Below are 57,671 nucleotides of genomic sequence, written 5' to 3' on the forward strand. Positions count from 1 at the left end.
TCCCTCGGTGCCGACCTCGCGGGCGACGCGGGTGACCTCGTCGGCGAAGGCGGAGAGCTGGTCGACCATCGTGTTGACGGTCTCCTTCAGCTGGAGGATCTCGCCGCGCGCGGGCACGTCGATCTTCTGCGACAGATCACCCTTGGCCACCGCCGTCGCCACCTGGGCGATGTCACGGACCTGGGTGGTCAGATTGCCCGCCATGGCGTTGACCGAGTCGGTCAGGTCGGCCCAGGTGCCGGACACCCCGGGCACCTCCGCCTGACCGCCGAGGGTGCCCTCGGTCCCCACCTCGCGCGCCACGCGGGTCACTTCGGAGGTGAACACGGACAACTGGTCCACCATGCCGTTGAAGACGGTGGCGATGTCGCCGAGCAGGCCCTCGCCGTCGGACGGCAGCCGTGTGCCGAAGTCGCCGTCCCGTACGGCGGTCAGTCCGGCCAGCAACTGCCGCAGCTCCTGCTCGCCCGGGGACCGCCGTACGGTCTCGGTCGTCTTGCCGGTCATGCGCACCCTCGTTCCGCTCCCCAGGAGTCCCCACGCCGAGGACTCGGAACCGCGCCGGGGCCGTGGCCGGCCCCGCTCATCGCCCCCGTATTTCCGCAGTTCACGGATCTCCCCGATGAGAAAATCCGTCGCAGATTAACTCAGTTGTCGTGCGACAACCAAAGCATCGCGCAAAGATCTAAGCCGGGCGCATCAGCAGGCGGGAAGTGTGCATACCGACGGCAACCCGGGGTACTCAAGGCAGTTTGCCGATGCGTGGGGGCATGGGGCCGGCGAGGCGAAGGCGCGGCGGTTCTGGGCGGAGAGCACGGTTACGGGCGTCCTGTACCTCATCGGAGGGCCGGTCCGCATCGTGACAACCCGCACACGTCCGTTCACGGTGTGACGGGGTACCTGGGTCTGGTGCGCGAGGCGCTGTTGACGCAGGATTTGATACCGGAGGGTCTCTCACGTTCACCGTGAGACCCCGACGTGCGGGGCGAGCACGCCGGCGTGCGCCCCCGCCCGCAATCCCCTGGGGCGTCCCGACCGGAACCGGGGCGCCCCAGGTCCCGCCACGCATCCGGCGGTCGACGCACCACGCCGAACCGGTCAGCCGAGCAGCGCGTCCACCACGCTCGCCGCGAACTCCCGGGGATGTTCGACCGCCCCCACGTGCCCGCCGGGGAACTCCGCGAAGCGGCCCCCGGTCAGCTCGGCCGCCACGCCGGCGGTCCGATGAAGCAGTCCGCCGCGGGAATCGGCCCCCGCCGCCAGGGTCACAGGCGCGGACCTCAAGGCGTCCAGGTCCGGCGCATACGCGGTGAACCGGGTCAGGACACGGGTCAGGAAGAGGGCCATGGGGCTGCCCAACTCCTCCTGGCCGGACGGCGGCCGGCCGTCGCCCGAGGGTGCGGCGGGCGTGCCCGCAAGACCGGCGGCCAGGCGGGCTCCGGCAGCCGCCAGGCCGGCGGCGCGATAGGTGTCCCGGACCTCCGCGAACATCGCCGACTGCCGGTCCGCGTCCGGCAGCACCCGCACCACGGGCGGCTCGTGCGCGATCACATGCCGCAGCCGCTCGGGGTGACGGGCGAGCAGATCGAGTACGGCGATACCGCCCGAGCTGAAGCCGAGGACGTACGCCGACTCGCCGTCCGGCAGCACCTGGTCGAGCACCCGGTGCGCGCCCTCGCTCCATGCCTCGACCCGCTGCTCGGCGACGGGCAGGCCGAGGTGACCGTGGGCGAGTCCGAGCGGGTCGTACGTCACCACGGTGAAGCGCCCGGCGAGGTCGGCCGTCAGCGCGTCGAGCCCCATGGGGTGCCCGGCGCCGCCGGGAACGACCAGCAGCACGGGTCCGCCGCCGCGTACGTCGTAGTGGAGGTCAGTCATCGGCCTTCTCCTTCTGGCGGGGCCAGTGCTCCAACGCCCTGTGCAGGGCTTCGACGGCCTTGTCCCAGGACGCCTGTACATCCCTCGGGTCGTTGAAGCCGCCGGCGGACTCCAGGGCGCAGTAGCCGTGGAAGGTGCTGCGCAACAGGCGGACGGCGTCGGTGAGATCGGGCTCGTCGAGGCCGTAGGCGTGGAGCATGCCGTAGGTGATCTCTGCGGTGCGGCGCAGGGCGCCGGACTCGGTGACGAGTGCGCGGAGTGAGTCGTCGATCCGGATCTGGGAGGCCGCGTACCGCCCCGGGTGGGCGAGCGCGTACGCGCGGTAGGCGCCCGCGAAGGCGGCCAGCGCGTCCTTGCCGGCCCGCCCGGCGACGGCCGCCGTGATGCGGTCGATCATCTCGTCGCTCGCCAGCAGGGCGAGGCGGGTCCGCAGCTCGCTCAGGTTTCTGACATGCGAGTACAGACTCGCGTCCTTCACCCCGAAATGCCGCGCCACGGCCGACAGGGTGAGCTTCTCGAAGCCGACCTCGTCCGCGAGCTCGGCTGCCGCCGCGACGATCCGCTCGACGGTGAGTCCGGCACGGGCCATGGGCCGGCTCCTAACCTAGGGGTCCTAGGAGAGAGCCTAGCTCACTTAGGAAAGGGGGTGGTGGTGCGCGGCGAATCCCACGAACTCCGACCAGGCGGCCGGGGAGAGGGTGAGACGGGGGCCGGTGGTGTTCTTGGAGTCGCGGATGTGGATGGTGGTGGGGCGTAGGGCCACTTCTACGCAGTCGCCGGAGCTGTCGCCGCTGTAGCTGCTCTTGAACCAACCCAGTTCAGTGGTGCTCATAGCGCTCCTCGCATCCGTTCCAGCAGGCCCCTGGAGTCGCCCGGGGTCAGTGCCTGTGAGCGCAGTTTCGCATAGCGCATGTGGAGCACACTGATCGTTTTCGGGTTGACGACGAGCTGGCCACTCTCCTGGCCTTCGCAGTACCCGAACCACTCGTTCTCGGTCGTCTCCAGCAGTTGGATGGGGCCGTTGAGCCCGGCGTGCACGTCGCGGTCCATCGGCATCAACTGCAGCTCCACGTTGCGCAGTTCCATTGCCTCCAGAACGTGGTCGATCAGCTGGCGGGTGACGTCGACTCCGCCGGTTCGCCGTTTGAAGATGTGCTCCTCGACGATGAAACTGAACGCTGTGTTGGGTCGCTCGACGAGCAGCGACTGCCGCTCCAGGCGAGCGGTGATCATCGCTTCGATCTGCGAGTCGGTGAGCAGTGGCAGGCGCTCGCTGAACAGCCTCCGCGCATACGCCTCCGTCTGCAAAAGCCCCGGTACCAGCCGGTTTTCGAACGTGTGCAGACTGATCGCCTGTTCTTCCAGCTCCGCCCACTGCCGGAACCAGGACGCCAGCCCCCTTTCCCGCCCGACGTGCTTGTAGGCCCCCTTCAATGCGCCGAACGCGTCCAGCACCTCCTCCGCGCGCTCCACGAACACCCGCGGCGGGAAGCGCCGTCCCTGCTCGATCGAAGCGACCGTCGACGGCTGGTACCGCACCAGCGGCGCGTACTCCTCCTGCGTGAGTCCCGCGCGCTTGCGGAAGGCCTTGTGGACCGCCCCGAAGCCTTTCAGACTGTCGGACGACTCCGGCTCGTTCGTGGTGCCGATGGTGCTGTCGGTCATGCCGCGGACCCCCGAGTGCGCACTGGTGCCAACCCCGCCAGGCCCTTATGGTCACGGACCGTTACGCGCACTGTCCACTCGGTGAACTCGTACGGTCCGCGGCGTACGAGTGCCGTACCTGGTTCGACGCCTGTGACGTCGGGGACCGTTGAGCCATGCGCGCAGACCCACAGCTCCACGAGCCCGTCACCGTACGTACGTTCACCCAGCTCTTCAGCTGTACGCCGCGAGGCGCGCGTCTCGCGCGGCGGCTCGTGGCGAACCGCATGGACGTCTGGGGGTTCCCGTACGACAGCGATCCGAGCGAGAACGTGACCCTCGTCGTCGCCGAACTGGCCGCCAACGCCGTTCGCCACGGCCGCGTGCCGGGGCGGGACTTCCGTGTGCGGCTGATGCTGCGCGACGGCGTCGTACGCGTCGAGGTGGCCGACGGGCGGACCGAGCGGCTGCCTGTGCTGCGGAACCCCGGTGGCGAGGACGGGAACGGGCTGCTGATCGTCGCCGCGATCGCCGAGCGTTGGGGTGCGGACCCGCGGCCCGGCTGCGCATACAAGGTGGTCTGGGCCGAGGTGCAGGTGCGGAGGCGGGCGGGCAGTGGGCTGGAACGCTCGTGAAGGCCCGTCGCCCACGTCATCCCTTTGCCGTTCGGCCATTCCCTGCGGGGAATCGCCGGGTGAACCGGGCCTACGAGGAGTTCGTCGCACCGGGCACCTTCGTCGTCCGGCTGCGCGGCACTCGCGCCGGCCCGGCCCGTAATTCCGTTGGCCCGGTCATCTTCCGGTGGTAGCTGTTGGTCGTTCATCCGCCCGTGGGCAGGGGGCGGCACGGCGACACAGAGGTGCGGGGGTAGCGGCGGGTGGGGCAGACGCGACCGCGGGGGAAGAACAGGGACTTCGGCATCTTCTGGGCCGCGCTGACCCTCTCGGTCCTCGGTGACTCCTTCTCCCTGATCGCGCTGCCGCTGCTGGTGCTGGACGTCACCGGGTCCGTCGCCCGCATGGGACTGCTGACCGCGGCCGGTGGGGCGGCCTCGGTGCTGGCCGGGGTCTTCGCCGGTGTGGTGGTGGACCGGATGGACCGCAGAAAGCTGCTGATCGCCTGCGACCTCGTCCGCATGGCGCTGTACGGGCTGATCCCGCTCGTATGGCTCACCGGGCCCCGGATCTGGCTGCTGTACGCCGTGCTGCCGCTGTGCGAGGCCGTCGGCATGGTGTTCTCCGTGGCGTACGTCACCGTGGTGCGTCAACTGGTCGACGGCGAGCGGATCACCGCGGCCAACGGCCGGCTGAACGCGACCGCCGCGGCGGCCGGAGTGGTCGGTCCCGTGGGCGCCGGTGCCGTGGCGGCCTGGACGGGCCCGGTCGCCGCCGTGGCGGTGGACGCGGCGAGCTTCGGCGTGTCGGCACTCTGCATGGTCCTCGTGCGGTTCGGGCAGGCCGCCCCGCCCGAACCGGCCACGTCCAGGAAGGGGCTGCGGCGGGACCTGCTCACCGGGGCCTCCTTCCTGTGGCGCCACCCCGTACTGCGCACCCTGACCGTGCTGCTGTCCCTGTTCAGCTTCCTTCAACTGGGCCTGAACGACCTGCTCATCTACCACGTCAAGCACGACCTCGGCCGGCCCGACGGCGCGGTCGGCACCGTGCTGGCGATCGGCGCGCTCGGGACGATCGCCGGGTCCCTGCTGGTGGCCCGGGTGCGCCGCGGGCTCGGGTTCGGTCCGACCTGGATCGGCGCGGTCGCCGTCTGCGGCCTGGCGCTCGGGAGCATCGGCTGGGCGCGCGCCGTACCGGCCGTCGCCCTGCCGACCGCGGCCTTCTTCGGAGCCGCCGCCATCGCGGGGACCTGTTCCATGTCCCTGCGCCAGGAGGTGACCCCCCAGCATCTGCTGGGCAGGGTCACCTCCACGTTCTGGACAATCCACTACGCGGCGGCCCCCATCGGCGCGGCCGTCCTCACCTGGGCCGCACAGCACCAGGGCACCGCGGCGGTGGGAGCGGTGGCCGGCGCATGTTGTGTGGGCATCGCGGCCCTCGCCGTGTTCACACCGGTGCGGGTACGCCGCCCGGAGGCCGCCGGGGAGGCGGCCTGAGGGGGCCGGGCGGGCCCCCGACGGCGTACCCGGGGCGTCAGCCGGCCGGTGAGAACACGAAGGAGAACTCCGCGGGCTCGACCCGCAGGAAGTACTGCGGCAGCGGTCCCGGCCCGCACGACTGGGAGCCGATGCCGTGCTGGCCGTGGTCGAGGTTCACCCACACCGTGTCGCCCGGGATGAGGTCCGTGAGGTGCCCGGCCGCGTCCAGCTCCTCGTTGGTCCAGCGCCGCGCGCTGAACCAGAACTCCGGGTCGCCCTCGATCCTGAGGCCGCCGATCTCGGCCCAGCGGACGTCGGCCCGGGCGCCGTTCTCCTGCGGTTTCACATACGGCGTCTGAAGTCCGTCGACCGTGGACTCCCAACGGCCGATCCGGGAGGCCGCCCGGGTGTCCGGGTAGGCCTCGCCGGGCCCGCCGCCGTACCACCGCACGCGGTCCGCCGAGCCCGGCAGCCCGAGCCGGATGCCGAGCCGGGGCAGCGGCACCGTCCAGTCGCCCTCCGGCGCGACGGAGACGGTCAGCCTGAGCCGGTCCCCGTCGGACGTCCAGCGGTACACCGTGGCGAGCCCGATCTCCCGGGCCGCGGGCGCGACCCGCGTCCGCACGGTCAGCGCGTCGCCGCGCAGCTCCACAAAGTCCAGCCGGTGCCGCATACGGTGCAGGCCGAGCCTGCGCCACAGCAGACCGTAGCGGGGGTCGCCCTGCCATGAGGCGCCGTCGTCGTTGTCGGTCGGCGCCCGCCACACATCCAGGCGCAGACCGGTCAGGTCCACCGTGCCGATGCTCCTCGGCGCGCCCGTACGGGCGTCGAAGGAGGCCGGGCCGAGCCTGATGCGGCCGTCCTCGACGACGGGGGCCCGGTCCGGGGCGACCCGCGCCGAGGGCCGCCGGGCCACGCGGAACTGGCCCCAGGCCACCTCGTGCCCCTCAGGCGCCCAGGGGGTGTCGGAGGCCAGCACCGCCCGCACCGTCCAATGGGTCTCGGCACCCCGCACCTCGGGCGGCTCCGGCAGCTTCACGTCCGCCGACTCGCCCGGCGCGAGCACCGGCATCGACAGCGGGCCCGACGCGACCGTTTCGCCGTCCGCCCGGAAGGACCACTCGAAGGCGAGTGCCGAGAGATCGGCGACGTCCTGTGCGTTGCGGATCCGCACGGTGCCCCTGCGGCCCTCGCCCTCGATCCGGACCGGCTCGATGACCTTCTTGTACTCGATCAGGCCCGGCGAGGGCCGGCGGTCCGGGAACAGCAGCCCGTCGCAGACGAAGTTCCCGTCGTGCAGTTCCTCACCGAAGTCGCCGCCGTAGGCGAAGCCGTACCGGTCGTCCTTGATGCCGTGGTCGATCCACTCCCAGATGAAACCGCCCTGGAGCCGGTCGTACTCCTCGAAGAGCCGCTGGTAGTCGGCGAGCCCGCCGGGGCCGTTGCCCATGGCATGCCCGTACTCGCAGAGGAGGAAGGGCAGTTCACGACGCTGTCGGGCACCGCCGTCCAGCCCCCGGCCGATCCTCTCCACCTCCCCGTGGAAGGCGTACATCCGCGAGTACACATCCGTGTCACGGCAGGTGGGGTCGCCCTCGTAGTGCACCAGCCGGGAGCCGTCCCGGCCATGGATCCACTCGGCCATCGCCGTCAGGCCGCGCCCGGTGCCGGCCTCGTTGCCCAAAGACCAGAGGACGACCGACGGGTGGTTCTTGTCGCGTTCGACCATCCGGGCGGCACGGTCGAGGAGCGCCGGGGTCCAGCGGTCGTCGTCGACCGGGTTGTCGCGCCAGCCCTGCTCGGTGAACCCGTGGGTCTCCAGATCGCACTCGTCGATCACCCAGAGGCCGAACTCGTCACACAGATCCAGGAAGGCGGGATGCGGCGGGTAGTGCGAGGTGCGTACGGCGTTGATGTTGTGCCGCTTCATCAGCAGCACGTCCTCGCGCATGGTCTCCGGATCGAGCGCGCGGCCCTTCTCGGGGTGCCACTCGTGACGGTTGACGCCCTTGAAGAGCACCGGCCTTCCGTTGACCCTGATCAGACCGTCCTCGAGCGCGACCGTCCGGAACCCGATCCGCAGCGGCACCCGCTCGCCCTCGGTGGCCAGCACACCGTCGTAGAGCTTCGGGATCTCCGCGGACCACGGCTCCACGGGCACGGTCACCGGCTCACCGGTGGCGATGTCGATGCCGAGGGCGGGCACGGTGACCCGGCCGTCCACATCCGAGTCGACCTTCAGCGTGCCCTCGCCGGACCGATGGTCGTACGAGGAGTGCACGAAGAAGTCGAGGACGCCGCCCGCCGGGCGATGCAGCAGCGTGACGTCCCGGAAGATGCCGGGCAGCCACCACTGGTCCTGGTCCTCCAGGTAGGAGCCCGCGGACCACTGGTGCACCCGGACCGCGAGCACATTGCCGTGCGGCAGGAGCAGATGCCCGACGGCGAACTCGTGCGGCAGCCGGGAACCCCTGAACTCACCGATGTCCGTGCCGTTCAGCCACACCCGGGCGCAGGACTCCACGCCGTCGAAGCGCAGCACCGCCCCGCCGTCCGACGGCCAGTCGTCCGGCAGGTCGAAGAGACGCAGATGGTCGCCGGTCGGGTTCTCGGTCGGGACGCGCGGCGGGTCGACCGGGAAGGGGTAGAGGTGGTTGGTGTAGACGGGGGATCCGAAGGAACCGCCGCCCTGGAGCACCCAGTGGCCGGGCACGGCGATGTGCGCCCAGTCCCAGGCGTCGTATCCGGGCTCGGCGAACGAGTCGTCCTGGGCGTCCGCCGTCGGCGACAGGCGGAAGCGCCACGCGCCGTTCAGGGAGAGGGAGGCGGCGTCCGAGGACGCGTACCAGGCACGCGGCGGCAGGCTGCCGCTGCCCGGTGCGACGTCCTCGACGTAGTCGACGGCCGAGGACGGAGAGGAAGGAGAGGAAGGGAAGGAGAGAGAGGGCGCAGAGGCCTGAGAGGCCTGAGAGGCCGGAGGGGGCGCAGAGGACTGAGAGGAAAGAGAGGAAAGAGGAGAGGAAGGAGAGGGGGGAGAGGTCGAGAGCTCGGGGGAGGTGCGGAAGGACATCGGTCTCCTAGGTCCTCGCGGGGGCTGAGCCTGTCGTGGTGCGGGGCGCGCCGGCCGAACGGAGCGCGCCTTCGAGGGCGAAGGTCGCGGCTCCCAGGCACACCGGGTCGGTCGGGATGGGGGACAGGACGATCTCCGTGGCGGCGAAGGACCGTCTCAGCGCGTGCCGTTCGACGGCCGAGCGCACCTCGGTCAGCAGCGGTTCGCCGAACGCCGCCGCCACCCAGCTGCTGAGCACCACCACTTCGGGGTTGAGCAGGTTGACCAGGTCGGCGATCCCGGCACCCAGATAACGGGCGGTGTCCCGGACGACCTTGAGCGCGACGGGGTCCCCGTCGGCGGCCCCGCGCGCGAGGGCGTCGATCGTGGCGGTCTGGTCCCCGGGATGCAGCAGGGGGCTGCGGGGGCTCACTTCCCGCAGGTTGCGCATGATCCCGGGCGCCCCGACGTAGGTCTCCACACAGCCGTGGTTGCCGCAGTGGCACGGCCGCCCGTCCAGCACCAGCGTCGTATGGCCCCATTCGCCCGCGCTGTTGCTGACGCCCCGGTGCAGTCCACCGCCCAGCGCCAGCCCGGCCCCGACGCCCGTTCCCAGGTTGACGACCACGGCGTCCCCGCGGCCACGGGCCGCCCCGAACCACAACTCCGCGACCACGCAGGCACGCAGAGGGTTGTCCAGGTACAGGGGAGGGGCGATGTGCTCGGCGAGCAGGTCGAGCAGCGGCACATCGTGCCAGCCCCAGTTCGCGGCGTACTCGGCCACGCCCCGGTCGCGGTCGACCTGACCGGGCACGCTGACGCCGGTCCCCAGCACCCGGGAGCCCTCCACACCGGCCTGGGCGATCACGGAGCCGACGGCCGCGGCCACCCGGGCGGCGACCTGCTCGGGGCCGCTTTGCCCGGGGTGCATGTCCTCGCCGGCGCGGGCCAGTACGTTCAGCGCCAGGTCGAACAGCTCGACGCGGACGTACGTCTCCGCGATGTCGACGCCGATCAGGGCGCCCCCCGGCGCGTCGACCGCCACCAGACCGCGCGGCCTGCCGCCCGCCGAGTCCTGGAAACCGACCTCGGTCACCATTCCGAGGCCGATCAGCTCGCCGACGAGCGTGGCGACCGTGGGCAGACTGAGCCCGGTCGCGGCCGTCAGCTCCTGGCGGGACGTCGGCGACCGGGCGATGATCCGGCGCAGCACCTCGTACCGGTTCGCGGTACGAATGTCGCGCGAGGTGCCGCGCTTCATAGGACTCCCCCCACCGGGCCTCGCTCGGCGCGAGCCTAGGACCGTCGCCGGGTTCCTACAAGCGGTTAGGAAAGGGGTCTTAAGAAGCCGCGCGGGGGGGCTAAGAAGCCGTGCGGCGGGAGAGGGCCACGGTCAGGCCGCTGTCCCGGCGGCCCCGAGCACGTCCCGTACGTACCCGTTGCGGAACTTCCCCGCCGGGTCGAGCTCGGCCGCCAGCGCCGCGAAGTCCCCCAGGCGGGGGTATCGCGCGCGGAACGTCTCCGCGGGCACGGTGAACAGCTTGCCCCAGTGCGGACGGGGCCCGAAGGCGTCGAGCGCCTCCTCCACCCGCCGTATCACCGGCAGCACGGCCGCCGTGTCCTCGACCCAGGTGAAGTGCAGCGCCACCGAGTCCCTCCCGTAGGCGGGGCTCAGCCACTGTGCGTCGGCGGCGACCGTCCGCACCTCGCAGGTCTGGAGCACGGGCGCCACGGTGGCGCGGACGGCGCTCAGGGCGTGCAGCGCGTCGAGGGCGCAGGGGCGTGGCAGCAGATACTCCGACTGAAGCTCGGCACCGCTGCTCGGCGTGAAGTCCGCCCGGAAGTGCGGGAGCCGCTCGTGCCAGGGACCCGGGACCCCGCCCTGCGGGGTGCAGTTGACCGCGGGCATACCGGGCACCGGGTGCAGCGCCCCGGTGGCCGGCCGTGCCCACGGGAAGTCAGGCAGCGGCTGGTCGGTGCGCCGCTTCAGCCACACCTGCCGGAAGCCCGGCGCACGCCAGTCGGTGAACAGGCTCACGCTGTACGCCGCCGCCGTCACGGTCTCGAAATCCAGCCCGTCGAGCGGCAGTTCGGTGAACACATGCTGCTCGACCAGGAAGTCCGGCTCCAGGTCCAGGGTCAGCGCGCTGACCACGCCGAGTGCCCCCAGCGCGGTCACGGCACCGTCGAAGCCGTGCTCGCCCCGGCCGATCCGCAGCACCGATCCGTCCGCCGTGAGCAGCTCCACCTCGCGCACGGCCGAGGCGAGCGTACCGTTCGCGACCCCCGAGCCGTGCGTGCCGGTCGCCACCGAGCCCGCCACGGAGATATGCGGCAGGGACGCCATGTTGTGCAGCGCGAGACCGTGCCGGTGCACCACCCGGGCGAGTTCGGTGTACCGCACGCCTCCGCCCACCCGTACCGTACGGGCGGCCGTGTCGACGTCCACCTCAGCGGGCAGCTCCGACAGCGAGACCAGGACGCCGTCCGGCCCGGGTTCGGCGATCCGGTTGAAGGAGTGCCCACTGCCCAGGACGCGTACCTGCGCACTCGCGGCGACCAGCGCCCGCAGCGCCTCGAGCGAGCGCGGCCGGTGCAGTTCCCTGGCGGCGTACGTGATGTTGCCCGCCCAGTTGGTCACGCTTTCCGTCATCGCGCCGTCCCTCCCGTGGCATCGCGCGCCACGCCTCGACACGCACCCGTCCGCACGCACGCATCCACAAGCGCGCGATCACAACCGCGTGCGTCCACAGCCACACACCCACAAGCGCCCGTGTCCGCAGCACGCGCACCCACAGGCACCACAAGCACGCGTGTCCACGGCAACGGGCACCCACCAGCACGCGCGTCCGCAACCACGCACCGACAACCGCTGCGACCGCGCGTCCCGCAACCGCCGCGACCGCGCATCCCGCAACCGCTCATCCACCGGGAAACCTATATCGGTAGCCTCGCTGGTCATGAAGCAGCAGCCTTCGCCGCTCCCCGACACCCTTCCCCAGACAGACCTGACCAGGCACCGCCGCCTGCGCGACCAGGGCAGCCTCCGGCGGGCCGATCTCGACGCGATCCTGGACGCGGGGTTCGTGTGCCACCTCGGCGTGGTCGTCGACGGGCGGCCGCTGGTCGTGCCCACGGTGTACGGCCGGGACGAGCGGCAGCTCTACCTCCACGGCTCGGTCGCCAGCCGCAGCCTCGAGGGCGGCACCCCCGTCTGCGTCACCGTCACCCATGTGGACGGCCTGGTCCTCGCGCGGTCCGTCTTCGAGCACGGAGTGAACTACCGCAGCGCCGTGATCCACGGCATACCCCGCCAGGTCACCGACCCCGAGGAGAAGCTGGCCGGGCTGCGCCTGCTCACCGAGCACGCGACCCCGGGGCAGTGGTCGTACGCCCGGCGGCCCAACCGCAAGGAGCTGGCCGCCACCGCCCTGCTCGCCCTGTCCCTCGAAGAGGCCTCGGTCAAGATCCGCACCGGTGCCCCGGACGACGGTGACGGGCCCGACGCGGAGCTGGGCCTGTGGGCCGGTGTGCTGCCGCTCACCTCCGCATGGGGCGCGGCCGTGCCGGACCCCCGGCTGCCCCCGGACATCGCCGTACCGGAGCACATCGCGCGGCGCGAGGGGACCCGGCACGGCTGACGCGCACGCGGGGGCATACGGTGAGGAGCCGAACGCCTGAGCCGGGAGGAGACACGGGATGGGCAGCCGCACCGCACTGGTCGAGGATCTGATGGAGCGCTTCCCGCACGTACCGCGGGAAGCCGTCTTCAAAGAGGATCTGCTCCGCGGGGGTGTGGCCTTCGACGCGTCCGCCCTCTCGGACAACGAGAGCGGCGAGGTCAAGCCGAAGTCGTACTTCATCTTCTCCTTCGACCACGGCACCCTGCCCGAGCTCGGCGAGGCGGCACTGCGGCGCCCGCCCGAGGAGATCATCCTCACCGGCGGCCCCTACGACCTGCGGCGGACCGTCGTCTCCGTACGGGTCAATCCGGCCTCGCCCTATCGGGTGGCCGCCGACGAGGAGGGGCTGCTCGGGCTCTACCTCGACGGGCGGCGGATCGCGGACGTCGGTGTGCCGCCCATGCCCGAGTACTACCGGCACACGCTGTCCAACGGGAAGTCCGTGATGGAGGTGGCCCCCACCATCCAGTGGGGCTACCTGATCTACCTCACCGTCTTCCGCGTGTGCCAGTACTTCGGCGCCAAGGAGGAGTGCCAGTACTGCGACATCAACCACAACTGGCGCCAGCACAAGGCGGCCGGCCGGCCGTACACGGGCGTGAAGGACGTCGAGGAGGTCCTCGAAGCGCTGGAGATCATCGACCGGTACGACACCCAGAAGGCGTCGACCGCCTACACCCTGACCGGCGGCGCGATCACCTCCAAGGTCGCGGGCCGGGACGAAGCCGACTTCTACGGGCACTACGCCAGGGCCATCGAGGAGCGCTTCCCGGGCCGCTGGATCGGCAAGGTCGTCGCCCAGGCGCTGCCGAAGGCCGACGTACAGCGCTTCAAGGACTACGGCGTGCAGATCTACCACCCCAACTTCGAGGTGTGGGACCGGCGCCTGTTCGAGCTGTACTGCCCGGGCAAGGAGCGGTACGTCGGCCGGGACGAGTGGCACCGGCGGATCCTCGACTCCGCGGACGTCTTCGGCGCGCGCAATGTGATCCCCAACTTCGTGGCGGGCGTCGAGATGGCCGAGCCGTTCGGCTTCACCACGGTCGACGAGGCGATCGCGTCCACCACCGAGGGCCTGCGCTTCTTCATGGCCCACGGCATCACGCCCCGCTTCACCACCTGGTGCCCGGAGCCGACGACCCCGCTGGGCAAGGCCAACCCTCAGGGCGCGCCGCTGGAGTACCACATCCGCCTGCTGGAGGCCTATCGCGCGACGATGGACGAGTTCGGGCTCTCCTCGCCGCCCGGCTACGGCCCGCCCGGCCCCGGCCGCGCGGTGTTCTCCGTCAGCTCCTTCATGGACAGCCTTCCGGCGGAGGAAGCGGCAAAGGAGCCCTCCCGCGCGTAGCGCCGCCTCGGCGCGGCGAGTTCGGCGAGCAGCGCGGCGTGGACGAGCCACGGGCCGACGTCCTGCGGGTCCCCGATCGGCGCGGCGGGTGAGTTCACGCCGAGCCCTGGGCCGGGCGGCCGGACAGCCCGTGTAACGAAGGCATCACGGGTCACCGCATGCTGAGTCGCGGCGGGGCCCTGTCCGTACAACCCGGCACAGCGCGCCACCCCACCGCACTGCCGACCGTAATTGAATACGCCGCTTGTCAGTTGTGTGGGGGCCGTGAAAGGCTCTGGGCCTGTCGTGAGACGGCCTCCAACTCCCTTGTATGACGGGTGGGTTGGCTTTGCTTGTGGAAGCAGTTGATGCAGGAGCCCGCCATGCCCGACCTGCCGACCCCCCAGGACGCCGCCGAGGCGGCGCTGTTCTCGGAGTGCTGGGACGCGGTCCTGTCGTACGCCGACCTGTGCACCTCGGGTTCCGCTGCCGGCAGGCAACTGGCCACCGAGGCGTTCGGCCGCGGCATACACGAAGCACGCGAGGCCGAGGCCCAGGAGAGGATCACCGGGCGGCGCACCCCGCGGCTGCCCCGGATCCCGCTGCTGCTCACCGCGGTCCGCACCACCGCCGCGGCCTGGGAGGCCGAGGGCAAGGGACACCGGCTCGACCCGGACCTGCGGCTGTGGCTGAACTCGGAGAAGGCCGCACGGTACACCGGCCCGCCCCTGAAGCGCCCACTGGCCCTGCGGGGACTGAAGGACATGCAGGAGCCGGACGCGGCACTGCTGTGGCTGGCGGAAGTGGAGGCGCTGCCCCTGCCCGATGTGGCCCGGCGGCTCGGCCTGGACCCGGCCGCCGCCGAGCAGGAACTCGTGCAGGTGCGCGCGCTGTTCCGGGACCGTTGCCAGCGCAATCGTCTCGATTCGCCGATGGACCCCGAATGCCGCAGCTACGCCAGGCTCCTGGACGCCGTCACCCGCTCCCCGGACGCCGAGACACCGAAGGACGTCTCACGGCACCTCGCCACCTGTGTCGAGTGCGCGGAGGCCGCGGCCTGTCTGCGGCTGCACGACGGTGGCACGCCGGGCGCACTGGCGAGCGGGGTGATCGGCTGGGGAGGGCTCGCCTATCTCGAGCGGCGGCGCCGGGCCGCCGAAGCGGGACTGAGCGGCGGGCGCGCGGACGCGGGCACGGACCGGGGCATCGCGGTGGGCGCCGTGACGAGGCCCCGGATCGGCCGGGCCGGGATCCTGGCCGCGGCCGTGATCGTGTCCGCGCTGGCGCTGACGGTCCCGCTGATGCAGCTCGGCGACTCGGGTGAGCAGGTGAGCGCGAGCGGCGACCCGGCGGACGGGGCGATCGCCGTCTCGACGCCGTCCCCGCCGCCCCTCGGCACGACCGCGGGCCCCACCCGGACCAGCCGGCCGCCGACCTCGCGTCCGGCCGGCACGCCCGGTGCGACCGGGAACGGTGACTCCGACGCCGAACCACAGGGCAAGTCGACGAGCCCGGTGGCCGGCCCGTCCACGGCGTCGGCCCCCGTCTCGCGCACGCCGTCGACCTGCCGGGTCGCCTACCGCGTCGTCGACGAGTGGTCGGACGGCTTCCAGGCCACGGTCACGGTCACCTCGTCCCGGGCGCTCGACGACTGGAGCATCCGCTGGACCTTCGAGGACGGCCAGCGCATCACCCGGATGTGGGACGGCACCTTCACCCAGGACGGCTCCGAGGTCACCGTGAGGGCCGCCGACTACGACAAGAAGGTCGCCGCGAACGGCACCTTCGCCGTGGGGTTCATCGGCTCCTGGCACGACGGCAACGCCCGGCCGCGCGCCTTCACGGTGAACGGGGCCGGGTGCGCGGCGAGCGGCTGAGCCCAGGTTTCTGCGTACGGCATTCGAGACTGCTCGGCACGGAACAGCGGCCCTTCAGCCGCCCTCCCGTCGGCCGGCCGTACGGCGCCGCCACCTCACTACATGACCCCACTCCGGACAGGGCCTAGTCGGCCGCGGAGCGGCGACCGCCTCGGCGGTCGGAGCTGCGGCCGCCGGTGCTGGCGGCGCCGCTTCCGTCGGCCGCGGCGCGTCGGCCGGATCCACGGCCACCCTTGCCGGTCGCCGTGCCGGTCGCCGCTCGGCGGCTGGAGCTGCGGCCGCCCGCGCCGGCGGCATCACCCGTGGCCTTGTCGGCTGCCGCCCGGCGCGCGGACCGGCTCCTGCCGGTTTCGGAAGTGCCGCCGGCTGCTGCCGCCCCGGCCGTGGCCTGGCGGTCCGAGCGCCGGCCCCGCGTGCGGGTGGCGGCACCTGCCGCCGCCCCGGCCCCGCGGCCGCTTCGGCGGCGGCCGGACCGCCTGCCGGGCTCGGTGCCGCTGTCGCGGGCCGGGCGGGACGCCGTCGGTGTCGCCGGCTGCGGGACCTCGATGGTGACGGGCACGCCGGAAGGCTCGCGGGCGCCGGTGATGGTGGCCAGGTGCGCGTCGCTCGACTTGATGTGGGCCGTCCGGGGGCGGATGCCCGCGTCCGACATGAGCCGGGTGACGTCCCGTTTCTGGTCGGGCAGGACCAGTGTGACCACGCTGCCGGAGCCGCCGGCGCGGGCCGTGCGGCCGCCCCGGTGCAGGTAGTCCTTGTGGTCGGTGGGCGGATCGACGTTCACGACGAGGTCGAGGTCGTCGATGTGTATGCCCCGGGCGGCGACGTTCGTCGCCACCAGCGCGGTGACCTGGCCGTTCTTGAACTGGTCCAGGGTGCGGTTCCGCTGTGGCTGGGAACGGCCTCCGTGCAGTGCCGCTGCGCGGACACCGACGGCCAGGAGCCGCTTGGTGAGACGGTCGGCAGACCTCTTGGTGTCGAGGAAGAGGATGACCCGGCCGTCACGGGCCGCGATGCGCGTGGTGACGGCTTTCTTGTCGGTCTCGTCCTGGACGTGGAGCACGTGGTGCTCCATGGTGGCGACCGCCCCCGCGGACGGGTCCACGGAGTGCACCACGGGGTCGGTCAGGAACCGCTGCACCAGGCGGTCGATGTTGCGGTCCAGGGTGGCCGAGAAGAGCATGCGCTGTCCGTCGGGCCGCACTTTCTGGATCAGCTTGGTGATCTGCGGCAGGAATCCCATGTCGGTCATCTGGTCGGCTTCGTCCAGCACCGTGATGCGTACGCTTCCGAGCAGGCAGTCCCCGCGTTCCACGAGGTCGTTGAGCCTGCCGGGAGTCGCCACGAGCACCTCGGCGCCGCGCCGGAGCGCTTCCGCCTGCTTGGTGATCGACAGCCCGCCGACCACCGTGGCCAGCCGGAGGTTCACGGCCGTCGCGTAGGGGGTCAGCGCGTCCGCCACCTGCTGGGCGAGTTCCCGGGTGGGCACCAGCACGAGGGCGAGGGGTGCCCTGGGTTCCGCGCGCAGTCCGGCCGTGCGGGCCAGGAGCGCCAGCCCGAACGCGAGGGTCTTGCCGGAGCCGGTGCGTCCTCGTCCCAGCAGGTCGCGGCCGGCGAGCGAGTTGGGCAGCGTGGCGGCCTGGATGGGGAACGGGGTGGTGACACCTTGCGCGGTGAGGGTCTTCAGCAGCCCCGCAGGCATGTCAAGCCTGGTGAAGTCCTCGACGGCGGGAAGCGCGGGTGTCGTGCTTTCCGGCAGCCGGAATTCCGTCGGTGACGACGCGGACGGTGGGGGTGACGAGGCGCGCCGGTTCGGCTTCTGGGACCTGCGGGACATTACGGCTTTTTGCCTTCCTGGAAACAGCACAAACCGGGGTCCGCACCATTTCGGTGCGGACCCCGGCGAGTGGATACGCGTCCGGCGATCAGGCGGGGACGATGTTCTCCGCCTGCGGGCCCTTCTGGCCCTGCGTGACGTCGAAGGAGACCCGCTGGCCCTCCTGGAGCTCACGGAAGCCCTGCGTCGCGATGTTCGAGTAGTGCGCGAAGACGTCGGGGCCGCCGCCGTCCTGCTGGATGAAGCCGAAACCCTTTTCGGCGTTGAACCACTTCACGGTTCCCTGTGCCATGACATTCTCCTTGTATAGGCAGAGGCCCCATCCGGAGACGCCGGAAAAACAAATAATGCGCCTGAAGGAGAAACATTCCCGTCAGGCGCACATAGGTTCATGGGTACCACAACTGCAACACCAAGACCGTACCACAGCTCGACGGCCGGTGTGGATCACCCTGAGTGGCGGCTCGGGCGCGAGGCCGGTCGGGTGGAGCGCGACGGCGACGGCCGGCACCGCCGGCATGTGCATACGGCGCGTGCACCATCTCCACGAGCGCGTCCGCCGGGCCGGGCGGGCGCAGGAGCATAAACCGGTGGCACTCGGGTGTGTGCCGTTCTAGGGTGAGGGCTGCTTCGTACGGCGGCCGCGGTGGCCGCTGTCGACCGAGTGAGGAAAGGGAGGTGTGACCGATGGCTGTCTCTGTGATGGGCGCTGCCCGCAATCAGAAGATCATTCACTCCACCTCCGTGGCCTCCGGCTGACCTTTCACAGCGCACATCCGCGCGGAGCCGGGGCCGCCCTTGTGAAGGGTTTCCCTTGAACCGCTCTTCTCTCTCGGTGTCTTCGGCTTCCTCGCACCCTCTCGCCGTGTACGGCTGGGACACGGGCTGGGAGGCCGGGTTCGCGCCGTACGCCGAACAGGGGCTCCTGCCCGGCCGTGTCGTCCGCGTCGACCGCGGCCAGTGCGACGTGATGACCGCCGACGGGGTGCTCCGTGCCGACACCGCCTTCGTCACCCCGCACGACCCCCTCCGGGTCGTGTGCACCGGCGACTGGGTCGCCGTCGACCCCGCGGGCAACCCCCGCTATGCACGGACGTGTCTGCCCCGCCGCACCGCCTTCGTGCGCTCCACGTCCTCCAAGCGGTCCGAGGGGCAGATCCTCGCGGCCAACGTCGACCATGCGGTCATCGCCGTCTCGCTCGCCGCGGAGCTGGACCTCGCCCGGGCCGAACGCTTCCTCGCGCTGGCCTGGGAGTCGGGAGCGCAGCCGGTCGTGGTGCTCACCAAGGCCGATCTGGTGCCGGACCCGGTGACGCTCTCGTACCTCGTCCAGGACGTGGAGAAGTCCGCGCCCGGGGTTCCGGTGCTGCCGGTCAGCGCGCGGCTGGGCGAGGGACTCGACTCCCTCCGTGCCGTCCTGTCCGGCGGCACGGCCGTACTGCTCGGGCAGTCCGGCGCCGGGAAGTCGACCCTCGCCAACGCGCTGCTCGGCGAGGACGTCATGACCGTCCAGGCCACCCGGGACGTCGACGGCAAGGGCCGCCACACCACCACCACGCGCAATCTCCTCCTTCTGCCGGGCGGGGGAGTCGTCATCGACACCCCCGGGCTGCGCGGGGTCGGGCTCTGGGACGCCGGCACCGGTGTGGGCCAGGTGTTCTCCGAGATCGAGGAACTGGCCGCGCAGTGCCGTTTCCACGACTGCGCGCACGGCACGGAACCCGGATGCGCGGTGCGTGCCGCGCTCGAGGCCGGGGAACTGCCCGAGCGACGGCTGGACAGCTACCGCAAGCTGCTGCGGGAGAACCAGCGGATCGTCGCCAAGACGGATGCCAGGGTGCGTGCCGAGCTGCGACGCGAGTGGAAACGGAGGGGGGCCGAGGGGAAGGCGGCGATGGACGCCAAGCGGGGGCGCCGGGGCTAGAAGGTGTCCGGCCGGGCTCGGGGCCCCGCCTCCGGGCCCGGCCGGGGCGGCCCTTCGACCGGCCCCAGGCTCTTGTTCGGGCCCCGGCGCACCGGAAGCCGGAACGCCGGGCACGAGCCGTCCGGGTGACCGGGCCGACTCCGAACGGGTGACGGTGTGTTACCCCGCCGACGTGTCCCGGGAAGACATCGAGCGCTTCCCGGTCCCGTGCCCGGGGCCACCGGCGCGGAGAGGGCGTGTCCGTATGATCCACCTGCCTCGGGTGACCGGGACCCGACGCCACCGCCTCGCCGTTCTGGTGCTCACCGTCCTGTCGACCGCGGCCACCCTCCCGGGCGCCGTCGGCCGGGCCGAGACGGCACCGCAATGGACCGGCACCTGGGAGGCCGCCGCCTCCGGCACCGCCCCCGCCCTGCCTGGCGCCTCGATCCGCAACGTCGTGCACATCAGCGTCGGCGGCAGCGTCGTCCGGATCCGCCTCTCCAACCGACTGGGCACCGCCCCGCTCCGCCTCGACGCCGTGACCGTCGCGTTGCAGCGGGCGCACGACCCCGCCAGTCCCGAGGCGGTGCCCGGCTCCCTGCGCACCGCCACCTTCGCCGGCGCCACCTCCGTGACCGTCCCGCCCGAACAGGACGTGGTCACCGACGCCGTCCCCCTCGCCGTACCGGCGGACGCCAACCTCCTGGTCACCGTGCACACCTCCACCGACTGCGGCCCGGCGACCTATCACCGCACCGCCCTGCAGGCCGGTTTCCTCGCCAGGAACGGCAACCACGCGGCCGACCCCGGTGCCACCGCGTACACGGGCAGGATGTCCCACTGGTACTACCTGACCGGCGTCGACGTGCTGCGTCCGGTCGCCCCCGGCAGTGTCGTCGCGCTCGGCGACTCCCTCACCGACGGCAACGGATCCTCGTACGGCACCAACCACCGCTGGCCCGACCTGCTTTCCCGGCGGCTGCGCGGACTGCCCGCCGAGCGGCGGCCCGGCGTCCTGAACGCGGGGATCTCCGGCAACCGCCTGCTGCGCGACGGGGTCGGCCCGAGCGCACTGAGCCGTCTCGACGCGGACGTCTTCTCCCGCACCGGAGTGCGCACCCTGATCGTCCTGGAGGGCGTCAACGACCTCAAGGGCACGCCGCCCGAGACCGATCCGGGCGCCTTCGTGCGCGCGTACCGCCGGATCGTGGCCCGCGCCCACGCCCATGGCATCCGTGTCGTCGGCGCCACTCTCACACCATTCGGCGGCCACGGGAGCTGGACGCCGGCGCGCGAGGGCCTCCGCCACGAGATCAATGCCCTCATCCGCGGCGGACTCTTCGACGGCGTGGTGGACTTGGACAGGGCCGTTCGCGACCCCGGTCGCCCCGATCGCATCCGTCCGGCCTACGACCCGGGTGACCACCTCCACTTCAACGACATGGGCATGAAGGCGCTCGCCGACGCGGTCTATCCGGCGGTGCCGACCCGGTGACGGACACTCAGGTGAGCATTACTCAGCGGAATTCCGTGCCGTTCGGCGTGATCGGCGTGATCGGCGTGATCGGCGTGAGTTCCGGCGTCGGCCGGTGCCGCGCCACCCAGCCGCGTTCGTAGGCCTGCCAGCCGAGTTGCAGCCGCGTCGTCACCCCCGTCAGCTCCATCAGCCGCTTCACCCGGCGCTGTACGGTCCGCAGACCCAGGTCGAGCTGCTTGGCGACGCTCGCGTCGGTGAGCCCCGCGAGCAGCAGCGACAGGACCTCCAGGTCGGTTCCGTCGGGGCCGTTCGGTGCCTGCTCGGTGGCTCCGGAGGCGCCGAGGCGCAGTGGCAGTGCGTCCCGCCACACCGACTCGAACAGACCGGACAGCAGCTCCAGCAGTCCGCTCGCGTGGACCACCAGCGCGGCCGGCTCCGCGGTGCGCGCGGTGAGCGGAACCATGGCAAGTGTTCGGTCGGCGACCACCAGCTTCGTCGGCACCGAGTCGGCGACCCGCACCTGCTCGTCACGGCTCAGCGCGGCGGTCAGCTCGTCGATGCCGTCGGGACGGTCGAGCACCGCCCGCTCGACGACCACCCGGTAGCGGACACCGCGGGCGGCGGTCTGTTCCTCCGCGTCGTTCTCCGTTCCCGTCACGGCGACCGGCGTTCCGGTGACAAGGGCGCACAGCTCCTCGGTCGCGCCGAGCTGGAGCTGGAGGAAGCGCTGACTGACCGCGGCCGCTCCGATCACCACCTCGACCAGATCGTGGACCGCGGGCTCGGAGGCCGCCGCCCGGTACTCCTCGGCCAGCAGCGCGGCCGCCAACTCGGCCTGCTCCAGCTCGTGCCGCTGCTGGGTGAGCAGCGCGCCCAGCGCCACCCCGGGCGGCGCGGCCACCCAGCGTCCCGGCCGGGCCGACGACTGGGCCGCGAGGCCGTGCCGCTCCAGGCGGCGCAGGAGACGCTCGGTGTCCCGCTCGCCGAGTACCAGCCGGCGCGCCAGATCGGGCACGTCGGCGGCGCCCACCGACACCAGCGCCCGGTACGCGCACTCGTGCGTCTCGTCCAGCCCTATCGCTGCCAGCATCAGCCGTCGTCCCTCCCCTGAGACAAGGTCCCGCGGTGCGGTGCGTGGCGGAAAGCGGCCACGGCGCAAACCCGCCTCGGAACATCATCGCCGTACCGCCGCTTGCTCTGCCAAGGTGGCGCCACCGAAGCGGCACTCGCCGCCGGTCGTCGCGTACGACGGTCCGGCGGTGACGGCGGAACCTCGGGAAGACGGCCCATCACTCCGGCGCCGCCGGGCGGTCCCCCTGGGGGGATCGTCCGGTGGCTCGTCGCAACCGCGCCGGCTTCGCATCACTGTTCGAGGTATCGTCCGACACGCCGTCGGGGAGCCGGTGAGGCGGCCGGATTTTCCCGATGCCCCGTTTTCATACGCCCCGTACGGTGGACAATTGGGGGCATGAGCCAGCAGGGGGAGAGGGCCACCGGCCACGAGGACGACTGGTGGGGGCAGTTGTACGACGACTCCACCGGGGACACGGGAGGGGCCCCCGCGGCCGACAGCCTCGACGACCGCTTCGCCTCCGCGGTGGGCGCGGTCGGCCGGGGAGCCTCCGCGGAGGACCCGCCGCGCGATGACGGACCCGCGCCGTCCGGGGGATCCGGTTCCGGCCGCCCCGCCGCTTCCTCGGCGAACGCCGCCCCATCGGCGCCCGGGGAGGCCGTCGCTCCGCCCGGCTCTGGGAAGGCCGTCGCTCCCCCCGGCTCTGGGGAGGCCATCGCTCCGCCCGGGCCCGCAGAGGCCCCGCGGTCCGCCGGGCCGCGTCCTGGGCCCCTGCCGTGGGACCCCCCGTCCGCCCGTCCGCAGGGCCCGGTGACCTTCCCGCTCGGTCCGAACCCGCCGGGATTCCCCGCGGCGGCCCCTCTCGCGGGGACCCCGGCGCAGCCGTCGCCCGCCACGGTTCCGCCCCCGGACCGCCCTCACGCCTCCGCACCACCGCCCCCCGGCCGCTCTCCGGCCGAGGCGCCGCCGCTCCCGGACCACTCCCCGGCCCACCTGCCGCCCCCGCCCGACGCACCGCCACCTCCCGGCCGTCCGCCGGCCGTGCCCACCGACTCCGTGCCGCCCGGAGCCGCTCCCGTGGCCGCACCCCCGCCGCCCGGCGACGCCCCGTCCCCTGCCCGTCCGCCCGCGCAGGGCGCCGTCCCCCGCACCCCGCGCCCGGTCGACTACGTCGGCTCCGGCCCGCCCACCTACGACGCCGAGCCCACCACCCTCCCGCTCGCCGACCCGGACGCACTCGACGATCTGGTGCCCGACACCGTGCTGGACGGGGCGCGTTACGGAGCCCTGACGCTGCGCGCGGCCTCCGTGCGCGGTGACTCGGCGCGCTTCAGGGGCGAGCCACGCCGGGACTGCCTGCTCACCGCCCGCTTCGGCACCGGCGACCAGGCCCTCGTCCTCGTCGCCATGGCGACCGGCGCCCGGGGCACCCCCGGGGCGCACCGGGCCGCCGCCCAGGTGTGCCGGTGGATCGGGCGGGCCGTCGGTCGCAGCCACGTCCTTCTCGGCGAGGACATCCGGGCCGGCCGGCGCGGCGACCTCAAGTCGGGCCTGCACCGGCTCACCGACCGCAGCCTCGGCAAGCTCCGCGCGAGCGCCGCCGAACAGGGCGTCGACCCCGACGAGTACACCGCCACCCTGCGCTGTCTGCTGCTGCCCGCCGACCCGGCCTGCCGCACACGGGTGTTCTTCGGCGTCGGCGAGGGCGGCCTGTTCCGGCTGCGCGGCGGGGAATGGCAGGACATCGAGCCCCGTGTCACCGAGACGGCGGGCGAGCCGGTGGTCGGGTTCGGCTCGCCGCCGTCCGAGACCCCCGAGGGCGACCGCCTCACCATGGACCTCGGCATCACCACACCCCCGAGCCCCTACGAGCCGGCACCGGAACCGCCCAAGGACCCGTTCCGCTTCCGCGCCTCCATCGCCCGCCCGGGTGACACGCTCCTGCTGTGCACCGGCGGCCTGGCGGACCCGCTGCGCGGCGAACCGCAGCTCGCCGAGCATCTGACGGTTCGCTGGTCGGCGGGCGGAGCACCGGCTCTCACCGCGTTCCTCGCGGACACCCGGGTGAGGGTGAAGGGCTACGCCGACGACCGTACGGCGGCAGCCGTTTGGGAGGCGTGATCGCGGGCGCTGTGGATTGATGGATCCAAGGAGACCGAAGGGTGCATGGATCCATGGCCAAGCAGAACATCGCCGACCAGTTCGTCGACATCCTCGCCCGGGCGGGAGTCAAACGCCTGTACGGGGTGGTCGGCGACAGCCTCAATCCGATCGTGGACGCGGTCCGCCGCAACTCCGCCCTCGACTGGGTCCATGTGCGGCACGAGGAGACCGCCGCCTTCGCGGCGGGCGCCGAGGCGCAGATCACCGGAAAGCTGACCGCCTGCGCGGGTTCCTGCGGCCCCGGCAATCTGCATCTCATCAACGGCCTGTACGACGCCCACCGCTCCATGGCCCCGGTCCTTGCCCTCGCCTCCCACATCCCGTCCGGGGAGATCGGTCTGGGCTACTTCCAGGAGACGCACCCGGACCGTCTGTTCAGCGAGTGCAGCCACTACAGCGAGCTGATCTCCAACCCGAAGCAGATGCCCCGCCTGCTGCAGACGGCGATCCAGAACGCGGTCGGCCGCAGCGGCGTCAGCGTCGTCTCGCTCCCCGGCGACATCGCCGACCAGCCTGCGCCCGAGCGGTCGGCCCAGACCGCCCTCGTCACCGCCCGGCCCACGGTGCGTCCCGGCGACGCCGAGATCGAGCGGCTGGCGGCCATGATCGACGAGGCGGAGAAGGTCACCCTCTTCTGCGGCAGCGGCACGCGTGGCGCGCACGCCGAGGTCATGGAGTTCGCGGGGAAGATCAAGGCCCCGGTGGGACACGCCCTGCGCGGCAAGGAGTGGATCCAGTACGACAACCCGTACGACGTCGGGATGAGCGGCCTGCTCGGTTACGGCGCCGCGTACGAGGCCACCCACGAGTGCGACCTGCTGATCCTGCTGGGCACCGACTTCCCGTACAACGCCTTCCTGCCGGACGACGTGCTGATCGCCCAGATCGATGTGCGCCCGGAGAACCTGGGCCGCCGCTCCAGGCTCGACCTCGCGGTGTGGGGTGATGTGAAGGAGACCCTGCGCTGTCTCGTCCCGCGGGTGCGGGAGAAGGAGGACCGGCGCTTCCTGGACAAGATGCTGAGGAAGCACGCGGACGCGCTCGAAGGAGTGGTGAAGGCGTACACCCGCAGGGTCGACAAGCACATCCCGATCCACCCCGAATACGTGGCCTCGGTGCTGGACGAGATCGCCGCCGACGACGCGGTCTTCACCGTCGACACCGGGATGTGCAACGTCTGGGCCGCGCGGTACATCTCCCCGAACGGCCGCCGCCGCATCATCGGCTCCTTCTCCCACGGCTCGATGGCGAACGCGCTGCCGATGGCGATCGGGGCGCAGTTCACCGACCGTGGGCGGCAGATCGTGTCGATGTCCGGTGACGGTGGGTTCTCCATGCTGATGGGAGACTTCCTGACCCTCGTGCAGTACGACCTGCCGGTGAAGGTGGTGCTGTTCAACAACTCCTCGCTCGGCATGGTGGAGCTGGAGATGATGGTCGCCGGACTCCCGGCGTACGGCACCAGTGCCAAGAACCCCGACTTCGCGGCGGTGGCCGAGGCGTGCGGGGCGTACGGCGTGCGGGTCGAGAAGCCCAAGCAGCTCGCGGGTGCCCTGAAGGACGCCTTCCGGCACAAGGGGCCGGCGCTGGTGGACATCGTCACCGACCCGAACGCCCTGTCGATCCCGCCCAGGATCAGCCGGGAGATGGTGACGGGGTTCGCGCTCTCCGCCTCGAAGATCGTGCTGGACGGCGGCGTCGGACGCATGGTCCAGATGGCCCGGTCGAACCTCCGCAACGTACCCCGTCCCTAGCCTCGCACGGTCACGAGGCGGCCTGCGCCGCTCCCCGGCGGGGTTGGTCATGCTCCGGCCCGCCCGGCGGCGGCCTGGGCCGAGCGGCTCACCGAGCACCTCCCGTGAGCCACGGCGATCCGCGGGCACGCGCCGAGCGGATCGAGCCGGACAGAGGCTAGAGGGTGCTACACCGCTGTGGCCTGGATGTCCCGGTGCATATGGTCCATCAGCTCACCCATGTCACCGATCTTGGGGTCGAGTTCCCCGGCGCGCGGCGCGACGTGGCGGAGCCAGTCCACGGTGGCCAGCCCGAGCGCGGCGGCCTCTTCTGTCCGGCCGTCGCCGAGCAGTTCCTCGATCTTGAAGGCAATACCGCCGAGGGTCTCGTCGTCCGTTTCCGGTACCAGGTAACCCTTGAGGCCCGGTGGATAGGGTGTCCGCTCCCGGGATTCGCGTAGCGCCGTGACGACCGCGGAATTCTCGCTGTACTGATCGAGGAGTCCCATGACGACGTACAGCCGTGCCACCAGCTGTGGCAGGCCCACGTGCCGGTCCAGCCAGGCCATCAGCTCGCGCTGACCCCCCAGATGGTCGGTGACCTGCGTCATCGCCTCGGTGAGCGTGTTGGACAGGACCCAGTGGAACGGCAGGAGCCGCGCGACCTGGTCGGCGAGCGCGGCTTCACCTTGGGGATCCAGTGTGCCGGCGGCGAAGTTGCCGACCAGCGCGGGGTCCAGCCCGAAATGCGAGGGTGCCGACCGGTCTTGTGAGCTGCGTGACGCGTGGCGGCGCAGACGCAGGAGCTCGTCGACGATTTTGCTCAGCGGTTTCTCGTGCACGGGTCCTCCCAGCACGCCATCACTTCATTGCTCGCCTCAATTCCCAGGGTATTTGTTTCCGGCCGCCGGGCGCTCAGGGAGGCCGGCGCCCGACCCCGGGAACAGGGTCCGTGTGGCGGGCTGCCGGTCGGGCGGTGACGCTGGCGGCAGCGGCGGCCCGGGGTCCGCTGGGACCCCGGAATCATCCGTCGGATCGCCGATGAGCGTGAATTCGTCGTTCGGTTTCATTTTGTAGGAGTTCCGGGCCCGGATCCGGCGCTGATCCTCATGGAGTCCGACGGTTGTTGATGATTTGACAGGACTGGCGCCTGCCGGATGGGGCATGGATTCCTCTGACGGGTTCGGTCAGGAGGGGGACCGGCGACCACATACGGGGCGGGGGTCATGAAGAGGCGAGCACGAGGAGGCGGTCCCGCGACCATCGGGGCCTTCTCGGCGAAGAAGACGGGGGAAACGGCCGACGGTGCGACGGACCGCGCAGCGTGCCCCCAGCTCAGCCGCAGGCTGGGACGGGCGGACTTACGGGCGGTGCCCGAGGTGCGCAGAGCATTGCGGGAACTGCTGACGCACTGGGGGAAGCCGGGACGATCCGAGATAGCCGAACTGCTCACCAGCGAACTGGTCACCAACGCGCTCGTCCACACCGACCGAGACGCGGTCCTGACGGCAACCGTCTCACCCGGCGGACTGCATGTGGAGGTACGGGACTTCGTGCGGCGCAGACCCCATGTCCGGATGCCTACCACCGACGACGGTACGCACGGCAGGGGCCTGGTCCTCGTGCAGTCCCTCGCGGACGCATGGGGCGTACGGGCGCACGGGGTGGGGAAGGCGGTGTGGTTCGATCTCGACGCGGAGGCCGCCTGACACCGGAAGGGGGCGCGGCGTGGTGCCGCGCCCCCTTCCGGTGAAGACGTCCGGTCTCAGCCGAACTGCTGTTCAAGGTCCTTGAGCTTGCGCTCCAGGGAGTCCAGCCGCGGCAGGGCCATGGTGTCGTCCTCCGCGGTGAGATCGACCCGGATCGGGTCAGCGGAGGAGTTCCGGACGGGCTGGAGCGAGGGACGGCTGGCCGAGGGCAGCTCCGCCGCGGGTAGGGCAGGCTCCGCAGGGACCGGTGCGGACGCCCGTTCCACGGTGGGCACGTCCACCTGGCGTCCGCCGTTGCCGCCGCTCAGCGCGTGGTGCCCCCGGCTGAGCGCCTTGAGCTGAGCACGCTCCATGCGCTGCTGCTCGCGACGGCGGGCCCGGTTCTGGTCCTTCTGGCGCCGGTCCTCGCGGACCTCCTCGACGGCCTCGTCCAGGCTCCGCACGCCCTCCAGCAGCATCAGCGACCAGGCCCTGTACGTCTCGCGCGGAGCCCGCAGCCAGCGCACAATGCGGATCTGCGGCAGCGGACGCGGCACCAGGCCCTGCTCGCGCAGTGCGGCGCGGCGGGTCTGCTTCAGCGCACGGTCGAAGAGCACCGCGGCCGACAGCGACATGCCCGCGAAGAACTGCGGCGCGCCCGCGTGGTCGATACCCCTGGGCGCGTGCACCCAGTTGAACCAGGCGGAGGCCGCCGCGAACGTCCACACGAGGATCCGGGAGCCGAGCGCCGCGTCGCCGTGGCTGGCCTCGCGCACCGCGAGCACGGAGCAGAACATGGCCGCGCCGTCCAGGCCGAACGGGACCAGGTACTCCCAGCCGCCCGTGAGGCCGAGGTTCTGCTGGCCGAAGCCGACCAGGCCGTGGAAGGAGAGCGCCGCGGCGACGGCGGCGCAGCAGAAGAGCAATACGTAGGAGGCCGTGGCGTAGATGGCCTCCTTGCGCCTGCGGCGCTCCTCGGCGCGCTCCCACGAGTCGTCCGCGCTCGCGTTCTCCCCGGAGGAGCGCTTTCCGCGCGCGAGCACCGCCACCGCCGCCACCGCGCCCAGGAGCAGTACGGCGCCCGGGAGCAGCCAGTTCAGCGATATGTCGGTCAGTCTCATCTGGGGTCCCTTGCATTGGGATAGGGCGTAACGCCCGCCATAGTGGACCAATCCCAGCGGCCCTCAGGGGGTTTCGGGGCAAGAGGCCGCCAAGGAAGTGCAAGGGAATGCCCGAGGCGGCGTTCTGCTCGAACTGCCGCTTGAGGGGCGGGAGTTGAGTTCGATTAAGACTACCCGGACGGATGGTTCCACGGAAAGTTCCCGCGACGGGTGAGGAAGTTGTGAAACACCTGGGATCCGGGGTGGGCTTTCGGCCGAGTGGATCTTACGGCACGCGGGTGGTCCGGGCCGCCGGAGTCAGGGTGGCCCGTGCCGCTGAAGCTCCGTCAATTCAAGACACTCGCTGCCAGCTTGGCCACGTCCCTTGGCGTCACCGGTGCGCGGGCGGGTGACGCAGGTGTCCTCGGGCCGCAGGGTGCAGAAGAGGCGGCAGCCGGCGCGGTCCCGGGTGGGCGGCGGCGCACCACCCGGACCGGCCTGTTCAGGGAACGCGGCCGAGCCTGCGTACGGCGTCGTGGCGCCCGGCGGCAGCAGTTCCGGCTCGCGCACCGCGCACTGCGCGCCGCTCCTAGCCGAGCGGACGGGCGACGTACCACAGGCTCTCGACGACCCCGTCCGTCGCCATGCCCCACAGGGCCCGCCCCGCGGCGCCGCATGCGCGGTCCGAAAACGCGGCGGACGAGGATGCGCTGCGGGCCGAGGTGCGGGCGACCGTGGCCGAGCACCCGCGAGCACCGGCTCCAGACCCGGGCCCCGGGCAGTGCGACCGCCGGATCGCCCGGCAGGCATGCGCACGCGCCGGTCCGCACCGCCATACGGCCGAGGCCGCGGTGGAAGGCCGCCTGCTCCGGGAAGGCGGGGCACTCGGCGTAGCGGGAACCAGCATACGGAACCGCCGTTTCACAAGCCTTTCCAGGTAAGGCTTGCCTTACCGAAGATGGAGGACGGGGGAACCGGAGCGTAAGGTGCCTAAGGTGCTATACGAGCGGTAACGGCCCCACGGGGGTCCCGCACGCTGCCCAGCACCGCCAGGACCGGAGGAGGACCCGTGGAGCAGGCCCGTTCGCGCCGTGCGGAGGGCTCCGCCGAGACGTGTGCGGCGGACGCCCGGACGGAGGCCGCCCGAGTGCCGCCGCGGCCCGGATCGGGGGACGAGGTCCGCGAGCGGGCCGCCGCCACCGGCTCCACACGCGGCGAGCACACCCACAGCGAGGCGCCCATCCCGCGCCCGCGTCTGGAGGAGGGGCCTCTGGGCGAGCGGTCCGTCCGCGGGGAGCGGCCCGGAGCGGGACAGGGTCCCTTCGGCGGGGTGCCGTCCGGGAACGGGGGGCGTGCCGTCGTTCAGCGGGCCTCCGTCCGCGGCCAGATCCTGGACGCCCTGCGCACCGCGCTGGTCGAGGGGAAGCTCACGCCCGGCGAGGTGTACTCGGCACCCGTGCTCGCCGAGCGGTTCGGGGTGTCCGCGACCCCCGTACGCGAGGCGATGCAGCAACTCGCGCTTGAGGGCGCCGTCGAGGTCGTACCCAACCGCGGCTTCCGTGTCGCCGTCCGCGGCGCCCGCGAACTGGCCGAACTCGCCGAGATCCGGGCACTGATCGAGGTCCCCGTGATGCTGCGACTCGCCCGCACCGTGCCCGCCGAACGCTGGGCGGAACTGCGCCCGCTGGCCGAGGCGACGGTCCGGGCCGCGTCCTCCGGGTGCCGGGCCGCATACGCCGAGTCCGACCGTGCCTTCCATCGCGCGGTGCTCGCCCTGGCGGGCAACGAGCAACTGGTGCGGATCGCGGAGGACCTGCACCGCCGCGCCCAGTGGCCGCTCGTCGGCGGCCCCGCCACGCGCGACTGCGCCGACCTGCTCGCCGACGCTGCCGAGCACACGGCCCTTCTCGACGCACTGGCCGCCCAGGACCTGGTGGTGGTGCAGTCACTGGTGCGGGAGCACTTCGCCGGGGCGGTCTGAGACGCACGTACGCCCGGCTAGACCGGCCTGTACCGTGGAGCGGACGCCATGGAGCGGACGCCATGGAGCGGACGCCATGGAGCGGACGCCATGGAGCGGACGCCATGGAGCGGACGCCATGGAGCGGACGCCATGGAGCGGACGCCATGGAGGGAACCGCTCCGGGGGCCGTCGCGTGCTGCCCGGTGAGGGACGACCGCCGTCCCACGGGGGTGAGCGACGATGAGGTCCGAAACGGGGCGGCAGGCCGGGTGGCGGCGTCGGAGGCGACTCGGCGGCAGGAGCGCCGGTGCGTGTCCGGACGGTGCCGGCCCGAAGCGGTGGGTGCCCGCCGTGGACGGAGCCGGTGGACCGCTGGCGTTCGCCGCGCTCGTCGTCGTCGCCGTCCTCGCCGGCCGCGATCCCGAATTCCGCGCCGCCGTATGGACGTTCGTCAGGGGTCTGTGACGGACGGGCCGTCACCCCCCGGGGGGTGACGGCCGCCGGGGAGAAGCCACCGCCGCCCGCCCGCCCGGTCCCTACGAAGCGGCCGGTCCCGCCGCCGGTGTCACCGGTGCCAACTGCCGTGCAAGCCACGTCGGTACCCCGCCCAGGAGGCGGAACAGCCGGCCCGCCTCGGCCCGCAGCCGGGAGGCGTCCGGCTCCGCCTCCGCGTCCGCGAGGGACGCCAGCGCCGGGGCCGTACCGACGAGGTAGCCCAGCTCCTCGCGGATCCGCAGCGATTCCGTGAAGCCGTGCCGTGCCTCCGCCACCTCGCCGTCGCGCAGGGCGAGTCCGGCCAGATGCCGCCAGGTGAAGGAGAGCAGCAGCGCGTCCCCGTGCGCGGAGGCGCCCGCGTGGGCGCGCCGGTACGCGGCACGGGCCGCCTGCGGGGAGCGGGCGAGGTTCTCGGCGAGGAGTCCGCGCCGGAAGTCCAGCAGTGCCCGGCCCGGGGCGCCGGGCGGGATCAGCGCCGCGGCCCGGCCGAGGGCGGCCCGCGCCTCGTCCGCCCGGTCCCGTACGCCGTGCAGCGTGGCCGCGTACGCCAGTTGCCCGCGCTCACAGGCGGCGGCGCCGCGCTCCTCGTCGCCGTGGGCCTGTGCCTCGGCCGTACGCAGCGCGTCCTCGGCCTCTTCCCAGCCCTGCTCCGTGTACAGGCACCGCTCGACGAGCAGCGAGGCCCGCTGGAGCGACGCCTCGGCCGTCTCCGGTGGCAGAAGGGCTGCCGCGTCGGCCCAGCAGGCGCGTGAGCGCAGCCGCCACACCGCGGTCTGGAGCGGATCGTCGCCTGCGGTCGTTCCGGTACCGGACATGGCGGTATGCGCCACGTTGCCCTCCCCGAGCACGCCATTGAGCTGTTGAGTGGTGGCGGCATTCCAGCATCAATCGCGGTACCGGGCCAAGGGGGTGGGTGAAGGATTTCACAAAGTCGTGGGACACCGGGGGCGGTCGGTGTCACCGGTGCCCCAGCGCCGTGACCTCAGCTCATGCGCAACGCGAGGAAGAAATCGAGCTTGTCCTCCAGCCGTGAGAGGTCACGGCTCGTCAACTGCTCGATACGCCCTACCCGGTATCGCAGCGTGTTGACGTGCAGGTGCAGGCGGGTCGCGCAGCGGGTCCAGGAGCCGTCGCACTCCAGGAACGCCTCCAGGGTCGGGATCAGCTCGGCGCGGTGCCGGCGGTCGTAGTCGCGCAGCGGGTCCAGGAGGCGGGCCGTGAAGGCGCGCCGCACGTCGTCCGGGACGAACGGCAGCAGCAGCACGTGCGAGGCCAGTTCCTGGTGGCCGGCCGCGCAGACCCGGCCGGGGCGGGCGGCGGCCACCCGGCGGGCGTGCCGCGCCTCCTCCAGGGCGCCGCGCAGCCCCTCGGCCGAGTGCACCGCGGCGCTGACGCCCAGCGTGAGCCGCCCGTCGTCGTCGAGCCCCGCGGACAGCGGCTCCCGCACGGCCTCCAGCAGGGTGTCGGCGAGGATGCCCGGCTCGGGCCCGTCGTGCTCCGTGGACACCGCGGGCAGCGGGACGAGCGCGATCGCCTCGTCGTCCGTGTGGGCCACCGCGATCCGGTCGGAGTGCTCGGGGCCGGCCGACACCGGGGGCACCAGGATCTCCTCGAGCAGCGACTGGGCGACCGGGCCGCCCTCGATCTCGCCGCCGTCCCACTCGACCCGGGCCACGACGACCTGCCACAGCGGGGCCGCGCCCAGTCCGGGCAGCAGCACGGGCGCTGCGACCCGCAGCCGGGCCGCGATCTCGGCGGGCGCGGCCCCCGTCTGCACCAGCTCCAGCACCTCCTGGGCGAGCCGCCGCCGCACGCTGCGGGCCGCGTCCCGGCGGTCCCGTTCCACCGCTATCAGCTGGGTGACGCCCTGGAGCAGATCGAGCCGCTCCGCGGGCCAGTCCCCGGCGTCCGCCTCGACGGCGAGCACCCAGTCGGACAGCACCGTCTCTCGCCCGTCCTGTGCGGCGCTCCCCGAGCGGCCTTGGCTGCCGCGGACCGGAAAGAGCGAGTACGCCGTCGTACCGACCGTCACCCGGTGCGGACCCCGGCGGCCGGTGCGCGCCGCCGTCAGATGTTCCGCGGCCAGCTCGGCACACACATCCGCGGCGAGCCCCGGAGCAGGGCCCGCGATCGGCCGGCCGGTGGGGGAGAGCACCCAGGCCCGCAGGTCCAGGTCGGAGCCGAGCAGGTCCAGGACGACGTCCGGGCCGCCGCCCGCCGGACCCGAGGTCATCATCCGCCGGTGCCGGTCCACCACTGCCGCCAGGTCCCCGGCCCGCTCGCCGGAGACCTGGCGCACCACGTGCTCGGTGATCGTGGCGAACGCCACGGACTCGTGCACGGCGAACAGCGGCAGCCGGTGCCGGGCGCAGGCCACGATCAGATCGTCCGGGATGTCGCCCAGCTCCGCCTCGCCCGCGGCCAGCGCGGCGACGCCCGCGCCCGCGAGAATGCGGACGAAGGGTTCGGAGTCCGCGGCGTCGTGCCGCCACGCCAGGCCCGTGAGGACCAGTTCACCGCCGGAGAGATAGCGGCTCGGGTCCTTGAGGTCCGTCGTCATCACACCGCGCACGGTGCGGTCCAGCTCGTCCTCGCCGCCGAGCAGCCGCAGCCCCAGCGCGTCGGTGTTGAGCAGTGCGCGCAGCCGCATGTCTCGTCGCCGCCGTTCTTGTCCGGAAATCCACGTTCGGTCAGGGTGAGAACCCGGCGGGCGGGTCCTCGGGCAGTGCCCAGGGCGTTGTCCTGGGCTTACGGAGGCCGCGCTCGCGATTCCCCCCGGGCCGGTGCCGTGTTTCCAGAGGAAAATGGAGAGGTTACAGACGGCCTCTGTTCATATGAATCTACAAGATGGTCGCCCTGGCCAGCCAACTCCTTCATGGTTTCGGTGACTGACCGCGGCGACGAGCCGAACGGTGTACTGAGTCCACCCCGCGTGAACAGGACATAAACGAGCCGGGCCCGCCGCACCGATCCGGCTCGATCCCCACGCCCCACGAGACGAAGAAGAGAGCCGTTCATGGACTTCCTTCGCCCCGCAACATGGGAGGAGGCGCTCGCCGCCAAGGCGGAGCACCCCACCGCCGTGCCCATTGCGGGTGGCACCGATGTGATGGTCGAGATCAACTTCGACCACCGCCGGCCCGAGTACCTGATGGACCTGAACCGCATCGGCGAACTCCACGAGTGGGAGACGGAAGACGACAGTGTGCGGCTCGGCGCCTCGGTCCCGTACTCGAAGATCATGGAGCGGCTGCGGACCGAACTGCCGGGCCTGGCTCTCGCCTCCCACACCGTCGCCTCTCCGCAGATCCGCAACCGCGGCGGCGTCGGCGGCAACCTCGGTACCGCCTCCCCGGCCGGCGACGCCCATCCCGCCCTGCTCGCGGCCGGCGCCGAGGTCGAGGTCGCGTCGGTGCGCGGCACCCGGCTGATCCCGATCGACGACTTCTACACCGGCGTGAAGCGCAACGCGCTCGCCCCGGACGAGCTGATCAGGGCCGTCCGCGTGAAGAAGGCCGACGGGCCGCAGCAGTACGCGAAGGTCGGCACCCGCAACGCGATGGTGATCGCGGTGTGCGCCTTCGGTCTCGCCCTGCACCCCGAGACCCGCACGGTCCGCACCGGTATCGGCTCCGCCGCCCCGACTCCGGTCCGGGCCCGGGCCGCGGAGGAATTCCTGAACGCCGCGCTCGAGGAGGGCGGCTTCTGGGACAACGGCAGGATCATCACCCCGTCGCTCGCCCGGCAGTTCGCGGAACTGTGCGCGGCCGCGTGCAACCCGATCGACGACGTCCGGGGCACCGCGACCTACCGCCGCCACGCGGTCGGTGTCCTGGCCCGCCGCACTCTGACCTGGACCTGGGAGTCGTACCGCGGCTCCGCCCGCACCTCGAAGGGAGCTGCGTGATGCGTGTCAGCTTCACGGTGAACGGACGTCCGCAGGAAGCCGACGACGTGTGGGAGGGCGAGAGCCTGCTGTACGTCCTGCGCGAGCGGCTGGGCCTGCCCGGTTCCAAGAACGCCTGCGAGCAGGGTGAGTGCGGGTCGTGCACGGTCCGGCTGGACGGCGTGCCGGTGTGTTCCTGTCTGGTGGCCGCGGGGCAGGCCGAGGGCCGCGAGGTCGTGACGGTCGAGGGCCTCGCGGAGTACGCCAAGGAGCGCGCCTGCACCACAGGCGCCTGCGGCACCTCCCTCGACGAGGCCAGGCGCTGGGCGGCCAAGGGCACCGACTCGCAGACCGGCGAGGGCGTCGAGCTGTCCCCGGTCCAGCAGGCGTTCATCGACGCGGGCGCGGTCCAGTGCGGCTTCTGCACCCCGGGTCTGCTGGTCGCCGCCGACGAGATGCTGGAGCGCAACCGCAACCCCACCGACGCGGACATCCGCGAGGCGCTCTCCGGCAACCTGTGCCGCTGCACGGGCTACGAGAAGATCATGGATGCGGTCCGCCTTGCGGCCGCCCGGCAGTCCGAGGGGGTCTGAGGATGCCGAACGGCGCTCCCACCAAGATCACGCAGGGCTCGTGGACCAAGGGCGGCATCGGAGAGTCCACGCTCCGCCCGGACGGCACCCTCAAGGTCACCGGCGAGTTCGCGTACTCGTCCGACATGTGGCACGAGGACATGCTCTGGGGGCAGATCCTGCGCTCCACGGTCGCACACGCGGAGATCGTCTCCATCGACACGAGCGAGGCCCTCGCCACGCCCGGCGTGTACGCGGTCATGACGTACGACGACCTGCCGACCGAGGTGAGGACGTACGGCCTGGAGATCCAGGACACGCCGGTCCTCGCGCACGGCAAGGTGCGCCATCACGGCGAGCCCGTCGCGATCGTCGCTGCCGACCACCCGGAGACCGCACGCCGCGCGGCCGCCAAGATCAAGGTCGAGTACCGCGAGCTGCCGGTCATCACCGACGAGGCGTCCGCGACCGCCCCGGACGCGATCCTGATCCACGAGAACCGTACGGATCACCACTGCGGCCACGTCCCGCACCCGAACATCGTCCACCGCCAGCCGATCGTCCGCGGTGACGTCGCCGAGGCACGCCGGCGGGCCGATGTGATCGTCGAGGGCGAGTACCACTTCGGGATGCAGGACCAGGCGTTCCTCGGCCCCGAGTCCGGTCTCGCCGTGCCCGCGGAGGACGGCGGCGTCGACCTCTACGTCGCCACCCAGTGGCTGCACGCGGACCTTCGCCAGATCGCGCCCGTGCTGGGCCTGCCGGAGGACAAGGTCCGGATGACCCTGGCGGGCGTCGGCGGCGCCTTCGGCGGCCGTGAGGACCTGTCGATGCAGATCCACGCCTGTCTGCTCGCCCTGCGCACCGGCAAGCCGGTCAAGATCGTGTACAACCGGTTCGAGTCCTTCTTCGGGCACGTCCACCGCCACCCCGCGAAGCTGTACTACGAGCACGGGGCCACGAAGGACGGCAAGCTGACCCACGTCAAGTGCCGGATCGTCCTGGACGGCGGCGCATACGCCTCCTCCTCCCCGGCCGTGGTCGGCAACGCGTCCTCGCTCGGGGTGGGCCCGTACGTCGTGGACGACGTCGACATCGAGGCCATCGCCCTCTACACCAACAACCCGCCCTGCGGCGCCATGCGCGGCTTCGGCGCGGTCCAGGCGTGCTTCGCCTACGAGGCCCAGATGGACAAGACGGCCGAGAAACTCGGCATGGACCCGGTGGAGTTCCGCCGGCTGAACGCGATGTCCCAGGGCGCGGTCATGCCGACCGGGCAGGTCGTCGACTCCCCGGCGCCGGTCGCGGAGCTGCTGCGCCGCGTCAAGGCCAGGCCCATGCCGCCCGAGCGCCAGTGGGAGAGCTCCGAGGGCGCGGACGTACGGCAGCTGCCGGGCGGACTGTCCAACACCACGCACGGCGAGGGTGTCGTCCGCGGCGTCGGCTATGCGGTCGGCATCAAGAACGTCGGCTTCTCCGAGGGCTTCGACGACTACTCCACCGCCAAGGTGCGCATGGAGGTGGTGGCCGGGGAGGCCGTCGCCACCGTGCACACGGCCATGGCGGAGGTCGGCCAGGGCGGCATCACCGTCCACGCGCAGATCGCCCGTACCGAGCTCGGTATCGGCCGGGTGACGATCCATCCGGCGGACACACAGGTCGGATCGGCGGGTTCGACGTCCGCCTCCCGCCAGACCTACGTCACCGGAGGCGCCGTCAGACACGCCTGCGAGCTGGTCCGCGAGCAGGTCCTGGAGATCGGGCGCCGCAGGTTCGGCTCGTACCATCCCGCCTGGGCGACGGCCGAACTGCTCCTGGAGGGCGGCAAGGTCGTCACCGACGGCGGCGAGGTGCTCGCCGACCTGGTGGACGTCCTGGGCGACGAGGTCGTCGAGATCGAGCGGGAGTGGCGGCACCGGCCGACCGAGCCCTTCGACCTGCGCACCGGCCAGGGCAACGGGCACGTCCAGTACTCCTTCGCCGCGCACCGCGCCGTGGTGGAGGTGGACACCGAGCTGGGCCTGGTGAAGGTCGTCGAACTGGCCTGCGCCCAGGACGTCGGCAAGGCGCTCAACCCGCTGTCCGTCGTCGGCCAGATCCAGGGCGGCACCACCCAGGGCCTGGGTATCGCGGTCATGGAGGAGATCGTCGTCGACCCCAGGACCGCGAAGGTGCGGAACCCCTCCTTCACGGACTATCTGATCCCCACCATCCTCGACACGCCGACCATCCCCGTCGACGTGCTCGAACTCGCCGACGACCACGCCCCGTACGGGCTGCGCGGCATCGGCGAGGCACCCACCCTGTCGTCCACTCCGGCGGTCCTCGCGGCGATCCGCAACGCCACGGGTCTGGAGCTCAACAGGACGCCGGTGCGGCCCGAACACCTCACGGGCATGGCGTAATCCGCGGCACCCCGCGGCCGGGCGACAGCTCCACCCACGGCCACCCCGGCGCCGGGCCGAAGTCCAGTACCACCCAGCGTCTCGGGCCGTCCCCCGGGTCGTGCAGATCCCAAATCCCGCCCTCGCCGAAGGCATGGGCGGGTGCCCCTGTGAACCTTGGGAGATGGCACCATGACCCAGCAATCAGTGCAGCCCAGGACCACCGCCGAGGACGCGGGCGCGGGAGCCCGCGTCCCGGCCGGCCGGTCCTGGCTCGACCGGTACTTCCACATATCCCGGCGCGGATCCAGCGTCGCGCGCGAGGTGCGCGGCGGCGTCACCACCTTCATGGCGATGGCGTACATCCTGCTGCTCAACCCCCTGATCCTGTCCGGCCGCGACGCGGCGGGGGACACCCTCGGCCGGCAGGCCCTGATCACCGCGACCGCGTTCGCGGCTGCCCTGACCACCCTGCTGATGGGTTTCGTCGGCAAGGTGCCGCTCGCCCTCGCCGCCGGCCTCTCCGTCTCCGGCGTCCTGTCCTCCCAGGTCGCCCCGCAGATGACCTGGCCGCAGGCCATGGGCATGTGCGTGCTGTACGGCGTGGTCATCATGCTGCTGGTCGTCACCGGCCTCCGTGAGATGATCATGAATGCGATTCCGCTCGCGCTCAAGCACGGCATCACCATGGGCATCGGCCTGTTCATCGCCCTCATCGGCCTGTACAAGTCCGGATTCGTCCATCAGGGCAAGGCCACCCCGCTCAGCCTGGGCCCGGCGGGACAGCTCACCGGCTGGCCCGTGCTTCTCTTCGCCGGCACCCTGCTGCTGATCTTCATGCTCCAGGCCCGCAACGTGCCCGGCGCCATCCTCATCGGCATCGTCAGCGGCACGGTCGTGGCCGCGCTGCTCAACGCCGCCGGGGTCATCAAGGCCGGGGCGTGGGCGGCCGGGCCCCCCGAGCTGCACGGCAGCGCGGTCTCGATGCCCGACTTCTCGCTCTTCGGGCACGTCGCCTTCGGCGGCTGGGACAAGGTCGGCGCGATGACCGTCGGCATGATCGTGTTCACCCTCGTTCTCGCCGGCTTCTTCGACGCGATGGCCACGATCATCGGGGTGGGCACCGAGGCCGGTCTGGCCGACGACAAGGGCCGGATGCCGGGTCTGTCCAAGGCCCTGTTCATCGACGGCGCGGGCGGAGCGATCGGCGGTGTGGCGGGCGGCTCCGGCCAGACCGTGTTCATCGAGTCCGCCACCGGTGTCGGCGAGGGCGCCCGCACGGGCCTCGCCTCGGTCGTCACCGGGCTGTTCTTCACGGCCTGTCTCTTCTTCACCCCGCTGACGGCGATCGTCCCGCAGGAGGTGGCCTCGGCCGCTCTGGTGGTCATCGGTGCGATGATGCTGATGAACGCCCGTCATGTGGACTGGAGCGACCGCGCCACCGCGATCCCGGTCTTCCTGACCGTGGTCCTCATGCCGTTCACGTACACCATCACCACCGGTGTCGCCGCAGGGGTGATCGCGTATACCGCCATCAAGACAGCCCAGGGCAAGGCCCGCGAGATCGGCGCCTTCATGTGGGGCCTGACCGTGATCTTCCTGGTCTACCTCGCTCTCCACCCGATCGAGCACTGGCTGGGCGTCCGCTAGAGACCCCGGTCCCGTCCTTCCCACAGCGCCAAGGAGACCGACAGATGCTGGACATCGCCGACGAGCTGCACCGGTGGGCCGAGCAGGGACGCGACTTCGCCGTCGCCACGGTGGTGGCGGTCGGCGGCAGCGCCCCCCGCCAGCCCGGCGCCGCCCTCGCGGTGGACGCCGAGGGCACGGCGATCGGTTCGGTCTCCGGCGGCTGTGTGGAAGGCGCGGTCTACGAGCTGTGCCGGCAGGCGCTCCAGGACGGCGCAACCGTCTCGGAGCGGTTCGGGTACAGCGACGAGGACGCCTTCGCCGTGGGTCTCACCTGCGGCGGCGTCATCGACGTCCTCGTTACCCCGGTCCGGGCGGCCGATCCCGCCCGGCCGGTGGTGGCGTCCGCGCTGGCCCAAGCGGCCTCCGGCTCCGCCGCGGCGCTGGCACGGATCGTGACGGGCCCGTCGGAGCTGCTCGGGCGCGCGCTGCTGGCACGTCCCGACGGCGGGTACGAGGGCGGCTTCGGCGCCCACCCTGAGCTGGACCGGACGGTGGCGGCCGAGGCGGGCGCCTTCCTCGACGTGGGCCGCACCGGCACCCTCGAGATCGGAGAGCAGGGCTCACACTGCGGAGCACCGCTCACGGTCCTGATCGAATCGTCCGTCCCGCCGCCTCGCATGATCGTGTTCGGCGCGATCGACTTCGCCTCCGCGCTGGTCCGCGTGGGCAAGTTCCTCGGCTACCACGTCACGGTCTGCGACGCGCGCCCGGTCTTCACCACCCGCGCCCGCTTCCCGGAGGCCGACGAGATCGTCGTGGAGTGGCCGCACCGGTACCTGGAGCGCACCCGGGTCGACGCGCGCACCGTCCTGTGCGTCCTGACCCACGACGCCAAGTTCGACGTACCCCTGCTCAAGCTGGCGCTGCGCCTGCCGGTGGCGTACGTCGGCGCGATGGGCTCCCGCCGCACCCACCTGGACCGCAGCGAACGCCTGCGCGCGGTCGGCGTCACCGAGCTGGAACTGGCCCGGCTGAGGTCACCCATCGGCCTCGACCTCGGCGCCCGTACGCCCGAGGAGACGGCCCTGTCCATCGCCTCGGAGATCGTCGCGGCCCGCCGCGGCGGCAGCGGCGCCTCCCTCACCGGAGCCCACACCCCGATCCACCATGATGCGTCCCGGGTGACGCCGAGGCGGATCGGGTCGGTGGCCTGAGCGTCAGGTGCGCAGCGGGGGAAGGCAGGCCAGTTGCACCCCGCGCGCGGCGCCGCGCAGCACCAGGGTTCCGCGCCCCGGCGGCCGGCGGCTCGGCTTTACACGTCCCAGCAGCGGCCCCTCGGAGGGATCGCCGGACAGCACGACCCCCTGCGGCCCGAGGTCGTTCATCTGCTGCAGAAACGGCTCGTACGACGCCCGGACGGCTCCCTGTGCACTGCGCGCCAGCAGCACGCGCAGCCCCAGGTCGCGGGCGAGGGGAAGGTACTCCATCAGCGGCAGGAGCGGGTTGCCGCTCCGGCCGGCGATCAGGTCGTAGTCGTCGATGAGCAGATAGGCGTCGGGGCCCGTGTACCAGCTGCGGTCGCGCAGCTGCTCCGGTGTCACATCCGGCCCGGGCACCCGGGCCGCGAGCGCCTCGCTGAGCTGCTCCGCCATGTCGGCGACCTGCCGCCCGGTGGCGCAGTAGGTCAGCAGGTGGTCCTCGGGAACCGCGCCGAGCAGGCCCCGCCGGTAGTCGACCAGGATCAGCCTCGCCTGGACCGGCGTGTAGCGACGGCAGATCTGATGCGCCAGCATGCGCAGCAGCGAGGTCTTGCCGGACTCGGTCTCGCCGAAGGCGACGAACAGCGGGTCCTTCTCGAAGTCGATCAGGGCGGGTGAGAGGTCGGTGTCGTCGATCCCTACGGCGACGGCATGGCCGGGGAGCTTGCCGGGCTCCGGCAGTTCGTCGACGGTCACCAGCTCGGGCAGCGTGCGTACCGGCGGGGCGGGCGGCCCCGACCAGTGCTCGCGCACCTTCTGCACCAGCCGGGTCGTCGCGCTCTCCAGTGACTCGCCCTCGATGACGTCGTCGAGTCTCGGCAGCGCGGTCAGCAGGTGCAGCCCGTCCCGGGACAGCCCGCGCCCCGGCATCCCCAGCGGCACGAGCGCGGCCTGCCGGCGGTCGATGTCGGACTCCGCCGGGTCGCCGAGCCGCAGCTCGAACCCGTCGCCCAGGCAGTCGCGCAGCGCGGGGCGGACCTCCGCGTTACCCCGGGCGGCGCTGATCAGCAGATGCACTCCGACATCCGTGCCCCGCAGGGCGATGGCCATGACGGACGGTTCGAGAGTCTCGAAGTCGTTCCGCACGGTCCCCCAGCCGTCGATCACCAGGAACACATCACCCCAGGGCTGCTCCGGCCACTCACCGGCCGCACGGCGTTCCCGGTATTCGGCGACCGACTCGATCCGGTGTTCGTGGAAGAACCGTTCGCGCTCGTCGAGGACGCGCAGCACGTCGGCGACGGTGCGCCTGACACGCTCCGGGTTCAGCCGGGAGGACACGCCGCCCACATGCGGCAGCCCGGCCAGCGCCTCCAGTCGGCCGCCGCCGAAGTCCAGGCAGTAGAACTGCACTTCGGTGGGGGTGTGCGTGAGGGCGAACGAGAGGAGGAGGGTGGCCAGGGCGGTCGACTTACCGGACTGGCGCCCGCCGAAGACGAGGGCATGACCGGTGTTCCGGAAGTTCAGGGCCAGCACGTCCCGTCGTTGCTGGAACGGCCGGTCGACCAGGGCGAACGGGGCGCTGAGAGGCTCGGCCGGCCGTGGGAGCTGCAGGCCGCGGTCCGGGACGACCTCCGGTGCGCGGCCGAACAGAGTCCCCAGCGTGGGAGATTCGGTCAGGGGCGGCAGCCAGATCCGGTGGGCGGCGGGCCCGGTGGCCGACAACTGCGTGACGACGGCCTCCAGCAGCGACGCCGAGCCGTCGACGTCGTCCGCGCCCGTGCCCGCGACCGGGCCTGACACGTACGCGGCCTTGAAACGGACCGGCAGACCCGTCCCGCCGTCCCTCAGGAACCCGGTCCCCGGCTCCGGTGGCAGGTGGTGGGCGTCGGGACTGCCCAGCGCCGCCCGGGAGTCGGTGGCGGACGAGGTGCGCAGCGCGATGCGATACGACAGATAAGTGTCAAGCCCGCGCAGCTTTCCTTCCTCCAGCCGCTGTGAGGCCAGCAGCAGGTGGACGCCCAGCGATCGGCCCAGACGGGCGACGGTCACGAGCAGTTCGACGACATCCGGTACCGCATCGAGGAGTTCGACGAACTCGTCGATCACCACGAGGAGCGCCGGGAGCGGTGGCAGGTCGGGCCGGGTGGTGGCGCGCTGCCGGTCGTAGTCGTAGGCGCTGGACATGCCGTGCGACCGCAGCAGTTCCTGGCGCCGGTTCAGTTCACCGCTGAGGACGTCGCGCATCCGCGCCACGAGCAGCAGATCGCCTGCCAGGCCGGTGATCGCGCCCGCTATGTGGGGCAGCTCCGTCAGGCCCGCGAACGTGCTGCTTCCCTTGAAGTCCGCCAGGACGAACGACAGTTCCTCAGCGGAGTGCCGCAGGGCGAGGCCGAGCACGATCGTGCGCAGCAGTTCCGACTTGCCGGAGCCGGGCGCCCCGACGCACAGGCCGTGCGGCCCCATACCCTCCTGTGCCGCCTCCTTGAGGTCGAGCAGCACGGTCTCGCCCGCCTCGCCCACCGCGAAGGGCACCGTCAGCCGTTCCCGGGGGGATCGCCGGTCGCGCAGTGACGGCACGTCCAGCGCGGTCGGGTTGCCGATGCCGAACAGCCGGAGGAAGGACTCGCCCGACGCGCCGGTGCGGGACTGCGCGAGGAGCCGCGACGGACCCGCGCGCAGGTTGCTCCACCCCTGCCGCACCAGTTCCGCCGTCTCCGTCAGCGACTCCCGTGCCGACACGGGCCCGGTGCCGTCGTCGAAGCGCGGCACAGCCACCCGGAAGCGTCTGCGGCGGCACAGTGCCCAGCCGACCGCGATCCCCGACGCCAGAGCCGCGTCGACATGGGACTCCTCGGGTGCGTCGAGGGCGAGTTCCAGCCGCGTCCCCAAAAGGCCCAGCAGGTCCGCCGAGAAGTCGCTCCAGCGGCGCGCCGTGACCAGCAGGTGGACACCGTAGTTCAGGCCCGTGTTGGCCAGCCGGTGCACCGTGTCGGCGAAGTCCGGGAACTCCCAGCAGAAGTCGAGCCAGCCGTCGACGACGAGGAAGACATCGCTGGCGGCCCCCGCCTCGACGCGGTCGGTGGTGCGCAGCGCGCGGAACGCCTCGATGGAGTCGATGTCGAGGTTGCGGAACAGCGTGCGCCGGGTGGACAGGACGGCCTTGACCGCGGTGAGGGCGGCTTCGACCGCGTCGTGCTCGTGCGGCGCGGCGATCGTGCGCACATGCGGCAGCGAGCGCAGTACCCCGAGCCGGTTGACCGCCCCCTCCAGCAGGTAGAACTCGGCCTCGCGCGGCGTGTGGGTCAGGCCCAGCGACATGATCAGTGAACGCAGCAGGGTGGTCTTGCCGCTGCCCAGCTTGCCGACGACCGCGGCGTTGCCGTCCCTGCTGGAGAAGTCGACGCACATCAGGTCGTCCACGGCGCCGTTCTCCAGCCGCCCGATGGGCGCGACGAGCCGCGAGGCGCCCTCCCAGGTGTCACAGATGAAGCCGCGGTCCACGGTGTCCACGGGGGTCGGCAGCAGCGAGCCGAGTGCGAGTTCCTCGGCCACCGCGGCCCGGGCGGCGGGCCCCGCGGCCGGGTCGATCCACGGCGCGTAGGCCAGGGGGACGTTTCCCTCGCACTGTCCGGACTTGGTGGGGGTCTGTTCCGGCCCCGCCTGGTTGACCACCGTGTCGTGGACGTAGGTGTACAGCTCCTCCGGGGTGATCACCCCGTCCCGGTTCAGGTCCGCGAGGCCCGTGTTCAGCCCCTCGATCACGGCGGCAGTGAACCGGGGCGCCGACAGGCTGTTGTCCAGTGTCAACTGGTCGCCGTCGTAGGCGTATTCCAGCGCCGTCGACGCGGTGATGACGAAGGTGCCCCGGCCGGCGAGCGCGGCCTCCACGTCCACGTGAGCGGGGGACAGCGGCGCCCCGCGGTGGAAGAGGCCGCTGTAACAGCAGTCCAGCAGCACGATCTTGGTACGGGCCTCGCACTCGTCGAGGAGATGGTGGATGAAGGAGGCCGGAATGGCGGTGGCGTGCGGGCGCCTCAGCTGTGTGCCCAGGGTCGCGAAGAACAGCCGGTCGGCGTCGTTGCGGACGCCGTGACAGGCGAAGTAGAGCAGCACCAAATCGTCGGGCGACCGGTCGCTGAGGACGTCCTCGACGGCCGCCTCGATCTCGTGCTTGGGCCGGTTCAGCAGCTCCCGTACGAGGTCGAAGCGCCCGATCGCGGAGTCCCGCAGCAGCGCCCCCAGCTCGGTTGCGCCCCGGGCCGGGGCCCTGAGCTGGTTGAGACCCGGGTCCTGATAGCCGTCAGTCGCGACCAGCAGCGCGATCCGGCGTCCCGCCATCGCCAACCCCCGGTTCGCCACTGGTCTCCCGGTCCGCGACGGCGGCGGACCCGGCGCCGATCCGGGCGGTGACCGCCTCGACCAGCGCATGGTGGTCCTCGGCGGACAGGGCGCCGAACGACCCCTTGGTACCGTCGATCTCCCACTCGACCGAACGCGCCTTCGATCGCTGGAGGAAGGCCACGACGACGTTGCTCACGGCCCTGACCGTGGCGGCGGAGAAGGCGCCGCTGAGGACGAGCACCGCAAGGTCGTGTCCCGGGCCTGCCATCGAGCCCGCAGGCGGCGGCACCGTCCCGCGTGCGACACGGAGGACGCCGAGGGTCTTCAGGTCGCTGTGCAGCAGCCGCACCTGACGGTCCGTCTGCTCGGCCGTGGCCCCCGGCCCGGAGTCGATCCGCAGTTCCAGCCGCGGGCTCTCCTCGTGCACGGTGTCCCCTTCCCCAGGTGTCCGTAACGTCGGCGCGCACTGTGATCGTATCGGCAACACAAGGGCACGGACGCGACTTCGCACGAGGCGTGTGGGGCGAACCGAGCTATCCGGGTACCGACATCGCCCTGGGCGTCAGACGGGTCTGCCTCCTTCGGGGTCGACCCGTCGGCTCGGTCATGGGGGTGGACTGTGGGGGCGGCCACTGACACCAGGGTCCGGATCCGGCCGCAGCAGCCCGTCCACCGCCCGCCCGAACATCCGCCGGGCCAGCCACCCGAGCGGTGGGTCGAAGAGCCCCGGCAGACGGCGTACGGCCAGCTCCTCCCGCCACACCACGCGCGCGTGCCGGTCCCCGTGCGGGTGCACCTCGACCTCCGCCCACCCGGTGACGAGACCACCCCGCTTGGCCAGGCGGCACCACGTCGGAGGCCGCCAGCCGACCACTTCCATCGGGTCGTCGAAGGTGAGCGGTCCCACCCCGGTACGGGCCACGAACACCGTGCCCACGTCCGTCGGCCCAGGCGTCAGCACCGTGACCCGGGTCAGCGGCACCACGTCGCCGTGGCGGGGCCAGTCCGTGAGCCGCGTCCAGGCCTGCTCGACGGGCAACGGGACGACGCGTTCGAGGCGGAAGAGGACCACGGGGGGATGGTACGCGGTTGATGCACCGGTTTGTGACGACTCAGAGCCAGTCCCGCCGCTTGAAGATGACGTACAGGCTGGTGCAGACGACCGCCATCAGCACGATCGCAAAGGGGTATCCGAACACCCAGTGCAACTCCGGCATGTGCGAGAAGTTCATGCCGTAGATCGTCCCGACCAGTGTCGGGGCGAACAGAATGGCCGCCCACGACGAGATCTTCTTGATCTCCTCGTTCTGTTCGAAGCCGGCCTCCGCCAACGCCCGCATCTCGGCGTTCTGTTGCTGGGTGACGAGTGTCGCGTTGACGGTCAGGATGTCCGCCAGGGCCTGGCGGAAGCCGTCGACGCGTTCGCTGGTGTGGGTGACGTGGTCCGCGACGTCACGCAGATAACGCTGGAGCTCCTCGTCCGTCCCGTACTTCGCGAAGCCCGCCATCAGGCCGTGCAGCATGCCCACCAGGGGGCGGGTGGCGCGCTGGAACTCCACCATCTCGCGGGACAGTTCGTAGATACGGCGGGAGACCTCCGGGTCGCCGCGGAAGACCTCGGTCTCGATCTCGTCGATGTCGTTCTGCACGCCGTTGACCACGGGGGCGTACCCGTCCACGACCGCGTCCAGGATCGCGTACAGCACCGCCTCGGGGCCCAGCTTCAGCAGCTCGGGCGACTCCTCCATGCGGTGACGGACGGCCGACAGGTCCGGGGCCGCGCCATGGCGGACCGTGATCACGAAGTCCGGGCCCACGAACACATGCAGCTCGCCGAAGTCGACCTCCTCCGGTGCGTCCAGATAGCGGGCGGCGCGCAGCACGACGAACAGGGTGTCGCCGTACCGCTCCAGCTTCGGCCGCTGGTGCGCCTCCAGGGCGTCCTCCACCGCGAGCGGGTGCAGGTCGAACTCGGCTGCCAGGGAGAGCAGTTCCGACTCGGTGGGGCGGGCCAGCCCGATCCACGCCATGCCGTCGGGGTCCTCGCGCAGCTCGCGGAAGGTGTCGGCGAGCGAGGCGGGGGAGGAGATACGCACGCCGTCCCGGTACAGCGCCGCCTGGACGATGCTGCCCGTCTCCGGGGGCTCCTGGGGTGCCGGGTCGGGCCGGGGCGCCGGTGGGTTCGGGGGCGGCACCGTCGCCTGCACCAGGGCGCGGCGCCATGCCGGCTTGCGGCCGTTGCCGGCGGCGGGGCGGGCACGGCGCTCGGCCATCGCGGCTGCCTCCCGTATCGAACGTACGTCTGTCGATCCCGCAGGATATAGGGCGATACTACCTTTTTCTACAAGAAGCCAGGTCAGGGTCCGTGTCGACTGATCCACGACGCGCCGGCCGGGAAACGCCCGGTCCAGGAATCCGACCCCATGTCGGGCTCGTGCGGTCCGTCGACCGGGCCGCCGCACCCGTCGACCGCGTCATCCAGCCTGTCACCTGCCCTGAGGGTGAGGTGAGAACCGGTCGCATTCCCGCCCGCCCAGCCTACGGCAGAGGCTTCCGGCAGGCTGAGCTTGCCGAGCGCGTCGAAGCCCTCGGCCGTACCCCTCCCCAACCCCCACGGTTCGTCCACCTTCTGCGCAAGCTCGGCCTGTTTCCGGGGGACGTCGGGGAGCGAATCGGCCTCGCGAGCCGCTCGCAGCAATTCGCAGGGCAGACGGTCGCCCTGACCTGGTTCGCTCGGCTTCGGCTGACGGCGATCTCACCGACCCCGTGAGGCGGGGTCACCCTTGCGGACGGAAACCGACCGCAAGCGGGGCTAGCGTGCATGCCATGACGAAGACGAGCCGCGCGCCACGGACGGCAGCCGGAAGGGGGGCCACGGCCCCCGGGCCCCGCAACGCGTCCCCGGGGGAGGCCGCGGCCCCCGTCCTCCACCCCCGTGCCCTCAACCGGGCCACCCTCGCCCGTCAGCTCCTGCTCCGCCGGTCGCCGCTGTCCGCGAAGGCCGCCGTGACCCACCTCCTCGGGCTCCAGGCGCAGAACGTCCAGCCCCCTTACTTCGCGCTCGCCGCCCGACTGGAGGGCTTCGCCCCCGAGCACCTCTCGGTGCTCATGGCGGACCGCGAGGTCGTTCGCATCGTCACCCTGCGCTCCACCCTTCACACCCACACCGCCGACGACTGCCTGTCCCTGCGTCCCCTGGTCCAGCCCGCCCGCGACCGAGAGCTCGGCCTCTTCCGCACGGGTCTGGCCGGCGTCGACCTGGACCGCCTCACCGCGCTCGCCCGCGACCTCGTCGAGGCCGAGCCCCGCACCATGAAGCAGCTGCGCGAGGCGCTGCTCGCCGAGTGGCCGCACGCCGACCCGGGGGCACTCGCCGTCGCCGCCCGCTGCCGGCTTCCACTGGTCCAGGTCACCCCGCGCGGCCTGTGGGGCAGGAGCGGCCAGGTCGCGCTCACCACCGCCGAGCACTGGCTCGGCCGCGCCGCCGAGCCGGCCCAGGCGCCGGAGGGGACCGTGCTGCGGTACCTCGCGGCCTTCGGACCGGCGTCCGTCAAGGACATGCAGACCTGGGCCGGCCTGACCCGGCTGAAGGACGCCTTCGAACGTCTCCGCCCCCGGCTCCTCGCCTTCCGCGACCACAACGGCGTCGAACTCTTCGACCTCCCCGACGCCCCCCGGCCCGACCCGGACACCCCCGTGCCGCCACGGTTCCTGCCCGAGTACGACAATCTGCTGCTCTCCCACGCGGACCGCAGCCGGGTCGTGCCCGACGGCCTCAAGGGCCGCAGCCGGCAGGGCAACCAGGCGCACCGCACGCTTCTCGTCGACGGTTTCCTGGCGGGCGTGTGGACGCTGGAGGAGGGCGCGCTCGTGATCGAGCCCTTCGGCATGCTCGGCAAGGCGCAACGGCAGGAGGTGACCGCCGAGGGCGAGCGGATGCTCGCGGTCATGTATCCCAAGGCCGCCCATGACATCCGGTTCGGGACCGTCGTACGACGGTGACGGCCGGCCGCCTACAGTCGGGGCCATGGAACTGCGGCAGCTCGGCTATTTCGTGACCGTCGCCGAGGAACTGCACTTCGGGCGCGCGGCCGGGAAGCTGCATATCGTGCAGTCCGCGGTCAGCCAGCAGATCCGGCGGCTGGAGCGGGAGCTGGGCGCCGAGCTGTTCGACCGCTCGCCCCGGCATGTACGGCTGACCGCGGCGGGCGAGCGGCTGCTGCCCGAGGCCCGGGCGGTGCTCGCCGCCGCCGACCGGGCCCGCGCGGCGGTCCTGCCCCCGGCCGGGCTGCGGCTCGGCACCAGCACCGGGCTGGGCGCCCATCTGGACCGTGTCCTCGCGGCCTTCGCACGGCGTAGGCCGGAGGTGCCCGTCGAGCTGGTGTCGCTCCCGGCGGCGCAGCGCCTGGCGCGGGTCGCGGACGGCCGCCTGGACGCGGCGTTCGTCCGGGCCGCGGAGCCGGTGCCCGGGGTGCGGGTGCTGCCCCTGTGGCAGGACCCGCTGGTGGCCGCCCTGCCCGCCGGGCACCCCCTGGCCACCCGGGCGGAGATCCCGCTCGACGAGCTGGCCGGGCTGCGCCTGAGCATCACCCCACGCGCCGCCAACCCGGCCTTGGTCGACCTGGTGCTCGGCGCCTGCCGGGCGGCCGGGTTCGAACCGCTGCCCGGTCCGGTGTCCGGCTCGCTCCATGACACCCTCGCCGTCATCGGCGCGATCTCCCAGCCTCCCGCCTCCGCCCGAGCGGGGGAGACCCCCATCCTGTGGACGGTCGTGTACGCCTCCCACGCGCGCGTGCTGCATGTGCCGCGCGTGGCCTTCGTGCCCTTCCGGGAACCGGGCCTCGCCCTGCCGACCGGGCTCGCCGTCCGTGCGTCGGCCCCGCCGCCGTACCTGGACGAGCTGGTGTCCGCCTGCGGCGATCACCAGAACTGATCGCTGCGCGCTCGGCTTGCTCCTTGGTCGCGGGCGTCGCGGGCCGTTGACTGAATCCGTCACCGCCGGGCGGCCGCAAGGGCCGCCGCGCACAGAGGAGTTCAGTCATGCCCATCGTCACCATCCAGCAGGGTCCCCGCGACGTCGCGCTCAAGCGGGACCTCGTCCGGCGGGTCACCGACGCCTTCGTCGACGCGTACGGCGTCCCGGCCGAGACCGTCCAGGTGTGGATCCACGAGGTGCCGGCGGACAGTTGGGGCGCCGCGGGGAAGCTGACCGCCGACAAGTAGCGCGTACACGTAGCGCGACAAGTGGCACAGCGAGCGTGGGCCGGGCCCGGTGGCCCGGCCCACGCCGGAGGGTTGGAAAGGGGGCGTTGCGGGCCGCTCGTGGAGGCTCGCAACGCCCCCCGGTCATCTACCTGAGGGGTACTCAGGAAGATTTCGGGGCTAGGAGTTGACCTGAGCGGTCACCAGGGCCGAGAAGGTGGTCAGCCGGGTGTAGACACCCGGGTAACCCGCCTCGGCGCAGCCGTTGCCCCAGGAAGTGATCCCTGCCAGGACGCCCCCGATGAGCAGGGGACCGCCGCTGTCGCCCTGGCAGGTGTCGACGCCGCCGGAGGTGTATCCGGCGCAAACCATGTCGGACTTGACGAAGTCCGAACCGTAGGAACTCTTGCAGCCGGCGTCCGCCACGATCGGAACGGTGGCGGAGCGCAGCTGGTCGGAGGAGTTGCCGCTCTCGGAGGTGGCGCCCCACCCGACTATCCGCGCGGTGGTGCCGGCCGCGTACACACTCGTCTGGGAGGACGAGACGTAGGAGGCCGCCGTGTACGGCATCGAGGTCGACAGGGTCAGCACGGCCACGTCGTCGCCGTTGGTGGCGTCCGTGTAGTCCGGGTCGACCCAGATCTTGCTGACCTTGCTGACCGTGCCGTTCGTGCCGTTGAGGTAGGTGCGGCCGCCGACCACGCGGACGCTGCGGGTGGTCTCGCCGGCCATGCAGTGCGCGGCCGTGACGACCTTCCTGGCCGCGACCAGGGTGCCGCCGCAGAACTGGTTACCGGAGGCGTCCGTGATCTGCATCATGAACGGGTACGCGGTCGTCGTGGTCGTCGTGCCGCCGACGATCGGCTGGGGCGCGGCGACCGCGGCGGTGGCGCCGAGCAGCGCGGTCGTGGTGACGGCGGTGGTCGCCAGGGCGGCGGCGACGGACCGTCTTGCGCGGTTGAGCCCGAACATGGGTCTCCTCAGGGGTTGCCGGTGGGGTTCGCGCGGGTGGGCGGTGCACGTCGGCGCCGGCCCTTCCCGTTCGAGTGGACGTCGAGCGGAGCGGGAACCGACCCCGGTGTGCCCGGCGAGCGGCACGCCTTTACGCTAGAAGCCGGGCCGGTCTCCTCCCAATGAGGGAACCCCCTAAGGGAGTTGGGCAGGGAAAACCCTCGGTCTGCGCGCGTAAACCGGTGCCACGGTACGTAGGCCGAATCCGGTCAGGCCGTGCGGTGCCCCGCCGCCAGCCGTACGATGTCCACCCGGGACCGGATGCCCAGCTTGCGGTACACCCTGGTGAGAGTGGCCTCCACGGTCTTCACGCTGATGAACAGACGGGCCGCGATCTCACGGTTGGTCGCGCCCTCCATGACCAGCGCGGCCACCTGCCGTTCCGTCGCGGCCAGGGTGTCCAGGGCCGCCGCGGCCAGGGGCGGCTGGGCGGCTCCCGTGACCGCGGCCGTCTCCACCTGGCGCAGCCACGGCATCGCGCGGCAGCGGCGGAAGAGCCGCGCCGCCTCGTCGTACGGCGTGGGACCGGGCTTCTGGGCGCGCAGACCTGCCAGCGCATATGCGGCCCGCGCCTCTTCCAGCCCGTACCCCAGTCCGGCCAGGCGTTCCTGAGCCGACGTCAACTGGCGTTCGGCCGCGCCGACTTCCCCGCGTGTGGTCCGCACCAGCGCCTCGGCCCGGTCCAGTACCGCCAGCACGCTCTCCCGTCCGAGCCGCAGCGCACGGGCGCGGGTGGCGTCGATGACGTCCTGTGCCTCGGCCGGCTCCCCGATGCGTACCAGCGCTTCCGCGAGGTCGCCGTGCCAGCGGCCCCGGGCCGGATCGGTGACCCCGAGTCCCTCCTCCAACTCCCGGACCCGGCGCAGCGATCCCACCGTCCCCGCCGCGTCCCCGGCCACCAGCTGGGCGTGTCCCAGCGCGGCCAGCGCCCGCGACAGATACAGCACGTCGCCGTCCTCCTCGGCCCGTCCCACCGCCTCCCGGGCCAGCGTCAGCGCCCGCTCCACCTCACCGCCCGCGGCCTCCGCGAGCGAGGTGAGCATGGCGCTCGCCGCCTCTCCGATGCCGGTGTCACGGGCGAGCCGCAGGCTCTCGCGCGCCAGGTCGAGGGCCCGGCCGCAGTGCCCGGCGCGCAGTTCGGTCTCGGCGAGCCCGCGCAGGAAGTGCACCTCGGCCTCGACCATCCCGCGCCGCCGCACCTCGCGCAGCAGACCGCTGATCGTCTTGCGAGCCTCGGCCAGCTGGTCGCTCATGATCAGCCAGCGGAACCGTGCGGAAGCCGCGCCGTTGTGGTCGCACGCCACCCGCGGGTCCTGCGGCTCCTTCAGCGCCCGCTTGATGGTCGCGGGGGCGTCCGGATGCCCCATCAGGGTCTCGGCCTGCGCCTGGAAGGCCAGCGCCAGCAGCTCGTTGCGCCGGTCACCGGCCCGCGCCGCGAGATCCGCGGCGAGCGCCCCCTCCTCCCGGGCCCGGTCGAAGTCGCCCTCCACGAGCAGCGCCCGCCAGGCGAGCTGATAGTGCACGAGGGCGAGCAGCCGTGGGTCGTCGCCCGCGTCCGAGAGCGCCTGCGGGAAGACGGCGTCGACCTCGGCCATCGCGTGTCCGGCGGCGTCGATCACGACCATCCACGCCCGTACCCGGTCCGCCGGTTCGGCCGCCTGCGCCAGCACCTCGTGGGCGATGTCCCGCGCGAAGTCCGTCTCCCCCGCCGTCAGCGCGTCCTCGGCCGCCTGGAGCCGCCGTTCGTCCGCGCCCGGCGCCGCACCCGCCGGGGTGTGCCGGGCCGCGAGCAGCCCCAGTTCCGCCGCCACCGACGGCGCGCCCCGGTCCCGGGCGGCGGCCGCGGCCTCACCGAGCCGTCCGGCCACCTCGGGGTCGGTACCTGTGCTGGCGAGCGCGAGATGCCGGGCCCGCTCGATCGGGTCGGAGGCCGCCGTCGACAGGGCCGCGTGCGCGGCCCGCCGCTCCTGGGCGCTCGCCTGCGCGTACAGCGCGGCCGATATCAGCGGATGCGCGAAACGTACGCCGGGCGCGTCCCGCTCCGTCACCAGCAGCCCCAGCGCCGCGGCCTGCGCGGTCTCCGCCTCCGCGTTCTGCCGCCCCGCGGCGCGCAGCAGGGCCACCGTGGGCCGCGCCCCGGCGCTCGCCACGAGCAGGGTGCGGCGGGCCTCCGCAGGCAGTGCCTCCAGCCGGTTGAGCACCAGCGCACGCAGCGAGGTGGGCACCGGGAGCGGCTCACCGGGACTGGGGGGTGTGGTGCTCTCGAACAGGGCGCGGCCGAGCTCCAGCGCGAACAGCGGGTTCCCGCCGCTGGTGCGGTGGATGTCCCGGACGGTGGAGCGGGGCAGGCCGGTGTAGCCGCGGTGGTCGAGGAGTTCGGCGACCTGGGTGCGGGCGAGCGGGCCGACCCGGACCGCGAGGGTGTCCGGCGGGGCCGCGGCCAGATAGCGGTCGTGCTCCTGACCCTGCGGCTCGGTCTGCGTGCGCACCGCGCACAGCATCTGCACGGGCGTACCGCCCAGGCGCCGCGCGGCGAAGCCGAGGAGTTCGGTACTGGCGGGGTCCAGCCACTGGAGGTCGTCGGCGACGATCAGCACGGGGCCGCGGGCGGCGAGCGCGCGCAGGGTGGACAGCACCGCGAGCCGCAGCGCCAGACCGTCCCGTTGCAGGCTGGACTCGCCGCGGCCGGTGAGCGCGGACTCCAGGGCGGTGCGCTGCGGGGCGGGCAGCCGGTCGGCGACCTCGTCCACGACGAGGCCGAGCAGATCCGCGAGGGCCAGGAAGGGCAGATGCGATTCGGACTCGGTCGCCGAGCAGCGCAACACGGTGCGCACCGCTTCGCCGTATTCCGCGGCCAGCGAGCGCAGGAAGGTGGACTTTCCTATTCCGGCCGGGCCGTGGACCAGCACACTTCCCCCGCCGGCCAGCTGCTCGCGCGCCCCCGCGAGCAGCTCCTCCCGGCCGATGACCACGTCGGGGCGGGGTCTGGCAGGCTCCTTGAAGTCCCGTCGCACGGTCACCGCTCCCCTCCGTGTGTCGCGTCCTGGCCAATATTAGGCAACGAGCCTTTGAATTTCGGACACGCGGCGAGGTGAGGCAAATAACAAGATGACGGCACGAGGGAATTCACCGGAGTGTCGAATGAATGGGAACCGACAATCAGTGGGTTCGCAAAATGGGCGGGTGGGTGGCAATCCGCCGGTAACCCGCGCAGAGAGTGACAGAAGGTCGTCAGACGGCACACCTCCTAGGGCAGCACGCCGGCTCGCCGGGCGGCGACCACCGCCTCCCATCGAGTATGCGCGCCCAACTTCCGCATGGCAGAGCGCAGATATCCCTTCACGGTCTCCGGGCGCAGCCCCAGCCGCTCCGCCGCCGCCGCGTTGGTGGAGCCGACCGCCACACACGACAGGACGTCCACCTCGCGCGGTGACAGTCCGACGGTGGCCGCGCGGGGCAGGGGGGAGGCCGCGCCCGCGAGACGTCCGCACACCTCGAGCAGCTCCTCCCGCAGTGCCGGGTCCCCGACCCGCTGGGCCAGCGAGCGCAGGGTGCCGTGCGCCTCGCGGACCCGCTCCCAGGCCGCACCGGACGGCCCCGCCGGTTCCCGCACGGCCGTCAGCGCCGCCCGCGCCTCGTCCCGTGCGACCAGCGCCTGCTCCACGTCGCGGGCCGCGGCCACGGCCGCGTTCAGCGTGCGGTCCCCCAGCGGCTGCGCCGTGCGCAGGGCGCCGTAGAGGACACCGCGGACCCTGCGCCGTACGACGAGCGGCACCGCGAGCACGGATCTGAGGCCCTCCGTGGCCACCGCGCCGTCGTACTCATGGCTGATCCGCCGTGAGGCCGAGTAGTCGGTCACCGCGCACGGCCGGGCCAGTGCGACCACCTTGCCGCCCAGCCCGTTGCCGGAGACGACGGCGAGCGAGCTGAGCGCCGTCGTCGTGTTGCCGCTGAGTTCGCTGATGCGGATCTGCGGCCGCCCGGACTCCACCAGGCCGCCGAAGGCGACCGGCAGTCCCGTGGCGCGCCGCAGCCGCACCAGTGCGCCACGCACCTCCACCGCCTCGGCTGCGTCAGCTGCCACGTGCCCGCCCCTTCGTCGCGGCGCACCCCCCGTTCGGGGGTGGTGAGACCTGCATCACGGATTACACGATGTTAGGTGGCTGCCCGGCAATGAGGAGGACACGTGACGGCGAACACCGACCCGACGGACGCGTTCCGGACCGCGCGGGACTTCCTGCTCGCGCACCGGGAGGACTACGCCACGGCGTACGCGGGCTTCCACTGGCCGCGTCCGGCGCATTTCAACTGGGCGCTCGACTGGTTCGACGTGATCGCCGACGGCAACGGCCGCACCGCGCTGCACATCGTCGAGGAGGACGGCCGTGAGACCCGGCTCTCCTTCCGTGAGCTGTCCGTGCACTCCGACCAGGCCGCGAACTGGCTGCGCGGACGCGGCGTCCGCGCCGAGGACCGCGTCCTCGTCATGCTGGGCAACCAGGCCGAGCTGTGGGTGACGGCGCTGGCCGCGATGAAGCTGCGCGCCGTGGTCATCCCCGCCACCCCGCTGCTCGGCGCCGCCGACCTGCGTGACCGGGTCGACCGCGGCCGGGTCCGGCATGTGATCGCCCGCGCCGAGGACACCGGCAAGTTCGACGAGGTGCCCGGTGACTACACCCGCATCGCGGTCGGCGGCGCGGGCGCGGGCTGGCAGCCGTTCGAGGACCTGTACGCCGCCCCCACGCTGTTCGCACCCGACGGCCCCACCATGGCCGACGACCCGCTGATGCTGTACTTCACCTCGGGCACCACCGCACGCCCCAAGCTGGTGGAGCACACCCATGTCTCGTACCCCGTGGGCCATCTGGCGACCATGTACTGGATCGGCCTCAAGCCCGGTGACGTCCACCTCAACATCTCCTCGCCGGGCTGGGCCAAGCACGCCTGGTCGAACCTGTTCGCCCCGTGGAACGCGGAGGCGACCGTCTTCCTCCACAACTACACGCGCTTCGACGCGGCCCGGCTGATGGCCGAGATGGACCGGGCCGGTGTGACCACCTTCTGCGCCCCGCCGACCGTGTGGCGCATGCTCATCCAGGCCGACCTCACCCAGCTGCGCACCCCGCCGCGCGAGGCGGTCGCCGCCGGTGAGCCGCTGAACCCCGAGGTCATCGAGCAGGTACGGCGGGCGTGGGGCGTGACCATCCGGGACGGCTTCGGACAGACCGAGACGGCCGTTCAGGTCTCCAACAGCCCCGGCCAGCCGCTGAAGACGAGTTCGATGGGCCGCCCGAGCCCGGGCTTCCGGATCGAACTGCTCGACCCGGTGACCGGGGCGCCGGGGGTGACCGAGGGCGAGATCGCCCTGGACCTGTCGGTCCGGCCCGTCGGCCTGATGACCGGCTACCACGGCGACGCCGACCGTACCGCGCAGGTCATGGCGGGAGGCTACTACCGCACGGGAGACATCGGTTCACGGGACGACGACGGATACATCACCTATGTCGGGCGGTCCGACGACGTCTTCAAGGCCTCCGACTACAAGATCTCCCCCTTCGAGCTGGAGAGCGCGCTCCTCGAACACGAGGCGGTGGCCGAGGCGGCCGTGGTGCCCGCGCCGGACGAGGTGCGCCTGGCCGTCCCCAAGGCGTACATCGTGCTCGCCGCGGGCTGGGAACCGGGTCCGGACACCGCCAAGGTCCTATTCGAGCACTCCCGGAACGTTCTCGCCCCCTACAAGCGCATCCGCCGCCTGGAGTTCGGCGACCTGCCCAAGACCGTCTCCGGCAAGATCCGCCGCATCGAGCTGCGCGAGGCCACGGCCGCCGGGTCCGTGAGCGAGTACCGCGAGGAGGACTTCCGATGACCGCACTGTCGTACACGCACGGGACCAGCACCACCCCGCTGCTCGGCGACACCATCGGCGCCAACCTCGACCGGGCGATCGCCGCGTATCCCGAGCGCGACGCGCTCGTGGACGTGCCCTCCGGACGCCGCTGGACCTACGCCGAGTTCGGCGCCGCCGTCGACGAGGTGGCACTCGGGCTGCTCGCCAAAGGCGTGCGCAAGGGCGACCGGGTCGGGATCTGGGCGGTCAACTGCCCCGAGTGGGTGCTGGTCCAGTACGCCACCGCCCGCATCGGCGCGATCATGGTGAACATCAACCCGGCCTACCGCGCCCACGAGCTGGAGTACGTGCTCCAGCAGTCCGGGATCTCGCTCCTGGTCGCCTCCCTCTCCCACCGGACGAGCGACTACCGGGCCCTAGTCGACCAGGTCCGCGGCCGCTGCCCCGAGTTGCGTGAGACGGTCTACATCGGCGACCCGAGCTGGGAGGCGCTCACCGCGGGCGGGGCCTCGGTCCCGCATACGGAGCCGGCCGCCGTGGCCGCCGAGTTGAGCTGCGACGACCCGGTCAACATCCAGTACACCTCGGGCACCACCGGGTTCCCCAAGGGCG

The 57,671-nt window shown here is 72.2% G+C and carries 43 protein-coding genes and 1 pseudogene (1 of these 44 running past the window's edge); 21 read left to right on the forward strand and 23 right to left on the reverse strand.

All coding sequences use genetic code 11. From position 1 onward, the window contains the following. From LZ604_RS25220 to LZ604_RS25240, 5 genes are all read right to left on the reverse strand, one after another. The coding region (locus LZ604_RS25220; protein WP_234517754.1) for a HAMP domain-containing protein at positions 1-507 on the reverse strand (507 nt) is incomplete at its 3' end. Positions 508-1,098: 591 nt separating this feature from the next. Beyond that, complete coding sequence (locus LZ604_RS25225; RefSeq protein WP_234517755.1) at positions 1,099-1,878, reverse strand: alpha/beta fold hydrolase; 780 nt, start codon at positions 1,876-1,878, stop codon at positions 1,099-1,101. Then, a complete protein-coding gene (locus tag LZ604_RS25230; RefSeq protein WP_234517756.1) occupies positions 1,871-2,467 on the reverse strand; it encodes a TetR/AcrR family transcriptional regulator in 597 nt (198 codons plus the stop codon). Before LZ604_RS25230 ends, LZ604_RS25225 begins: the two co-directional genes overlap by 8 nt. 45 nt (positions 2,468-2,512) lie before the next feature. Beyond that, positions 2,513-2,710 (reverse strand): DUF397 domain-containing protein, encoded by a 198-nt coding sequence (locus tag LZ604_RS25235; RefSeq protein ID WP_234517757.1) that lies wholly within the window; start codon positions 2,708-2,710, stop codon positions 2,513-2,515. Next, on the reverse strand, positions 2,707-3,543 hold the full coding sequence (locus LZ604_RS25240) for a helix-turn-helix domain-containing protein (protein ID WP_234517758.1): 837 nt from the start codon (positions 3,541-3,543) through the stop codon (positions 2,707-2,709). The genes LZ604_RS25235 and LZ604_RS25240 overlap by 4 nt, the downstream gene beginning before the upstream one ends. Positions 3,544-3,698: 155 nt before the next feature. Between LZ604_RS25240 and LZ604_RS25245 the strand changes: the two genes are divergently transcribed. Next, positions 3,699-4,157: an ATP-binding protein gene (locus tag LZ604_RS25245; protein WP_234517759.1), complete on the forward strand. Its 459-nt coding sequence runs from the start codon at positions 3,699-3,701 to the stop codon at positions 4,155-4,157. A gap of 242 nt (positions 4,158-4,399) precedes the next feature. Then, entirely contained in the window at positions 4,400-5,632 is a 1,233-nt protein-coding gene (locus tag LZ604_RS25250; RefSeq protein ID WP_234517760.1) for an MFS transporter, read from the forward strand. 37 nt (positions 5,633-5,669) lie between these two features. Here the strand turns inward: LZ604_RS25250 and LZ604_RS25255 are convergent, their stop codons facing one another. The 3 genes from LZ604_RS25255 to LZ604_RS25265 all read right to left on the reverse strand — a co-directional run bounded on the left by LZ604_RS25255 (position 5,670) and on the right by LZ604_RS25265 (position 11,316). Next, positions 5,670-8,684: a glycoside hydrolase family 2 TIM barrel-domain containing protein gene (locus LZ604_RS25255; RefSeq protein WP_234517761.1), complete on the reverse strand. Its 3,015-nt coding sequence runs from the start codon at positions 8,682-8,684 to the stop codon at positions 5,670-5,672. A 7-nt stretch (positions 8,685-8,691) separates the two neighbouring features. Beyond that, on the reverse strand, positions 8,692-9,924 hold the full coding sequence (locus LZ604_RS25260) for an ROK family protein (RefSeq protein ID WP_234517762.1): 1,233 nt from the start codon (positions 9,922-9,924) through the stop codon (positions 8,692-8,694). A 132-nt stretch (positions 9,925-10,056) separates the two neighbouring features. Continuing rightward, entirely contained in the window at positions 10,057-11,316 is a 1,260-nt protein-coding gene (locus LZ604_RS25265; protein WP_234517763.1) for an FAD-binding protein, read from the reverse strand. A gap of 307 nt (positions 11,317-11,623) precedes the next feature. Between LZ604_RS25265 and LZ604_RS25270 the strand changes: the two genes are divergently transcribed. The 3 genes from LZ604_RS25270 to LZ604_RS25280 all read left to right on the forward strand — a co-directional run bounded on the left by LZ604_RS25270 (position 11,624) and on the right by LZ604_RS25280 (position 15,550). Next, a complete protein-coding gene (locus tag LZ604_RS25270) occupies positions 11,624-12,304 on the forward strand; it encodes a pyridoxamine 5'-phosphate oxidase family protein (RefSeq protein WP_234517764.1) in 681 nt (226 codons plus the stop codon). Between the two features lie 58 nt (positions 12,305-12,362). Then, positions 12,363-13,694 (forward strand): radical SAM protein, encoded by a 1,332-nt coding sequence (locus LZ604_RS25275; protein ID WP_234517765.1) that lies wholly within the window; start codon positions 12,363-12,365, stop codon positions 13,692-13,694. 362 nt (positions 13,695-14,056) lie between these two features. Further along, on the forward strand, positions 14,057-15,550 hold the full coding sequence (locus LZ604_RS25280) for a cellulose-binding domain-containing protein (protein WP_234517766.1): 1,494 nt from the start codon (positions 14,057-14,059) through the stop codon (positions 15,548-15,550). Positions 15,551-15,674: 124 nt separating this feature from the next. Here LZ604_RS25280 and LZ604_RS25285 read toward each other — a convergent pair whose 3' ends face one another. Together LZ604_RS25285 and LZ604_RS25290 are read right to left on the reverse strand one after the other, a co-directional pair. Further along, positions 15,675-17,384: a DEAD/DEAH box helicase gene (locus tag LZ604_RS25285; protein ID WP_234517767.1), complete on the reverse strand. Its 1,710-nt coding sequence runs from the start codon at positions 17,382-17,384 to the stop codon at positions 15,675-15,677. Positions 17,385-17,472: 88 nt separating this feature from the next. Continuing rightward, positions 17,473-17,676, reverse strand: a complete 204-nt coding sequence (locus LZ604_RS25290) for a cold-shock protein (RefSeq protein ID WP_023544341.1) — start codon at positions 17,674-17,676, stop codon at positions 17,473-17,475. 522 nt (positions 17,677-18,198) lie between these two features. On the opposite strand from LZ604_RS25290, the gene rsgA reads away from it, so the two are divergent. Then, entirely contained in the window at positions 18,199-19,308 is a 1,110-nt protein-coding gene (gene rsgA / locus LZ604_RS25295; protein ID WP_234517768.1) for a ribosome small subunit-dependent GTPase A, read from the forward strand. A 244-nt stretch (positions 19,309-19,552) separates the two neighbouring features. After that, entirely contained in the window at positions 19,553-20,785 is a 1,233-nt protein-coding gene (locus LZ604_RS25300) for an SGNH/GDSL hydrolase family protein (protein WP_372482201.1), read from the forward strand. Between the two features lie 22 nt (positions 20,786-20,807). On the opposite strand, the gene LZ604_RS25305 is transcribed toward LZ604_RS25300, so the two are convergent. Further along, positions 20,808-21,857 carry a helix-turn-helix transcriptional regulator gene (locus LZ604_RS25305; RefSeq protein WP_234517769.1) on the reverse strand — a complete coding sequence of 350 codons (1,050 nt, stop codon included), beginning with the start codon at positions 21,855-21,857 and terminating at the stop codon, positions 20,808-20,810. A gap of 378 nt (positions 21,858-22,235) precedes the next feature. Here LZ604_RS25305 and LZ604_RS25310 point away from each other — a divergent pair, with 378 nt between their 5' ends. Beyond that, positions 22,236-23,960 carry a protein phosphatase 2C domain-containing protein gene (locus LZ604_RS25310; protein ID WP_234517770.1) on the forward strand — a complete coding sequence of 575 codons (1,725 nt, stop codon included), beginning with the start codon at positions 22,236-22,238 and terminating at the stop codon, positions 23,958-23,960. Positions 23,961-24,013: 53 nt separating this feature from the next. Beyond that, positions 24,014-25,756: a pyruvate dehydrogenase gene (locus LZ604_RS25315; protein ID WP_234517771.1), complete on the forward strand. Its 1,743-nt coding sequence runs from the start codon at positions 24,014-24,016 to the stop codon at positions 25,754-25,756. Positions 25,757-25,923: 167 nt separating this feature from the next. Here LZ604_RS25315 and LZ604_RS25320 read toward each other — a convergent pair whose 3' ends face one another. Further along, positions 25,924-26,577 (reverse strand): hypothetical protein, encoded by a 654-nt coding sequence (locus tag LZ604_RS25320; RefSeq protein WP_234517772.1) that lies wholly within the window; start codon positions 26,575-26,577, stop codon positions 25,924-25,926. Positions 26,578-26,961: 384 nt separating this feature from the next. Between LZ604_RS25320 and LZ604_RS25325 the strand changes: the two genes are divergently transcribed. Then, the gene (locus LZ604_RS25325; protein ID WP_234517773.1) at positions 26,962-27,444 is read left to right on the forward strand and encodes an ATP-binding protein; all 483 of its coding nucleotides are present in this window, start codon (positions 26,962-26,964) and stop codon (positions 27,442-27,444) included. Positions 27,445-27,500: 56 nt separating this feature from the next. Here the strand turns inward: LZ604_RS25325 and LZ604_RS25330 are convergent, their stop codons facing one another. Together LZ604_RS25330 and LZ604_RS36365 are read right to left on the reverse strand one after the other, a co-directional pair. Beyond that, on the reverse strand, positions 27,501-28,544 hold the full coding sequence (locus tag LZ604_RS25330) for a DUF2637 domain-containing protein (protein ID WP_234517774.1): 1,044 nt from the start codon (positions 28,542-28,544) through the stop codon (positions 27,501-27,503). A 297-nt stretch (positions 28,545-28,841) separates the two neighbouring features. Next, positions 28,842-29,435 (reverse strand): annotated as a pseudogene (locus tag LZ604_RS36365) (iron-sulfur protein); the annotation flags it as partial. Positions 29,436-29,592: 157 nt separating this feature from the next. Here LZ604_RS36365 and LZ604_RS25340 point away from each other — a divergent pair. Next, a complete protein-coding gene (locus LZ604_RS25340) occupies positions 29,593-30,504 on the forward strand; it encodes a GntR family transcriptional regulator (protein WP_234517775.1) in 912 nt (303 codons plus the stop codon). 518 nt (positions 30,505-31,022) lie between these two features. On the opposite strand, the gene LZ604_RS25345 is transcribed toward LZ604_RS25340, so the two are convergent. Beyond that, complete coding sequence (locus tag LZ604_RS25345) at positions 31,023-31,811, reverse strand: hypothetical protein (protein ID WP_234517776.1); 789 nt, start codon at positions 31,809-31,811, stop codon at positions 31,023-31,025. Between the two features lie 152 nt (positions 31,812-31,963). Then, entirely contained in the window at positions 31,964-33,631 is a 1,668-nt protein-coding gene (locus LZ604_RS25350) for a PucR family transcriptional regulator (RefSeq protein WP_234517777.1), read from the reverse strand. Between the two features lie 366 nt (positions 33,632-33,997). Between LZ604_RS25350 and LZ604_RS25355 the strand changes: the two genes are divergently transcribed. The 5 genes from LZ604_RS25355 to LZ604_RS25375 all read left to right on the forward strand — a co-directional run bounded on the left by LZ604_RS25355 (position 33,998) and on the right by LZ604_RS25375 (position 40,669). Further along, positions 33,998-34,888: an FAD binding domain-containing protein gene (locus LZ604_RS25355; protein WP_234517778.1), complete on the forward strand. Its 891-nt coding sequence runs from the start codon at positions 33,998-34,000 to the stop codon at positions 34,886-34,888. After that, the gene (locus LZ604_RS25360; protein ID WP_234517779.1) at positions 34,888-35,460 is read left to right on the forward strand and encodes a (2Fe-2S)-binding protein; all 573 of its coding nucleotides are present in this window, start codon (positions 34,888-34,890) and stop codon (positions 35,458-35,460) included. The genes LZ604_RS25355 and LZ604_RS25360 overlap by 1 nt, the downstream gene beginning before the upstream one ends. 2 nt (positions 35,461-35,462) lie before the next feature. Continuing rightward, a complete protein-coding gene (locus LZ604_RS25365) occupies positions 35,463-37,844 on the forward strand; it encodes a xanthine dehydrogenase family protein molybdopterin-binding subunit (protein ID WP_234517780.1) in 2,382 nt (793 codons plus the stop codon). 171 nt (positions 37,845-38,015) lie between these two features. Then, positions 38,016-39,473, forward strand: coding sequence for an NCS2 family permease (locus tag LZ604_RS25370; protein ID WP_234517781.1), 1,458 nt, complete (start codon positions 38,016-38,018; stop codon positions 39,471-39,473). Positions 39,474-39,517: 44 nt separating this feature from the next. Beyond that, on the forward strand, positions 39,518-40,669 hold the full coding sequence (locus LZ604_RS25375) for an XdhC family protein (protein ID WP_234517782.1): 1,152 nt from the start codon (positions 39,518-39,520) through the stop codon (positions 40,667-40,669). Positions 40,670-40,672: 3 nt separating this feature from the next. On the opposite strand, the gene eccCb is transcribed toward LZ604_RS25375, so the two are convergent. The 4 genes from eccCb to LZ604_RS25395 form a co-directional block, all read right to left on the reverse strand. Further along, complete coding sequence (gene eccCb, locus LZ604_RS25380) at positions 40,673-44,995, reverse strand: type VII secretion protein EccCb (RefSeq protein WP_234517783.1); 4,323 nt, start codon at positions 44,993-44,995, stop codon at positions 40,673-40,675. Continuing rightward, positions 44,958-45,425, reverse strand: a complete 468-nt coding sequence (locus LZ604_RS25385; RefSeq protein WP_234517784.1) for a hypothetical protein — start codon at positions 45,423-45,425, stop codon at positions 44,958-44,960. The genes eccCb and LZ604_RS25385 overlap by 38 nt, the downstream gene beginning before the upstream one ends. Before the next feature lie 177 nt (positions 45,426-45,602). Further along, positions 45,603-46,070: an SRPBCC family protein gene (locus LZ604_RS25390; protein WP_234517785.1), complete on the reverse strand. Its 468-nt coding sequence runs from the start codon at positions 46,068-46,070 to the stop codon at positions 45,603-45,605. 40 nt (positions 46,071-46,110) lie between these two features. Then, complete coding sequence (locus LZ604_RS25395; protein WP_234517786.1) at positions 46,111-47,271, reverse strand: magnesium and cobalt transport protein CorA; 1,161 nt, start codon at positions 47,269-47,271, stop codon at positions 46,111-46,113. A 553-nt stretch (positions 47,272-47,824) separates the two neighbouring features. Here LZ604_RS25395 and LZ604_RS25400 point away from each other — a divergent pair. The 3 genes from LZ604_RS25400 to dmpI are packed head-to-tail and all read left to right on the forward strand — an operon-like array spanning position 47,825 to position 50,221. Then, on the forward strand, positions 47,825-49,000 hold the full coding sequence (locus LZ604_RS25400; protein WP_234517787.1) for a winged helix DNA-binding domain-containing protein: 1,176 nt from the start codon (positions 47,825-47,827) through the stop codon (positions 48,998-49,000). Positions 49,001-49,025: 25 nt separating this feature from the next. After that, positions 49,026-49,931 carry a LysR family transcriptional regulator gene (locus tag LZ604_RS25405; RefSeq protein ID WP_234517788.1) on the forward strand — a complete coding sequence of 302 codons (906 nt, stop codon included), beginning with the start codon at positions 49,026-49,028 and terminating at the stop codon, positions 49,929-49,931. Positions 49,932-49,981: 50 nt separating this feature from the next. Continuing rightward, positions 49,982-50,221 carry a 4-oxalocrotonate tautomerase DmpI gene (dmpI, locus tag LZ604_RS25410; protein WP_267971824.1) on the forward strand — a complete coding sequence of 80 codons (240 nt, stop codon included), beginning with the start codon at positions 49,982-49,984 and terminating at the stop codon, positions 50,219-50,221. Between the two features lie 159 nt (positions 50,222-50,380). Here the strand turns inward: dmpI and LZ604_RS25415 are convergent, their stop codons facing one another. The 3 genes from LZ604_RS25415 to LZ604_RS25425 all read right to left on the reverse strand — a co-directional run bounded on the left by LZ604_RS25415 (position 50,381) and on the right by LZ604_RS25425 (position 55,295). Next, a complete protein-coding gene (locus LZ604_RS25415) occupies positions 50,381-51,172 on the reverse strand; it encodes a S1 family peptidase (RefSeq protein WP_234517790.1) in 792 nt (263 codons plus the stop codon). A gap of 248 nt (positions 51,173-51,420) precedes the next feature. Further along, the gene (locus tag LZ604_RS25420) at positions 51,421-54,231 is read right to left on the reverse strand and encodes an ATP-binding protein (RefSeq protein WP_234517791.1); all 2,811 of its coding nucleotides are present in this window, start codon (positions 54,229-54,231) and stop codon (positions 51,421-51,423) included. 227 nt (positions 54,232-54,458) lie between these two features. Further along, a complete protein-coding gene (locus LZ604_RS25425; RefSeq protein ID WP_234517792.1) occupies positions 54,459-55,295 on the reverse strand; it encodes a helix-turn-helix transcriptional regulator in 837 nt (278 codons plus the stop codon). Positions 55,296-55,397: 102 nt separating this feature from the next. On the opposite strand from LZ604_RS25425, the gene LZ604_RS25430 reads away from it, so the two are divergent. Together LZ604_RS25430 and LZ604_RS25435 are read left to right on the forward strand one after the other, a co-directional pair. Continuing rightward, positions 55,398-57,077: an AMP-binding protein gene (locus tag LZ604_RS25430; RefSeq protein ID WP_234517793.1), complete on the forward strand. Its 1,680-nt coding sequence runs from the start codon at positions 55,398-55,400 to the stop codon at positions 57,075-57,077. Continuing rightward, a protein-coding gene (locus tag LZ604_RS25435) for an AMP-binding protein (RefSeq protein ID WP_234517794.1) crosses the window boundary here: on the forward strand, positions 57,074-57,671 show its beginning. The gene runs 1,016 nt beyond the window's last position; the window shows 598 of its 1,614 coding nt (coding positions 1-598); it begins with the start codon at positions 57,074-57,076; the stop codon falls past the right edge of the window. Before LZ604_RS25430 ends, LZ604_RS25435 begins: the two co-directional genes overlap by 4 nt.

Origin of the sequence: Streptomyces glomeratus, assembly GCF_021462825.1 — a bacterium.
GTDB lineage: Bacteria > Actinomycetota > Actinomycetes > Streptomycetales > Streptomycetaceae > Streptomyces > Streptomyces glomeratus.

Coding starts and splice junctions, on each gene's coding strand:
- LZ604_RS25395 (WP_234517786.1), bottom strand. CDS start 47,271: ATGGCCGAGCGCCGTGCCCGCCCCGCCGCCGGCAACGGCCGCAAGCCG.
- LZ604_RS25225 (WP_234517755.1), bottom strand. CDS start 1,878: ATGACTGACCTCCACTACGACGTACGCGGCGGCGGACCCGTGCTGCTG.
- LZ604_RS25415 (WP_234517790.1), bottom strand. CDS start 51,172: ATGTTCGGGCTCAACCGCGCAAGACGGTCCGTCGCCGCCGCCCTGGCG.
- LZ604_RS25405 (WP_234517788.1), top strand. CDS start 49,026: ATGGAACTGCGGCAGCTCGGCTATTTCGTGACCGTCGCCGAGGAACTG.
- LZ604_RS25280 (WP_234517766.1), top strand. CDS start 14,057: ATGCCCGACCTGCCGACCCCCCAGGACGCCGCCGAGGCGGCGCTGTTC.
- LZ604_RS25375 (WP_234517782.1), top strand. CDS start 39,518: ATGCTGGACATCGCCGACGAGCTGCACCGGTGGGCCGAGCAGGGACGC.
- LZ604_RS25235 (WP_234517757.1), bottom strand. CDS start 2,710: ATGAGCACCACTGAACTGGGTTGGTTCAAGAGCAGCTACAGCGGCGAC.
- LZ604_RS25360 (WP_234517779.1), top strand. CDS start 34,888: ATGCGTGTCAGCTTCACGGTGAACGGACGTCCGCAGGAAGCCGACGAC.
- LZ604_RS25355 (WP_234517778.1), top strand. CDS start 33,998: ATGGACTTCCTTCGCCCCGCAACATGGGAGGAGGCGCTCGCCGCCAAG.
- eccCb (WP_234517783.1), bottom strand. CDS start 44,995: ATGGCGGGACGCCGGATCGCGCTGCTGGTCGCGACTGACGGCTATCAG.
- LZ604_RS25305 (WP_234517769.1), bottom strand. CDS start 21,857: ATGCTGGCAGCGATAGGGCTGGACGAGACGCACGAGTGCGCGTACCGG.
- LZ604_RS25310 (WP_234517770.1), top strand. CDS start 22,236: ATGAGCCAGCAGGGGGAGAGGGCCACCGGCCACGAGGACGACTGGTGG.
- LZ604_RS25325 (WP_234517773.1), top strand. CDS start 26,962: ATGAAGAGGCGAGCACGAGGAGGCGGTCCCGCGACCATCGGGGCCTTC.
- LZ604_RS25270 (WP_234517764.1), top strand. CDS start 11,624: ATGAAGCAGCAGCCTTCGCCGCTCCCCGACACCCTTCCCCAGACAGAC.
- LZ604_RS25290 (WP_023544341.1), bottom strand. CDS start 17,676: ATGGCACAGGGAACCGTGAAGTGGTTCAACGCCGAAAAGGGTTTCGGC.
- LZ604_RS25330 (WP_234517774.1), bottom strand. CDS start 28,544: ATGAGACTGACCGACATATCGCTGAACTGGCTGCTCCCGGGCGCCGTA.
- LZ604_RS25350 (WP_234517777.1), bottom strand. CDS start 33,631: ATGCGGCTGCGCGCACTGCTCAACACCGACGCGCTGGGGCTGCGGCTG.
- LZ604_RS25400 (WP_234517787.1), top strand. CDS start 47,825: ATGACGAAGACGAGCCGCGCGCCACGGACGGCAGCCGGAAGGGGGGCC.
- LZ604_RS25300 (WP_372482201.1), top strand. CDS start 19,553: ATGATCCACCTGCCTCGGGTGACCGGGACCCGACGCCACCGCCTCGCC.
- LZ604_RS25265 (WP_234517763.1), bottom strand. CDS start 11,316: ATGACGGAAAGCGTGACCAACTGGGCGGGCAACATCACGTACGCCGCC.
- LZ604_RS25240 (WP_234517758.1), bottom strand. CDS start 3,543: ATGACCGACAGCACCATCGGCACCACGAACGAGCCGGAGTCGTCCGAC.
- LZ604_RS25260 (WP_234517762.1), bottom strand. CDS start 9,924: ATGAAGCGCGGCACCTCGCGCGACATTCGTACCGCGAACCGGTACGAG.
- LZ604_RS25275 (WP_234517765.1), top strand. CDS start 12,363: ATGGGCAGCCGCACCGCACTGGTCGAGGATCTGATGGAGCGCTTCCCG.
- LZ604_RS25370 (WP_234517781.1), top strand. CDS start 38,016: ATGACCCAGCAATCAGTGCAGCCCAGGACCACCGCCGAGGACGCGGGC.
- LZ604_RS25245 (WP_234517759.1), top strand. CDS start 3,699: ATGCGCGCAGACCCACAGCTCCACGAGCCCGTCACCGTACGTACGTTC.
- LZ604_RS25230 (WP_234517756.1), bottom strand. CDS start 2,467: ATGGCCCGTGCCGGACTCACCGTCGAGCGGATCGTCGCGGCGGCAGCC.
- LZ604_RS25255 (WP_234517761.1), bottom strand. CDS start 8,684: ATGTCCTTCCGCACCTCCCCCGAGCTCTCGACCTCTCCCCCCTCTCCT.
- LZ604_RS25365 (WP_234517780.1), top strand. CDS start 35,463: ATGCCGAACGGCGCTCCCACCAAGATCACGCAGGGCTCGTGGACCAAG.
- LZ604_RS25285 (WP_234517767.1), bottom strand. CDS start 17,384: ATGTCCCGCAGGTCCCAGAAGCCGAACCGGCGCGCCTCGTCACCCCCA.
- LZ604_RS25315 (WP_234517771.1), top strand. CDS start 24,014: ATGGCCAAGCAGAACATCGCCGACCAGTTCGTCGACATCCTCGCCCGG.